Annotated in this window: 36 protein-coding genes; 19 read left to right on the top strand and 17 right to left on the bottom strand. The window is 74.0% G+C overall.

Annotated features, from left to right (window positions below):
- Nucleotides 1-137: 137 nt before the first annotated feature.
- Nucleotides 138-980 carry an undecaprenyl-diphosphate phosphatase gene (locus tag AB0J08_RS33260; RefSeq protein ID WP_360641598.1) on the bottom strand — a complete coding sequence of 281 codons (843 nt, stop codon included), beginning with the start codon at nucleotides 978-980 and terminating at the stop codon, nucleotides 138-140.
- Nucleotides 981-1,550: 570 nt separating this feature from the next.
- On the opposite strand from AB0J08_RS33260, the gene AB0J08_RS33255 reads away from it, so the two are divergent.
- Entirely contained in the window at nucleotides 1,551-2,033 is a 483-nt protein-coding gene (locus AB0J08_RS33255; RefSeq protein WP_360641597.1) for a DUF4396 domain-containing protein, read from the top strand.
- Between the two features lie 210 nt (nucleotides 2,034-2,243).
- Here AB0J08_RS33255 and AB0J08_RS33250 read toward each other — a convergent pair whose 3' ends face one another.
- Nucleotides 2,244-2,774, bottom strand: a complete 531-nt coding sequence (locus AB0J08_RS33250) for a PadR family transcriptional regulator (RefSeq protein ID WP_360641594.1) — start codon at nucleotides 2,772-2,774, stop codon at nucleotides 2,244-2,246.
- 160 nt (nucleotides 2,775-2,934) lie between these two features.
- Here AB0J08_RS33250 and AB0J08_RS33245 point away from each other — a divergent pair, with 160 nt between their 5' ends.
- Nucleotides 2,935-3,705, top strand: coding sequence for an alpha/beta hydrolase (locus tag AB0J08_RS33245; RefSeq protein ID WP_360641593.1), 771 nt, complete (start codon nucleotides 2,935-2,937; stop codon nucleotides 3,703-3,705).
- Between the two features lie 243 nt (nucleotides 3,706-3,948).
- The gene (locus AB0J08_RS33240; protein ID WP_360641592.1) at nucleotides 3,949-4,278 is read left to right on the top strand and encodes a hypothetical protein; all 330 of its coding nucleotides are present in this window, start codon (nucleotides 3,949-3,951) and stop codon (nucleotides 4,276-4,278) included.
- Nucleotides 4,279-4,345: 67 nt separating this feature from the next.
- Here the strand turns inward: AB0J08_RS33240 and AB0J08_RS33235 are convergent, their stop codons facing one another.
- From AB0J08_RS33235 to AB0J08_RS33215, 5 genes are all read right to left on the bottom strand, one after another.
- Nucleotides 4,346-5,197: a biotin-dependent carboxyltransferase family protein gene (locus AB0J08_RS33235; RefSeq protein WP_360641596.1), complete on the bottom strand. Its 852-nt coding sequence runs from the start codon at nucleotides 5,195-5,197 to the stop codon at nucleotides 4,346-4,348.
- A 68-nt stretch (nucleotides 5,198-5,265) separates the two neighbouring features.
- Nucleotides 5,266-5,904, bottom strand: a complete 639-nt coding sequence (gene pxpB / locus AB0J08_RS33230; protein ID WP_360641591.1) for a 5-oxoprolinase subunit PxpB — start codon at nucleotides 5,902-5,904, stop codon at nucleotides 5,266-5,268.
- A 91-nt stretch (nucleotides 5,905-5,995) separates the two neighbouring features.
- Complete coding sequence (locus AB0J08_RS33225; RefSeq protein ID WP_360641590.1) at nucleotides 5,996-6,772, bottom strand: 5-oxoprolinase subunit PxpA; 777 nt, start codon at nucleotides 6,770-6,772, stop codon at nucleotides 5,996-5,998.
- A 124-nt stretch (nucleotides 6,773-6,896) separates the two neighbouring features.
- Nucleotides 6,897-7,454, bottom strand: a complete 558-nt coding sequence (locus AB0J08_RS33220) for a hypothetical protein (RefSeq protein ID WP_360641589.1) — start codon at nucleotides 7,452-7,454, stop codon at nucleotides 6,897-6,899.
- Nucleotides 7,455-7,676: 222 nt separating this feature from the next.
- Nucleotides 7,677-8,726: an IPT/TIG domain-containing protein gene (locus AB0J08_RS33215; protein ID WP_360641588.1), complete on the bottom strand. Its 1,050-nt coding sequence runs from the start codon at nucleotides 8,724-8,726 to the stop codon at nucleotides 7,677-7,679.
- A gap of 145 nt (nucleotides 8,727-8,871) precedes the next feature.
- Between AB0J08_RS33215 and AB0J08_RS33210 the strand changes: the two genes are divergently transcribed.
- The 4 genes from AB0J08_RS33210 (at nucleotide 8,872) to AB0J08_RS33195 (ending at nucleotide 16,850) form a co-directional block, all read left to right on the top strand.
- Nucleotides 8,872-10,410 carry a hypothetical protein gene (locus tag AB0J08_RS33210; protein WP_360641587.1) on the top strand — a complete coding sequence of 513 codons (1,539 nt, stop codon included), beginning with the start codon at nucleotides 8,872-8,874 and terminating at the stop codon, nucleotides 10,408-10,410.
- Between the two features lie 94 nt (nucleotides 10,411-10,504).
- Nucleotides 10,505-11,380 (top strand): hypothetical protein, encoded by an 876-nt coding sequence (locus AB0J08_RS33205; protein WP_360641586.1) that lies wholly within the window; start codon nucleotides 10,505-10,507, stop codon nucleotides 11,378-11,380.
- A gap of 98 nt (nucleotides 11,381-11,478) precedes the next feature.
- Nucleotides 11,479-16,044: a hypothetical protein gene (locus AB0J08_RS33200; protein WP_360641585.1), complete on the top strand. Its 4,566-nt coding sequence runs from the start codon at nucleotides 11,479-11,481 to the stop codon at nucleotides 16,042-16,044.
- Nucleotides 16,045-16,085: 41 nt separating this feature from the next.
- Nucleotides 16,086-16,850, top strand: a complete 765-nt coding sequence (locus AB0J08_RS33195; RefSeq protein WP_360641584.1) for a metallophosphoesterase — start codon at nucleotides 16,086-16,088, stop codon at nucleotides 16,848-16,850.
- Between the two features lie 59 nt (nucleotides 16,851-16,909).
- Here AB0J08_RS33195 and AB0J08_RS33190 read toward each other — a convergent pair whose 3' ends face one another.
- Both AB0J08_RS33190 and AB0J08_RS33185 read right to left on the bottom strand, forming a co-directional pair.
- Nucleotides 16,910-17,272, bottom strand: coding sequence for a hypothetical protein (locus AB0J08_RS33190; protein WP_360641583.1), 363 nt, complete (start codon nucleotides 17,270-17,272; stop codon nucleotides 16,910-16,912).
- Nucleotides 17,273-17,493: 221 nt separating this feature from the next.
- Nucleotides 17,494-18,189 (bottom strand): FCD domain-containing protein, encoded by a 696-nt coding sequence (locus AB0J08_RS33185; RefSeq protein WP_360641582.1) that lies wholly within the window; start codon nucleotides 18,187-18,189, stop codon nucleotides 17,494-17,496.
- Between the two features lie 221 nt (nucleotides 18,190-18,410).
- On the opposite strand from AB0J08_RS33185, the gene AB0J08_RS33180 reads away from it, so the two are divergent.
- Entirely contained in the window at nucleotides 18,411-18,977 is a 567-nt protein-coding gene (locus tag AB0J08_RS33180; protein ID WP_360641581.1) for a gluconokinase, read from the top strand.
- 8 nt (nucleotides 18,978-18,985) lie between these two features.
- Nucleotides 18,986-20,365, top strand: coding sequence for a gluconate:H+ symporter (locus AB0J08_RS33175; protein WP_360641595.1), 1,380 nt, complete (start codon nucleotides 18,986-18,988; stop codon nucleotides 20,363-20,365).
- A gap of 105 nt (nucleotides 20,366-20,470) precedes the next feature.
- On the opposite strand, the gene AB0J08_RS33170 is transcribed toward AB0J08_RS33175, so the two are convergent.
- The gene (locus AB0J08_RS33170; protein WP_360641580.1) at nucleotides 20,471-21,091 is read right to left on the bottom strand and encodes a TetR/AcrR family transcriptional regulator; all 621 of its coding nucleotides are present in this window, start codon (nucleotides 21,089-21,091) and stop codon (nucleotides 20,471-20,473) included.
- Between the two features lie 65 nt (nucleotides 21,092-21,156).
- Here AB0J08_RS33170 and AB0J08_RS33165 point away from each other — a divergent pair, with 65 nt between their 5' ends.
- The 7 genes from AB0J08_RS33165 (at nucleotide 21,157) to AB0J08_RS33135 (ending at nucleotide 29,228) form a co-directional block, all read left to right on the top strand.
- A complete protein-coding gene (locus AB0J08_RS33165; protein WP_360641579.1) occupies nucleotides 21,157-22,377 on the top strand; it encodes an amidohydrolase family protein in 1,221 nt (406 codons plus the stop codon).
- A gap of 487 nt (nucleotides 22,378-22,864) precedes the next feature.
- Nucleotides 22,865-24,022, top strand: coding sequence for a LacI family DNA-binding transcriptional regulator (locus tag AB0J08_RS33160; RefSeq protein ID WP_360641578.1), 1,158 nt, complete (start codon nucleotides 22,865-22,867; stop codon nucleotides 24,020-24,022).
- Nucleotides 24,015-25,022 (top strand): ribokinase, encoded by a 1,008-nt coding sequence (locus AB0J08_RS33155; RefSeq protein ID WP_360641577.1) that lies wholly within the window; start codon nucleotides 24,015-24,017, stop codon nucleotides 25,020-25,022. The genes AB0J08_RS33160 and AB0J08_RS33155 overlap by 8 nt, the downstream gene beginning before the upstream one ends.
- A complete protein-coding gene (gene rbsD, locus AB0J08_RS33150; protein ID WP_360641576.1) occupies nucleotides 25,012-25,413 on the top strand; it encodes a D-ribose pyranase in 402 nt (133 codons plus the stop codon). The genes AB0J08_RS33155 and rbsD overlap by 11 nt, the downstream gene beginning before the upstream one ends.
- 83 nt (nucleotides 25,414-25,496) lie before the next feature.
- A complete protein-coding gene (locus AB0J08_RS33145; protein ID WP_360641575.1) occupies nucleotides 25,497-26,468 on the top strand; it encodes a sugar ABC transporter substrate-binding protein in 972 nt (323 codons plus the stop codon).
- A 109-nt stretch (nucleotides 26,469-26,577) separates the two neighbouring features.
- Nucleotides 26,578-28,218 carry a sugar ABC transporter ATP-binding protein gene (locus AB0J08_RS33140; protein WP_360641574.1) on the top strand — a complete coding sequence of 547 codons (1,641 nt, stop codon included), beginning with the start codon at nucleotides 26,578-26,580 and terminating at the stop codon, nucleotides 28,216-28,218.
- On the top strand, nucleotides 28,215-29,228 hold the full coding sequence (locus AB0J08_RS33135; protein ID WP_360641573.1) for an ABC transporter permease: 1,014 nt from the start codon (nucleotides 28,215-28,217) through the stop codon (nucleotides 29,226-29,228). The genes AB0J08_RS33140 and AB0J08_RS33135 overlap by 4 nt, the downstream gene beginning before the upstream one ends.
- A 406-nt stretch (nucleotides 29,229-29,634) precedes the next feature.
- On the opposite strand, the gene AB0J08_RS33130 is transcribed toward AB0J08_RS33135, so the two are convergent.
- From AB0J08_RS33130 to mmuM, 5 genes are all read right to left on the bottom strand, one after another.
- Nucleotides 29,635-31,230: a glycerol-3-phosphate dehydrogenase/oxidase gene (locus AB0J08_RS33130; protein ID WP_360641572.1), complete on the bottom strand. Its 1,596-nt coding sequence runs from the start codon at nucleotides 31,228-31,230 to the stop codon at nucleotides 29,635-29,637.
- 152 nt (nucleotides 31,231-31,382) lie between these two features.
- The gene (gene glpK / locus AB0J08_RS33125; protein WP_360641571.1) at nucleotides 31,383-32,909 is read right to left on the bottom strand and encodes a glycerol kinase GlpK; all 1,527 of its coding nucleotides are present in this window, start codon (nucleotides 32,907-32,909) and stop codon (nucleotides 31,383-31,385) included.
- 94 nt (nucleotides 32,910-33,003) lie between these two features.
- Nucleotides 33,004-33,723 carry an MIP/aquaporin family protein gene (locus AB0J08_RS33120; RefSeq protein ID WP_360641570.1) on the bottom strand — a complete coding sequence of 240 codons (720 nt, stop codon included), beginning with the start codon at nucleotides 33,721-33,723 and terminating at the stop codon, nucleotides 33,004-33,006.
- A gap of 312 nt (nucleotides 33,724-34,035) precedes the next feature.
- Nucleotides 34,036-34,800 carry an IclR family transcriptional regulator gene (locus tag AB0J08_RS33115; protein ID WP_360641569.1) on the bottom strand — a complete coding sequence of 255 codons (765 nt, stop codon included), beginning with the start codon at nucleotides 34,798-34,800 and terminating at the stop codon, nucleotides 34,036-34,038.
- Nucleotides 34,801-34,919: 119 nt separating this feature from the next.
- Nucleotides 34,920-35,867: a homocysteine S-methyltransferase gene (gene mmuM / locus AB0J08_RS33110; RefSeq protein ID WP_360641568.1), complete on the bottom strand. Its 948-nt coding sequence runs from the start codon at nucleotides 35,865-35,867 to the stop codon at nucleotides 34,920-34,922.
- 239 nt (nucleotides 35,868-36,106) lie between these two features.
- Here mmuM and AB0J08_RS33105 point away from each other — a divergent pair, with 239 nt between their 5' ends.
- The 3 genes from AB0J08_RS33105 to AB0J08_RS33095 all read left to right on the top strand — a co-directional run bounded on the left by AB0J08_RS33105 (nucleotide 36,107) and on the right by AB0J08_RS33095 (nucleotide 39,768).
- Nucleotides 36,107-37,006, top strand: a complete 900-nt coding sequence (locus tag AB0J08_RS33105; protein ID WP_360641567.1) for an NUDIX domain-containing protein — start codon at nucleotides 36,107-36,109, stop codon at nucleotides 37,004-37,006.
- Nucleotides 37,007-37,045: 39 nt separating this feature from the next.
- Complete coding sequence (locus AB0J08_RS33100; protein WP_360641566.1) at nucleotides 37,046-37,594, top strand: NUDIX domain-containing protein; 549 nt, start codon at nucleotides 37,046-37,048, stop codon at nucleotides 37,592-37,594.
- A gap of 155 nt (nucleotides 37,595-37,749) precedes the next feature.
- Nucleotides 37,750-39,768 (top strand): acetoacetate--CoA ligase, encoded by a 2,019-nt coding sequence (locus AB0J08_RS33095; protein WP_360641565.1) that lies wholly within the window; start codon nucleotides 37,750-37,752, stop codon nucleotides 39,766-39,768.
- 78 nt (nucleotides 39,769-39,846) lie between these two features.
- Here the strand turns inward: AB0J08_RS33095 and ptsP are convergent, their stop codons facing one another.
- Together ptsP and AB0J08_RS33085 are read right to left on the bottom strand one after the other, a co-directional pair.
- Nucleotides 39,847-41,517, bottom strand: a complete 1,671-nt coding sequence (ptsP, locus tag AB0J08_RS33090) for a phosphoenolpyruvate--protein phosphotransferase (RefSeq protein WP_360641564.1) — start codon at nucleotides 41,515-41,517, stop codon at nucleotides 39,847-39,849.
- Nucleotides 41,518-41,616: 99 nt separating this feature from the next.
- Nucleotides 41,617-42,066, bottom strand: a complete 450-nt coding sequence (locus tag AB0J08_RS33085) for a PTS glucose transporter subunit IIA (protein ID WP_360641563.1) — start codon at nucleotides 42,064-42,066, stop codon at nucleotides 41,617-41,619.
- Between the last annotated feature and the right edge of the window lie 462 nt (nucleotides 42,067-42,528).

Raw genomic sequence — 42,528 nt, 5'->3', positions numbered from 1 at the left:
CCAGCCGCTCCAGGGCCCGCCGGACCCGGTCGGAGTCGGCGTAGTAGAGCAGCACCGGCCCGCTTCGTCGTACCGGAGCTGCTCGGCCGGGATCGCGCCGCCGGCGCGGAACCGCGTCGTGCCGGTGGAACCGCGTTCTACTTCACCACGCCGGCGTCGGGCGTCAGCGTGCCGACGCTCACCAGGACGATGATCAGAATGCCGAGCGCCACCCGGTACACCACGAACGGCATGAAGCTGTTGTGCGAGATGTACTTCAGGAACCAGGCGATCGCCGCGTAGCCGACGGCGAAGGCGATCAGGGTGGCCAGCACGGTCGGGCCCCAGGCCGGTGCCGGTCCCTCGCCGATCTTGAACAGCTCCAGCAGGCCGGAGGCCAGCACCGCCGGGATCGCGAGCAGGAACGAGTACCGGGCGGCCGCCTCACGGCTGTAACCGAGCAGCAGGCCGGCGCTGATGGTGCCGCCCGAGCGCGAGACGCCGGGGATGAGCGCCAGTGCCTGCGCCATGCCGTAGACGGCGGCGTGCGGCAGGGTCAGGTCGGTGATCGGCTTGGCGTGCCGGACGGCCCGGGTGCGGTCGGCCACCGCCAGGATCAGGCCGAAGACGATCAGCGTGGTGCCGATGATCCGCAGATCGCGCAGGTTGGTCTCGATGGTGTCCTGGAACAGCTTGCCGAGGATGCCGATCGGCAGGGTGCCGATGATCACGAACCAGCCCATCCGGGCGTCCTGGTGCGAGCGCAGCGCCGGCCGGAACAGCGAGAGCGTCCAGGTCTTCACGATCGAGGCGATGTCGCGGCGGAAGTAGATCAGCACGGCGGACTCGGTACCGAGCTGGGTCACGGCGGTGAACGCCGCGCCCGGGTCGTCCCACCCCAGCAGGGCGGAGAAGACCCGCAGGTGGGCGCTGGAGGAGATCGGCAGGAACTCGGTGAGCCCCTGGATCAGGCCCAGGACGGCTCCGTGGAACCAGTTGATCACCGGACACCCGCCCGGGGTATCCGTCGCTCGATGAGCATCAGCGGTCCTTGATGGTCGGTGCGGGAACATGCCGTCGGCATGCACGGGGCACATGCCGATGGCATGCGAACCGCCGGTCCCGCCCGGCGCTCGGGCTGCGCGGGCCCGGCGCGCGCCTGATGGTACGCGGTGAAGGTGACGGCCTCGTTCCCGCCCCCGCTCCGGTCCGTCCGGGCCGGGCTGTCCGGGGTCCGCCCGCCCGGCGGGGTGCGCGGGGGTTCCGCTCGGCCTGCGGCAGGACGGGCTCGCGCCCTGGTCCGCCCCGGTGGGACGGGCGTCCACCGTCGGCCCCGAGTCGGCCGGGGTGTGCGCGAACGCGGCCGTCACCGCGAAGCCGCCCGTATCGGTTGCGCCATACCCCCTGGGGGTATAACTTCAGTGACGACGAACCGCAGGGGCGCAGCGCCAGGGCAAGTGGAGGACGACATGGCACATTCCGCACAGCACGAGCACGGGCACCAGCACGCCGCTCACATGGAGCATGCCGGTCACATGGACCACGCTGGTCACATGAACCACGCCGGTCACATGGACCACGCGGCGCACGCGTCCCACGGGGCTCACGGTGGTGGGGCGAGCTGGCGGACCGCCGCGCAGGCGACCTTGCACTGCCTCACCGGCTGCGCCATCGGCGAGATCCTGGGCATGGTCCTCGGCACCGCTTTCGGCCTGCACAACGGTGCGACCGTGGTGCTCTCGGTGCTGCTGGCCTTCGTCTTCGGCTACGCCCTGACCATGCGCGGCGTGCTGAAGGCCGGCCTGGACGTCCGCGCCGCCGTCAAGGTCGCGCTGGCCGCCGACACCGTGTCGATCATGGTCATGGAGCTGATCGACAACACCGTGATGGTCACCGTCCCGGGGGCGATGGACGCCGGTCTCGGCGACGCGCTGTTCTGGGTCGCCCTGGCGGGCTCGCTCGTCCTCGCCTTCGCGCTGACCGTGCCGGTCAACAAGTGGATGATCGCCCGTGGTCGCGGCCATGCGGTCGTCCACGCCCACCACCAGCACTGAGCACCGGCCCGCTCCCGGACGGCAGAGCCGTGGCCCGCATCGACCCGACGGAGGGTGGTGCGGGCCACGGCTCTGCCGTCTCTCCCGTGTTCGGCCGAGGTCGCGTGGGGTGGGTCGTCTTCCGGCGCGGCCCCGGTCGGCAGGCTCCCGGTCTGCGGGCCTGTGTGCCGGCCGGTCGGGTCAGGCCCGGTCGAGCCCGGCCCGGTCGGGTCAGGCCCGGTCGAGCCCGGCCAGGGTGTCGCGCAGCCAGGCCAGCTCCGCCTCGGTAGTGGCGCGGGCGATCAGCAGCATCCCGCGGCGGAACGGGTCGTCGACCTCCTCGGCGCCCACCGGGCGCGCGCCGTCGTAGAAGAAGCTCGCCGGTTCGCTGAGGAAGGCGAGTCGGCGGCGGAGCACGGTGGCCTGCGCCTCCGGTTCGCCGTCGAGGTGGCGGAGGAAGGCGAGCACGGTGAACCAGCGGTTCTCGTCGCTGATGTCCAGGTCCTCCGGCGTGCGGAGCCGGTCGAGCAGGGCGCTCCGGCCCGCCTCGGTGAGGTGGAGGGTGTGCCGGGGGGCGGCCGCCGTGCCCGGCTCGGTGGTGCGGAGCAGGAGGCCGTCGGCCTCCAGGCGCTTGATCGCCGGGTAGAGCGTGCCGTCGCTGATCGGTCGGACGTGACCGGTGAGCGCGGCGAGGTGACGGCGCAGTTCATAGCCGTGCAGTGGCCGGTCACGGAGGAATCCGAGGATCGCGAGCTTCAGCATGGCACCACTCTCTCAGATCGGCCGCGCTATCTCGGTGCCGTTATACCTCGACTCCGAGGTATGGTCCTTCTGTCGCGAGGATCCGCGACGCGACGCCGCGCGGTGGCCTCCTCGGCCTGCCGTGACCCCGTCGCCCCCTGCCCCGAGAAGGAGTTCGACCGTGCGTCAGGCCATCGTCACCCCGAACGAGGACCGGATCCGTTGGGTGGAGGTGCCCGGTGCCGAGCCGGCCCGGGTGTACCTGCACGGCCTCGGCGCCAGCTCGCCCGTCTACTTCGCCGCCGCCGCGGCGCACCCGCTGCTCGCCGGGCGCCGTTCGCTCCTGCTCGACCTGCTGGGCTTCGGCATCAGCGACCGGCCGACCGACTTCTCGTACACCCTGGAGGCCCACGCCGACGCGGTGGCCGCGGCGCTCGACGAGGCGGGCCTGACGGGTGTCGAGCTGGTCGGGCACAGCATGGGCGGCGCCGTGGCGGCCGTCCTCGCCCACCGGCACCCCCGGCTGGTCGCCAACCTCCTCCTGGTCGACGCCAATCTCGACCCGAGCACGCCGGTCCGCCGTCCGGGCAGCAGCGGGATCGCGACCTTCAGCGAGGAGGAGTTCCTGGCCGGCGGCCGGGAGGAGGTCGGGCGGTGGGTCGGGCCGCTCTGGTGGTCCACCATGCGACTGGCCGGCCCCGAGGCCCTCCACCGCAGCGCCCTCAGCTCCGTCCGGAACACCGTGCCGAGCGTGCGCGAGCTCCTGCTCGACATGGGCATCCCGAGGACGTTCCTCCATCCGCAGGCCGACGGCGACCTGCCGGGCGCGGAGCGCCTGCGGGAGTCGGGGGTCGAGGTGGTGGCGATCCCGGACTGCGGCCACAACATCATGTTCGACAACCTGGACGGCTTCGCGGTGACCGCCTCGGCCGCGCTGGCGCGGCGCGCCTGAGTGGCCTGCCGGGGAGCTGATGGAACGCCGGTGGCCGCGCCCCGCCGGCCCACGGCCCGCCCGCCCGCGGCCTGCTCGGGCTCGTCCTCCCGGTGCTGCGCGCGGACGGGGCACCCGGTGCGCCACTGGGACCTGCACTACGGCAACGTGCCGTCACCGAAGCCTTGTTGACGAGGTGAGCCCGAGGTGAAGGACCCCACCCGCGGTCAGTAGGATCCACCCGTCCCAGGGGAGGAGTCGGGTGTGGGTGTCGATTGGTGCGAGCGGTGCGAGATGTCCTGGTGCGACTGCCCGGCCAACGGGTCGGCGCCGCGCCTCGATCGCGGTAGGGCCGAGCCCGGTGCCGCCTGGGTGGGCTGGCCCGCGGGGGCGACGGCCATCGTCTCGCCCACCGGCTACGCCCACCTGCCGGGGTGCTTCCACCTCACGGGCAGCATTCTCGCGGCACCCCGGTACGGCTGGGTGACGGAGCCGGTGTCCGGCTACCACGTCACCCGCGCGCAGCCGCTGCGGGCCACCGAGGGCAACAGCGACCGGGTCGCCACCAAGTCCTGTCCGACCTGCTTCGAATGAGGCCGGGACGACCCGGCGGTGCCCTGCTCCGCTCGCCGCCGGGAACCGCGGTCTCGGGCCCGCGATCTCAGCCCCGCAGCAGCACGAACCGCAGTGGCGTCCCCGGGCGCGTCTGGGCGGCCGCGGCGAGGTCGGCGGTCGGCACGACGCCGACGACGGGGTAGCCGCCGGTGGTGGGGTGGTCGGCCAGGAAGATCACGGGCTGCCCGTCCGGAGGGATCTGGACGGCTCCCAGCACCATCCCCTCGCTGGGCAGCTCGCCGCCGACGGCCCGGCTGACCGGCGGGCCCTCGGTGCGCAGTGCGATCCGGTTGCTCGCCGCTGCCACCCGGTAGTGGTCGCGCGCCAGCCGGGCGACCGACCGCGGGGCGAACCAGTCCGTGCGCGGTCCGAGCCGCAGCCGCAGCACCAGCTCCGCCGGGGGAGCCGGCAGCGGCACCAGGTCGGGTGCCGGCCGGTGGGGCGGGAGAGGCCCGACCGGCAGCACGTCGCCGACGGCCAGCGGAGCCGGACCGAGCCCCGAGAGCAGGTCGGTCGAACGGCTGCCGAGCACCGGCGGCACGGCGATCCCGCCCGCCACCGCGAGGTAGCCGCGGACGCCGTGGGTGGCGGCGCCGACCTCCACCAGCGCTCCGTCGGGAACGGCGACGGGTGCGCCCCAGGCGGCGGTCCGTCCGTTCACGCGCACCGCCGAGGGCGCGCCGGTGACGGCGACGACGACCGGCCCGTGTGCGCGCAGGGCGACCCCGCCGAGGGTGGTCTCCAGCACGGCCGTGCCGGGATCGTTTCCGACCAGGCGGTTGGCGGCGTCCAGCGCCGGCTCGTCGAGCGCGCCGGACCGGGGCACGCCGAGGTGGGCGACGCCGCGCCGCCCGAGGTCCTGCACGGTGGTCAGCGGCCCGGGCCGGACGACCAGCAGCTCACGCTCGACCGGCGGCCGGTGCTCGACCGGCGGCTCGTTCTCCGCCGACGGCCCACGCGGGGCCGTCACACCGCACCGCCGCGCACCGCGGTGAAGCGGACCCGTACGCCCGGGGCCAACAGGGCCGCCGGTTCACGGGAGGCGTCCCAGAGCGGCAGGCCGGTGCGGCCGAGCAACTGCCAGCCGCCGGGGGAGGAGCGTGGGTAGACACCGGTGTAGGGGCCGGCCAGGGCGACCGAGCCGGCCGGAACGGAGCTGCGGGGGGTGGCTCGACGCGGTGCCTCGTACTGCTGCGGCAGGCCGGTGAGGTAACCGAAGCCGGGAGCGAAGCCACAGAAGGCGACCACGTACTCGGGCGCGGTGTGGATCCGTACGGCCGCCTCGGGCGAGACCCCCCAGAGTGCCGCCACCTCGGCGAGGTCGGCGCCGTCGTAGACGGTCGGCACCTCCAGCAGGGGACCGGGGGTGGCGCCGGCCGCCGAGGGGCGGGCGGCGCGCAGCAGGGCGGTCAGCGCTCGGACGTCGGCCACGCCGTCGAGCAGGACGGTTCGCGCGGCCGGGACGATCTCCTCGACCGGGGGCAGTTCGCCCGCCGCCTGGCGTCGGCGCAGCCAGCCGTACAGGGCGCCGACCTCGGCCGACCCGGCCACCTCGACGAGCAGCGCGTGCTCACCCACCGCCCGGATCAGCGGTGCGCCGCTCACCCGGCCGCCCCGGCCGCCATGGGCGGGCGCGAGGCGCCCGGGCCCGCGGACGCCGGTGGCCGCGCCGCTCCTGCTCGTCCGCCGCCGGCCGTCACGCGAAGGGCTCCACCCGCACGCCCGCCGAAGCGAGCGCGCCGCGGATCCGCCAGGCGAGCTGGGCGGCACCGGGCGTGTCACCGTGCACGCACAGCGAGCGCGCCTCGACGCCGATCGGCTCGCCGCCGACGGCCTCGACCACGCCGTCCCGGGCGATCCCGACCGCGCGGGTGATGACCGTCTCGGGGTCCTGGATCACGGCGTCCGGCTCGCGGCGCGGGACCAGGGTGGCGGCCCAGGTGTAGGCGCGGTCGGCGAACGCCTCGGCGACCACCGGCAGCCCGACGCCCTCGGCGACGGCCAGCAGCCGGGAGCCGGGCAGGCCGAGCACGGGCAGCGGACCGTCGCAGACCGCCCCGGCCCGCAGCACGCCCGCGACCACCGCCTCGGCCTGTTCGGCGTCGGTCACCACCCGGTTGTAGAGGGCGCCGTGCGGCTTGACGTAGGAGACCCGGGAGCCGGCCGCGCGGGCGAACACCTGGAGGGCGCCGATCTGGTAGGCGATCTCGTCGGCCAGCTCCTCCGGGGGGACGTCCATCGCCCGGCGGCCGAAGCCGGCCAGGTCGTGGTAGGAGACCTGGGCGCCGATCCGCACGCCGCGCTCGGCGGCCAGTGCGCAGACCCGGCGCATGGTGGACGGATCCCCGGCGTGGAAGCCACAGGCGACGTTGGCACTGGTCACCACGGAGAGCAGGGCTTCGTCGTCGGTCAGCGTCCAGCGTCCGAACCCCTCACCGAGGTCCGCATTGAGATCGATCACCGCATCGGCCACGCCCGTCCGCCTCCCAGCAGCTGTTGAGCCAGATCGTAGGGCCTGCGGGTGACGGCCGTCGCCGCTCCTGGGTCGCTGCCCGGTAGCACCGCGTGGGCGGCGCCCGGGCGTTCCCCCGGACGGCTCAGCCGGCGACGGTGGCGGCGCGGGCGGGCCGCTCCAGCGGTCGGAGCGCGTGCAGTACGACGAGCAGCGGCAGCACGCCGATGATGCCGAACGACATGTCGATGAGTCGCCAGTACAGCGGAATGCCCCGGAGCGGCCTGCAGATCAGCGCCAGCGGGATGATGCCCGCGCAGGCGAGGACGGCCCACCGGATCACCCAGACGTTGCGCACCGGGTCCTTGATCGGCCCCCAGAACGCGGCCGCGATCACCAGGTGCGCGAAGGCCAGCCAGTCGGTGCCGTAGGCCAGGAACGGATAGCGGGCGTTGGTGTCGGCGAGGCCGTCGCGGGTCCGCTCGATCCATTCCCGAAGGGCCGGCAGGTGGTCGGTGAGCGGGGCCGCCGGGCCGGCCGCGAAATCGGCCAGCCATCGGGTCTCGGTCTCCAGCGGGAAGGCCGTCAGGCCGCTCAGGACCAGGCAGACCACGAAGGCCCCGAGCCACCGCCGCACCCGCCGGAGCGCGGCCTGTTCACCGTCGAGCGGGCTGTCGGTCAAGCTCTCGGACGTGCCGTTCATACCGGTCGACCCCCATGCCGAGGACGAGGCGGGACGGGCTGTCCCTCCTGCACGGAAGTGACTCTAGACCCTGGAATTGAACACGTTCAACATGCCCCTGGACTGCCGCGCGCGCCGTACACGGCACCGGCCGCGCTCCGCCCTTGCGCTCCGCCTCCGCGCCCCGCCCGTGCGCCGCCGCCCGGCGCCGTTCCCGGCACCGGGCCGCGCCGGGCGGCCCCGTCAGGCGGTGTACGTGTACCGGTCGCCCGCGACGGTCGCGCTGGTCCCGCCGGGCGTGGTCACCGTCACGTCGACCACGCCGGTGCCCGCCGGGGCGGTCGCCGAGCAGAGCGTCGGGCCGCACGAGTAGCGGGTGGCCGGCACCCCGCCGAAGAGCACCGCGCCGGCGGTCAGCCCGCTGCCCTGGACGTAGATGTCGGTACCGCCGGCGGCCGGCCCGGTGCGGGTGGTCAGACCGGTGACCACCGGGGCGGGCGGCGCCGGGGGAGCCGCTCCGGTGTGGTCGAACGCCGAGGGTGCGGCCGCGGAGCCGCCGGGGGTGACCACGGTCACCGGCGTGCCGCCGGAGCCGCCGCCGGGGTCGGTGACGGTGCAGCTGGTGACGGTGCAGTAGCCGGTCGCGACGGAGTCGCCGACCAGGACGAAGCCGTTGTCCAGGTCGGTGCCGCTCAGCGTGACGGCGGTGCCGCCCGTGCCCGGGCCGGTCACGGTGTCGATGCCGGTGACCACCGGCACGGCCTGGGTGACGGGGGCCTGCGGGCCGCTGCCGAGCAGGTGGGTCGAGACGTTGTCGGACGGGTCGGTGTCGTTCCGGTTCGCGGCCGTGACCTTGATCGCGCCGGACGGCCTGGTGCCGTGGGAGGCCACCTGGACCTTCATGAACTCGCTGCGCCCCGGAGCCCGGTTGCCGGTGAAGAAGGCGTCCAGCCGGCGGCCGTCGGGTGAGACGGTCTCGGTGAAGGTGTAGTCGGGCAAGGAGGTGATCGTCGCGCCGTTGGTGGTCAGGTCGGGCGGCAGTTCGACGGTGAGGTGGGTGACCCCGGTGAGGTCGGCGGTGCCCGAGGACGTCCAGGTCACCGAGAAGTTGGTGCTGTCGACCGGGAAGATCGGGTAGTTGCCGGCCTGGCTCACGCTGACGTTCGGGCCGGTGGCCGCCGCGCGGGCGGCGGTCGCGGCGGGGGGCGCGGCGTCGGCGACGGCGGTGCCGGCGGTAAGGGCGGCCGCGGCCAGGGTGGCGGTCATGCCACCTCGTACCAGTCTGATGATCATATGAGGCATGATGGCCGGGGCGGTCCCGTCCTGCGGGCGTTTCGTCGTAAGCCGGTTCCACCCGCCCGAGGTTCGGCCGCGTGTCCGGGCCGCCCGTAAGGTCCGTTTCGGTCGATGTCGGTGCGTACCTCTAATCTTGTCCACCGTGACCGCCTTCGCTGACCCGCCCACCGAGTCCGGGCTCCGGCCGCCCGCCGGGCCCGCCGCCGCGCGGCCCGCGCCCGGCCCCGCCGCCGACGAGGGCCTGGCCCGCCGGCTCAAGGCGCTGGCCTGCACCGCTCCGCTGCACGACCTGGACAGTCGCAAGGTGATGCTGGCCGGCGAGTACGGCGGCTACGCGATGGCCGAGGTCGGCCTCGCCGCGATCGACCTCGTCACCCTGCACATGGACTTCGACACCGGGGCCGACCGCGACATAGTGCTGGCCCGGCTGCTGCCCCGGGTCGCCGCCCAGGCCCCCACCCGGCCGACCGCCGAGCACGAGCGGGTCGCCCGGTGGGTGCTGGAGTCGCTGATCAACGTCGGCAGCGTCGACCGCGGCTTCCGCGCCGTCTACGGCACCTTCGGCCAGGACGGCGCGTACGTCCGGCGCGACTACGACTTCAAGCTGATCGAGGAGGTGCCCGGCCCCGACGGCGGCGTCTACCTGCGCACCACCGACGAGGCGGTCAACGTCCTGGTCGGTGCGCTCGACACCGACGTCACCTCCGCGCAGATCGCCGCCGAGGTCAAGCTGGAGGTGCTGATCCGGCGCGGCCGCCTGGCCGACGCCCAGCTCGCCGCGGAGCAGGCCCGCTACCGCACCGTCCAGTACGCCGAGACGCTGCGCCGGGCCCTGGACGCCACCCGACGCAACGTGCGGGCCGTCGACTGGATGCAGGCCGTCCCCGACCTGATCGACGAGGCGCTCGACCACATCGCCGACCGCTACCGGCACGAGAACGCGATTCTCACCAACATCCGCAAGGCCCGCGACGAGGCCGAGGAGCCCGAGCACAAGCGCCGCGCCGCCGAGCTGGTCGACATCGTCAAGGACTGCATCCGCCGCCACACCCAGCTGCAGACCCGCCTGCTGGAGGCCGGCCCGCTGTTCCGCGCCGAGCAGGACCGCCAGGCCTTCGCGGCCCCCGGCGCCCGTAGCGGCATCGACCTCTACGGGCAGCTGCTCGCCCCCGTGCTGCGGCTGCCGGTCGAGCAGGCCGTCCGGCCCACCGGCGCGTTCTTCGCCCGCGGGATCGGCCTGCGTACGCCGGTCTCGGTCCGGGTCGCCGACCTGGTCGACCTGCTGCTCACGCCACCGGTCGAGCGCGAGCACCTGGGCGCCGAGCTGCCCGATCCGGACCTCGTCGCCACCCCCGACGACAGCCGGTTCTCCGAGGCCCAGCTGGAGGCCGCCCTGGTCCTGCTCGACCTGCCCGCCGACGCCCCCCGGCGGCTCTCCGGGCTGCTCGCCGACGCCCGCAAGCAGGACGCCGAACTCCCGTACCTGGTCGCCCTGCTGGCCGTGCACGCGGCCAGCCCGCCGGTCGGCACCGCCTACCGCCAGGGCGAGCAGCGGCTGCTCTTCGCCGTGGACGACGGCACCCCGCTGCGCGACCTCGAGTTCGGCGGCGCCGACCTCATCGTCGGCAGCGCCCTGCTCGACGCGGCCGGGATGGCGGCCGACCGCAAGGACGCCAGTTGACGACCCGCCGCCTCCGCCCGCCCGGCGAGCACCCGCCCGGCCGCCGCACCCGCCGCACCCGTACCGCCCGCACCAGCCCCGAGGAGCACCGCCCGTGACGACCCACCACGACACGTCCTGGGCGCCCGAGACCGAGCCCGCGGCTCCGGCCGCGATCACCCCGGCCGACGTCGCCGACGCCGCCCGGCTGGTCTCCTTCGGCCTCCAGGCCAAGCTGCTCCCCGCCCGCGACGCCGAGTACGCCGAGCTGGTCCGCCGGCACCGCGAGGACCCGGCCTTCGCCCGCCTCGCCGACGCCGTCGCCACCGGCATGGGCCTGGTCGTCCTGGAGGTCTCGCCGCGCGCCGGGATGGCCGTCGCCGCTGCCGAGGACTCCGTCTTCGCCGTCCGGATGGGCGACTACTCGCGCCGTGCCGCCTCCGAGTCGACCGACCGCTTCCTGCACGGCCTGGCCCACCTCGCCGTCGCCGCGATGGCCTTCCCCCGCCCGGAGGACCTCGCCGACGACGGCTATCTCGGCCGGATCACCGTCAACGGCGTCGACGCCTTCGTCCGTCAGGCCTGCCGCCGGCTGGAGGAGCAGGCCGAGGCCGACGGCGCCAACACCGACCCGCAGAGCGACGCCCCCGGTCTGGAGGCCGCTTGGCGGGTCTGGGCCCGGCGCACCGCCACCGGAGCCACCAAGGACGCCCGCCGGCTGTCCGGCTCCACCATCGGCATCGTCGCCAAGGCGGTGATGTTCCTGGTCGACTCCGGCTTCCTGCAGAAGACCTCGGACGACGCCGGCGGCACCTACCGCACCACCGCCCGCTACCAGCTCCAGGTCCGTGACCTGGCCGGCAGCGCAGCCATGGCCGAGCTGCTCGACCTCGGCATCGTCCCGGTCTCCGACGGCACCGCCAGCCTGCTGCCCCCGGACACCGGTGACGAGCTGGTCGCCGACGCCGGCCTGCCGTTCCACTCGCTCTGACCGGGCCCCCACCCGGGAGCGCCGCCCACGCAGGACCAGCTCCACCGCATTCCCGACCCACGCACTCCTGACCCACCCGCACTGGAGAACCGCCGCACATGTACGAGCTCAACCGGGTCCGCCTGTACTCGATCGGACCGGCCGGTGCCCGCTACGCCGACACGGTGCTCGACCTGCGCGGCGTGGGCGAGCCGGTCTCCGACCCGGCCCCGCAGCAGATCGGCCTGTTCGGCGAGGAGCCGGACGGGCCGGTCCGCCGCCCCGCCCCCGCCGGTGTGCTCTTCCTGGAGAACGGCGGCGGCAAGTCCGTCCTGCTCAAGCTGATCTTCTCGGTGATGCTCCCCGGCCACCGCAACACCCTCGGCGGCGCCAGCTCCGGCGTGCTGCGCAAGTTCCTGCTGGCCGACGACTGCGGCCACGTCGCCCTGGAGTGGCAGCACACCGTCACCGGTGAGCCGATCGTGGTCGGCAAGGTCAGCGAGTGGCGCGGCCGCCAGGTCTCCTCCGACCCGCGCAAGTTCGCCGAGACCTGGTACTCCTTCCGTCCCGGACCCGGGCTGACCCTGGACTCGCTCCCGGTCGCCGAGCGGGTCAGCCTGGCCGGTGACCAGAAGGCCCGTGCCCGGCGCCGCACCATGAAGGGCTTCCGCGACGCCCTCACCGAGGCCGGCAAGGCCCACCCCCACCTCGACCTGGTCTTCGAGGACGGCCACGACCGCTGGACGGAGCACCTCGGGGAGCTCGGCCTCGACCCCGAACTCTTCCGCTACCAGCGCGAGATGAACGCCGACGAGGGTGAGGCCGCCGGCCTGTTCGCGGTCAAGCACGACAGCGACTTCACCGACCTGCTGCTGCGCGCGGTCACCGACACCCGGGACACCGACGGCCTGGCCGACCTCGTCCACGGTTTCGCCGCCAAACTCGGCCGCCGCGCCGAGCTGACCGCCGAACGCGACTTCACCGCCGGCTCGCTGGAGCTGCTGGAGCGCATCGCCGAGGCCACCACCGCCCGCGAGGCCGTCCGCGAGGCCCACCGCACCGCCGAGCGCCGCACCCGCCGCCTCGCCCATGCGCTGACCTCGCGCGCCGCCGCCGAGCGCGACCGTGCCCAGGACCTCGCCATCGAGGTCGCCGCTGCCGCGAGCGCCGTCACCGCCGCCGAGGCCGACCGCACCCGGCACACCCTGATCACCGCCGAGCTGACCCACCGGCACGCCACCCTCGGGCTGGCCGCGGCCACCACCGAGGCCGCCGCGCTGCGCCGCGAACTCATCGAGGCCCGCACCCTGCACTCCGCCTGGCAGGCCGCCGAGGCCGTGCTGCGCCAGCGCGCCGCCGCCGACCGGATGGCCCGGGTGGCCGTCGCGATCCGCGAGGCCGAGCTCGACGCCGCCCCGGCGCTCGCCGCCCGGGCCCGCGCCGCCGCCGCATTGGCCCGCGCCCTGGAAAGCGCGGCCGCGGCCGCCGAGGACCGCGCCGACACCGAGGAGCAGCGCGCCGGCGAGCTCCAGGCGGACGGCGCCAAGGCCCAGTCCGGCGCCACCGAGGCCGCCACCGCCGCCCAGAAGGCCCGCAGCGAGTCCGACCACCTGCGCCAGCGCCTCGCCGAGGTCGAGCGGGAGACCGCCGCCGCGGTCGAGGCCGGCTGGATCGACCCCGGTACCGCCGAGCCCGACCCGGCCCGCGCCGCCCTGCACGCCGCCGACGTCGAGAAGGCCGCCGCCGCCGCCCTCGGGCAGGCCCGGACGGTCGCCGAGGCCGCCGCCGCCCGGCTGCGCGAGGCCGCCGCCGCCACCGGCCGCGCCGAACTCGCGGAAGCCCGCGCCACCGACGCCCGCAAGGCCGCCGTCCGGGCGCTCGCCACCGAGCAGCGCACCGCCGCACTGCTCGCCACCGAGCCCCGGCTGGCCGACCTGCTCTCCCTCACCCCTTACCAGGACGGCGCGGACGAGGCGGCCGGCTTCCTCACCCCCGCCGTCCTCGACCGTTCCGCCGAGGCGCTCCGCGAGCTGCTCGACGAGGCCATCGCCACCGCCGAGCGCACCCTGTTCGACCTGCGCACCGCGGCCGCCGACGACTCCCGGATCCTCGCCGCGCTCGGCGACGGCGGCCTGCTGCCGCCCGGCCCGGACGTGCTCGCCACCGTCGAGTACCTCGCCGAGCACGGCATCCCCGCGCTGCCCGGCTGGCGCTACCTCGCCCAGTCGGTCGACCCGGCCGACCACGAGGCGATCCTCGCCGCCCGGCCCGAACTGGTCGACGGTGTGGTGATCACCGATCCCAACTCGCTCGACCGGGCCCGCGAGACGCTGCAGGCCGCCGCGCTGCTGCCGCGCTCCACCGTCGCCGTCGGCGCCGCCGCCGCGCTGATCGCGCCCATCACCGACGAGCCCGCCTTCTTCCTCGTGCCGCCGAACCCGGCCATGCACGACGAGACCGCCGCCGATGGCGAGCGCCGCGAGCTGCGCTCCCGCGCCACCGCCCGCGAGGAGCACATCCGCGAGCTGGCCGCCCGGCTGGGAGGCGACCGCGCCCTCGCCGCCCGCCTCGCCTCCTGGCACGCCAGCTGCCCGCCCGGCACCCTCGCCGAGCTGGCCGCCGCCGCCGAGGCCGCCCGCGAGCACGCCGAGCAGGCCGCCGCCGCGCTCACCACCCTGCGCGCCGACCACGACGAGGCCGAGGCGGACCACGCCGCCGCGGCCGTCGCCCACGAGGAGCAGCGCGAGGCCGCCCAGCAGGCGCGCCGCCGCGCCGACGCCCTCTCCGGCCTCGCCTTCCGCCTGCGCGAGCGCGCCGGCTGGACGCGGAGCCTGCGCGAACTCGCCGAGGACGCGACGGAGTGCGACCGCCGCCAGGCCCAGTGCGCGGAGCGCGCCCGCACCTGTGACGAGGACCGCCGCGCCGCGCAGCGTGCCGCCGACGACGCCCGCCGCACCGCCCGCACCCTGCGCGCAGAGCGCGCCGAGATCCCCACCGCCGAGCAGGCCGACGAGCCGGAGGGCGTCGCGCCCGCCGCACTGCCCGCCCTGCGCGAGGCCTACCGCGCCGCCTCCCAGCTCTACGAGAAGGTCGGTGTCGGCGCCGACCTGCGCGCCGAGCAGGCCCGCGCCGAGGGCGACGAGGCCGCCGCCGCGACCGAACTCGACCGTCTCACCAACAAGGTCCGCACCCGTGCCGAGGAACTGCTGGGCAGCCCCGACGGCGCCGACGGCCCGGCCCGCCAGGCCGCCGCCGCGCGCGCCGAGGAACTGGTCGCCACCATCGAGGCCCGCGCCGCCGCCGCCAGCGAGCAGCTCGGCCGGCTGCGCGGCGAGGCCGAGCGCTCCGCGCCCGCCGACGGCGAGGCCCACACGGAGCTGCCCGAGGACCTCGTCCCCACCGACCCCGAGCACGCCCAGGTCCTGCTGCGCACCGCCACCACCCGGCTGGCCGAGCGCCGCGAGAGCGTCGACGCCGCGCGCACCGCCCACGCCGACCTGCAGCGCACCTTCGACGCCGCCCAGGCCGCCGCCGCCGACTTCGACGAGCACGCCGGGCAGCTGCGCGACGGCCTGCGCGAGCACCAGGACGAGGACGGCCGCCCGGTCGAGCCCTACCTCGGCCCGCTCGCCGACGCCCGCACCGCCGCTGCGGAGGCCCGCCGCGCCCTGCGCACCGCGGCCGGTGAGCTCTCCTCCGCCGAACTCGCCGTCCGCGACGCCTCCGACGCCCTCGTCCGGCACGCCAACGCGGCCCGCTACGAGGCCGTCCGCACCCCGGCCCGCCAGCAGATCCGCGAACTCCCCGCCGCCGCCCTGCCCGACCACGCCGCCGCCTGGGCCACCGCCTTCGCACCCCGGCTGCGCGTGCTCACCGACGAGCTCGCCCAGCTGGAGCGCAACCGCGGCTCGATCGTCGACCGGCTGCGCGGCCTGGTCGAGTCCTCGCTCACCACCCTGCGCGCCGCCCAGCGGCTCTCCCGGCTGCCCGAGGGCCTGGGGGAGTGGTCCGGCCAGGAGTTCCTCCGGATCCGCTTCGAGGACCCGGACCACGCCACCCTGGTCGAGCGCCTGGGCGAGGTGATCGACGAGGCGACCCGCGCCGCCGTCAAGAAGAACAGCGACCTGCGTCGCGACGGCATGTCCCTGCTGCTGCGCGGTGTCGCCGCCGCGATCGGCCCGCGCGGCGTGAGCGTGGAGATCCTCAAGCCGGACGCGGTGCTGCGCGCCGAGCGGGTCGGCGTCGGCCAGATGTCCGACGTCTTCTCCGGCGGCCAGCTGCTCACCGCGGCCATCGCGCTCTACTGCACCATGGCCGCACTGCGCGCCAACGACCGCGGCCAGTCCCAGCTGCGGCACGCCGGCACGCTCTTCCTGGACAACCCGATCGGCCGCGCCAACGCCACCTACCTGCTGGAGCTCCAGCGGGCGGTCGCGGATGCGCTCGGCGTCCAACTGATCTACACCACGGGCCTGTTCGACACCACCGCGCTGGCCGAGTTCCCGCTGGTCATCCGGCTGCGCAACGACGCCGACCTGCGGGCGGGCCTCAAGTACATCTCGGTGGAGGAGCACCTGCGCCCCGGCCTTCCCGCCCCGCAGGACCCGGACGGCCCGACCGTCCACGGCGAGATCACCGCGACCCGGATGTTCAAGCGCCCCGCGGAGGCCCCGGCCCAGGCCTGACGGGCTACCCCGGCGGCCCCGGCCCGCCTACCGTGGGCGTCATGCTGACGATCGCTCACTTCAGTGACATCCACATCGGGCAGGAGCAGCGCCGGGACGGCGGCGCCCGCGCGTACCGGCGGGCCGAGCAGGTGATGGCGTACCTCAACGCCCTGCCCGGTCCGCTGGACGCCGTGCTGGTCACCGGTGACCTCGCCGACCACGGCCTGCCGCAGGAGTACGAGCGGGTTGCCAAGGTGCTGGTCTCCCGCCACCCGGTGCTCACCTGTCCCGGCAACCACGACCGTCGCGCGCCCTACCGGGAGGGCCTGCTCGGGGAGGCGCCCGCCGACGGCCCGGTCAACCGGCTGCACCCGCTGCCCGGCGCCGACCTGCTGCTGGTCGACTCGTCGATTCCCGGGCGGGCCGACGGCCTGCTCGACGAGGAGACCCTGGCCTGGCTGGACGCCGCGCTCGCGGCGGGCCGCCCGGACCTGCCGGCGCTGGTGGCCTTCCACCACCCGCCGGTGGTCCTCCACCTGCCGACCGTCGACCCGATCCGGCAGTTCGGGGAGCAGCGCCTCGCCGAGGTGCTGGGCCGGCACCCCCGGGTGGCCGCCCTGTTCTGCGGCCACGCCCACACCGGCGCCGCCACCGTCTTCGCCGGGCTGCCGGTGCTGGTCGCGCCCGGTGTGGTGTCCACCGTCACGCTGCCCTGCGAGGGCGGCGGTGGCATCAGCTTCGACCAGCCGCCGATGCTCGCCCTCCACGTGCTGGACGACGGCGGCCGGCTCACCACCCACTACCGGGCCGTCGTCCCGGCCTGACCACCCGCCGGTCACCCCGCCGGCCGGCTGCGAGGAGCCGCCCGGGACCGGCCCGAGCCCTACGGATACGCCGTGGGCACCCGCGACTGCGGCGTGGCCGTGCCGTTCGGGGGCCCGCCCGGGCGCGGCACCGGCCGGGCCCCGCCGGGCGCCCGGCTGCCGGCCATCGGCGAGGCCGAGTTCGGCCCGCGCATCCGCTGGGCGGCGACCTGGCGCGAGATCAGGATCTCCAGCAGGCACCACATGGTGCCGAACACCCCGAGGCCCATCGCCATCAGCGCCGGCGTCATCAGCCAGCTGTCGGCGTACGAGGCCAGTGTCGCGATCAGCAGTCCGACCATGGTGAAGGCCAGGCAGAGCACCGCCCGGACGACGGCGGCGCGCACCTCGTCGGGCAGGCGGCGACGGCGTGCGGCTGACATCGGACGACCCCCAGGCGCGGTCACGGTGGCAGAGCGGGCAGGAACGGGCGGAGCGGGCAGGAGCGGGTAGTGCGGGCGCGCGAGGATGCGCCCCCTGCGCACCACTCTGCCCCGTCGTACCCGGACTATGCGTCCGAACCATCCGAACTGCCGTCAAATCGTGTGATCTGTGCCGGAATCCGGCCTGAACCTACAGGCGGCCGGCCGGGCGGGGCGGCAGGTCACGCCAGTTGCTGGTTCAGCTCCTCCAGCGCGCCCGCCACGATCGTCCGCATCGCCCGCTCCGCGTGCTCGGCGTCCCCCGCGCAGATCGCCTCGGCGACCTCGCGGTGCAGCCGGATCGCGTACGACTCCGGCTGATGGGGCATCAGATGGTACTCGGTCCGGCCGGTCAGCACCGCCCCCACGGTGTCCCCGAGGTGGGCGAACATCTCGTTGCGGGAGGCCCGCAGGACGGTGGCGTGGAAGGCGATGTCGTGCCGCAGGAAGGTCTCCAGATCGGCGGCGCGCGCCGTCATCGTCAACTCCACCGCCAGCGAGCTGAGTTCCCGGCGCTCGTCGTCGGTTGCGTGCCGTGCGGCGAGCGCCGCCGCGGCCGGTTCGACGGCGACCCGTAGCGACCCGAGCGAGCGCAGTTGGGCCGGGCGGTCGCTGCCCGCCAGTCGCCACCGGATCACCAGCGGGTCGAAGACGTCCCAGGTCGACCTCGGCTGCACGGTGATGCCGACCCGCCGCCGGGAGGCCACCAGGCGCATCCCCTCCAGGATCCGCACCGCCTCGCGGACCACCGTCCGCGAGACCCCGAAGCGCTCCTCCAGCTCCTCGCTGCGCAGCACCGCGCCCTCGGGAATCTCCCCGGCGGCGATGGCCGGTCCGAGCTCGGCAAGCAGTCGGCCGGGCAGCCCCTGGATCTCCATCCGCCCAGCCTAGGGCCTGTCGCCGGACTCCGGCCCGCGGGGCGCCCGACGGCGGCCCCCGGACGCCCTGACGCGTCCCCGGGCGGACCCTCCGCGTTTCCGGCCGGCCGCCCGACGTGCTCCTGCACACGCTCAAAAGTATGACGATTTGGTTTCTGGCACTTGAATACGTCATATCTTTGGAGCGATAGTGGCGGCCAGGCAACGAAGGAGCAGCACCGATGGCTCTCAGCGTCGAGAACCACGACACCCCCGCACCCGACAACCCCGGCCCCCTGACGGTCGTGGTGATGGGTGTCTCCGGTGTCGGCAAGACCACCGTGGCCCGGCTGTTGGCCGACCGCCTCGACCTCCCCTATGCCGAGGCGGACGACTTCCACCCGCCGGCCAACATCGCCAAGATGTCGGCCGGCATCCCGCTGGACGACGCGGACCGCGCGCCCTGGCTGCGCGCTCTCGGCGCCTGGCTGGGGGAGCGGGCGCAGGCCGGTACCGGTGGCGTGGTCACCTGCTCGGCGCTGAAGCACCACTACCGCGACACCCTGCGCGCGGCCTGCCCGGGCGCCTTCTTCCTGCACCTCAGCGGGGGGCACGAGCTGGTCGGAGACCGGCTCGCCCACCGCACCGGCCACTTCATGCCGCCGTCGCTGCTCGACTCGCAGTACGCCGCCCTGGAACCCCTCGGGCCGGACGAGCGCGGCGCCGTGCTGGACGTCGGACCGATCCCCGAAGAACTCGTCGAGATGGCCGTGGCACTGCTGCGGCCCGTCAATGGAGACCTCGCGTGACCCCCACTCTGCTCGCGGCGGCCGCCCCACCGGCCCTGCCGCACACCGACAGCGACACCCAGCTGCTGCTCGCGGTGCTGCTCAGCATCGGCGCCATCGTGGTGCTGATCACCCGGCTGAAGCTGCACCCGTTCCTCGCCCTCACCCTCGGGTCGGGCCTGCTGGCCGCCGTCGCGGGCGCCCCCTTCGACAAGCTGCTGGGGAGCTTCTCCACGGGCTTCGGCGCGACCGTCGCGGGCGTCGGCCTGCTGATCGGGCTGGGCGCGATGCTCGGCAAGCTGCTCGCCGATTCCGGTGGGGCGAACATCATCGCCGACACCGTGCTCTCCCGCTCCGGGCCCAGGGCCCTGCCCTGGGCGATGGCGCTGATCGCGGCCGTGCTGGGCCTGCCGCTGTTCTTCGAGGTCGGCGTCGTCCTGCTGATCCCGATCGTGCTGCTGGTCGCCCGCCGGGGCAACGTCCCGCTGATGCGGGTCGGCATCCCCGCGCTGGCCGGGCTCTCCGTGCTGCACGGGCTCGTCCCGCCGCACCCGGGCCCGCTGGTGGCGGTGGACGCGCTGAAGGCGGATCTCGGGATCACCCTGGCGCTCGGCCTGCTGATCGCCGTCCCGACCCTGATCATCGCCGGTCCGCTGTTCGCCCGGCTCGCCGAGCGCTGGGTCGGCCCGCTGGAGATCCCGCAGGCCACCGCACCCGTGGAGACGGAGAAGCGCGAGCACACGCCGAGCTTCGGCGCGGTCCTCGCCACCATTCTGCTGCCCGTCGCCCTGATGCTCGGCAAGGCGCTGGCCGACGTCGTCATCGACGACCCGAAGGCGATGCCGCAGCGGGTGTTCGACTTCATCGGCTCGCCGCTGATCGCCCTGCTCGCGGCCACCCTGCTCGGCATGCTGACGCTCGGCCGGGCGGCCGGCTTCTCCAAGGACCGGATCTCGGAGACCGTCGGGAAGTCGCTCGGTCCGATCGCGGGCATCGTCTTCATCGTCGGCGCGGGCGGCGGCTTCAAGCAGACGCTGATCGACGTCGGCGTGGGCAACGCCGTCAGCGAGTGGTCGAGCAAGTGGCACATCTCGGCGCTGCTGCTCGGCTGGCTGATCGCCGTCCTGATCCGGCTGGCCACCGGGTCCGCCACGGTCGCCACCATCACCGCCGCCGGCATCGTCGCCCCGCTGGCCGCCGACATGTCGTCCACCCACGCGGCCCTGCTGGTGCTGGCGATCGGCGCAGGTTCGCTCTTCTTCTCGCACGTCAACGACGCCGGCTTCTGGCTGGTGAAGGAGTACTTCGGGATGAGCGTCGGTCAGACCCTGAAGTCCTGGTCGGTGATGGAGACGGTGATCTCGGTGGTCGCCATCGCGCTGATCATGCCGCTCAGCCTGATCATCTGACCGCGGCCGGCACCGGCCGGCCACGGTCCCGCCGCACGCCCCGGAGGGCGGCACCCGTGCGCAACGGGTGCCGCCCTCCGCGCGTTCGGGGGCGGGCGCGCGGGCTCAGCCCAGCAGCCCGCCCAGCACCGCCGCGCTCGCCGCCAGTAGCTCCTCCGCCGCCGGACCGCCGGCCGCCGTCCGGGCCAGCAGGCCCTCCCGGGCGGCCAGGATCACCGCGGCCGCCTGCCCGGCCCCGGCGCCCGGCGGCACCAGCCCGGGCAGTGCCCGTTCCAGGACGCCCCCCAGCGCCGCCGAGACCGCCCGGTCGTGCTCCGCGACGCGTTCGGCCAGGCCCGGCGTCCGGGCGGCCAGCAGCCGGAACTCCAGGAAGAGCAGGATCCAGCCCGTCTCGGCCGGCTCGACCCTCAGCAGCGCCTCGACCAGCCGCCGGGCGCGTTCCTGCGGTGCCAGTGCCGCGGCGGACGCCGCTAGCCGCTCCAGTTCGCCGATCCGGTCCGTCGCCTGCTCGTCGAAGAGCGCCAGCAGCAGGTCCTCCTTGGTGGCGAAGTTCGAGTAGAAGGCGCCGCGGGTGTAGCCGGCGGCGCCGCAGATGTCCTCGATGCTGGTCCGCCCGTACCCGGCGGAGAGGAACAGGTCGCTGGCCGCGGCGAGGATCCGTGCCCGGGTGTGGACGCGTCGGCGCGGGGGTCTGGGGGAGCCGGGTTCGGCCGGAGGGGGATTCACAAGATCACGATACATGGTGTATTCAATACAGGTCGTATTGAACTAGCCTCCGGGGGAACCACACCATGAGCCGACTGCTGATCACCCACGCCCACCTGCTCCACCCCGAGACCGGCACCCGCACCGACGCCGGCTGGATCGAGATCGCCGACGGCCGGATCGCCGCCACCGGCACCGGCCGCCCGCCCGCGCCCGGCGACGGCGTCCGGGTGATCGACGCCCAGGGCGCCACCGCACTGCCCGGCCTGATCGACGCCCACGTCCACCTGCTGGTCACCACCCTCGACCTCCAGGCGGTCGCGAACTGGACCCCGGGCTACCTCACCGTGCGTGCCCTCGCCGAGGCCGGGCGGATGCTGCGCCGCGGCTTCACCACCGTCCGGGACGTCGGCGGCGCCGACCACGGCATGGCCCGCGCGCTGGACGAGGGTCTGGCCCTCGGTCCCCGGCTGATCCACGGCGGCAAGGCGCTCTCCCAGACCGGCGGCCACGGCGACCTGCGCCCGCTCGGCGAGGACGCCCCGCCCTGCTGCGAGTCCCGCCCGAACTTCGCCCGGATCGCCGACGGTGTGGACGCCGTCCGAGCCGCCGCCCGGGACGAGTTCCGCAAGGGCGCCGCCCACCTCAAGGTCCTGCTCTCCGGCGGCGTCGCCTCCCCGCACGACGAGATCGCCGCCGTCCAGTACAGCGAGGAGGAGATCCGCGCCGCCGTCGAGGAGGCGGAGAACCACAACCGCTACGTCACCGTGCACGCCTACCACCCCCGCGCCGTGGCCCGGGCACTGCGGGCGGGCGTGCGGTGCGTCGAGCACGGCAACCTGATCGACGACGAGACGCTCGCACTGCTGGTGGAGAAGGACGCCTTCCTGGTGCCGACCCTGGTCGCGTACGAGCAGACGGCGAAGCTCGGCGCCCGCTCCGGACTGCCCGAGTCCTCGCAGCGCAAGCTGGCCGAGGTCCGCGACGCCGGGCTGGCGGCGCTGGAACGCGCCCACCGCGCGGGCGCCAACCTGGTCTACGGCAGCGACCTGCTCGGGCCGCTGCACCCGGCGCAGCTGGAGGAGTTCCGGCTGCGCGCCGAGGTGCAGCCGGCTGCGGACGTGATCCGCTCGGCCACCAGCACGGCGGCCCGGCTGCTCGGGATGGAGGGGCGGCTCGGCACCCTGGCGCCCGGCGCCCACGCCGACCTGCTGCTCGTCGACGGCGATCCGCTGGCCGACCTCGGGGTGTTGACGGCCCCGGAGCGGTACCTGAGGCACGTGGTCAAGGCCGGCGCGGTGGTCTGACCGGCGGAGTTCCGGTCGGAGCCGGCCGGAGAGGGCCGGAGGGGGCCGGCGCCGACCGGTAGTGCGCGGCGCCGGTCCGGCCGGCCGGCGGGGGCTACCGGTCGGCGCCGAGCCGGAGGACGTCCCCGGCGGCCTCGTCACGGCCGGAGTCGCCGGCCGCCCGGTCGGAGCGGCTCGGCGTCAGCCGTCGCGCCGGGAAGATCATCCGACGAGATGATCACCAACGCCGTTGCGTTTCAGGCCTTGAGTCGCAGGTCAAGCCGTGGTGAACGGCGCAACGGGACGTCCTGAAAGATCAGCTCGGCGACGGCGTCGACCCTGACCCACGAGCTCGACCAACCAGAGAGAGGCCCCCGGATAACGGTTCCGACCGGGCTCTTGCAGTTGCGCCGGTTGCTTCTCATAATTCCGGAGCCCGCAGTCAACACGAGTTGCCAATTCGTGTTGAGGGCCCCTTTCCTCATGACCGCGCTCCGGGAGCTCCACCATGGCAACACGGCAGGACGTGGCACTACTCGCGGGCACCTCGCCCTCGGTCGTCAGCTACGTGCTCAACAACGGGCCCAGGACCGTCGCCCCAGCGACCCGGGAGCGGGTCCTGGCCGCCGTGCAGGAGCTCGGCTACCGGCCCAACGCGGTGGCCCGCTCGCTGCGCCTCAGCCACACCATGACCCTGGGACTGATCGTCCCCGACGCGGCCAACCCGTTCTTCGCGGAGCTGGCCCGCGCCCTGGAGGACCACGCCTGGGCGGCCGGCTACACCCTGCTGGTCGGCAACACGGTGGACGACCCCGGCCGCGAGGCCGGGTACATCCGGACCTTCCTGGACCGTCAGGTCGACGGTCTGGTGCTGATCCCCGCCCAGGGTGACCAGCCCTGGCGGACCGAGCTGGCCCGCAGCGGCGTCCCGAGCCTGGTCTTCGACCGGGCCCTGGACGGGGCCGGCATCTCGCAGGTGCTGGTCGACAACGTGCGCGGCGCCCAGCAGGCCACCGAGCACCTGCTGGCGCACGGCCGCCGCCGGGTCGGCTGCATCGCCGGCCCGCTCGGCATCCACCCCACCGTCGACCGGGTCGTCGGCTGGCGGCGGGCGCTGGAGCAGGCCGGACTCAAGGCCGGCTCCGGATCGGGCGGCCGAACGGGCTGGGAGTCCTGCCCGGACGCCGCACCGCTGCTGCACGGCTCCTTCGGCCTGCTGGACGGCTACCGCTCCGGCCGCGCGCTGCTCTCCCGGGACCGCTCGGTGGACGCCCTCTTCGTCACCTCCGACGAGCAGGCCGCCGGCGTCCTGCGAGCCGCCACCGAACTGGGCATCCGAGTGCCCCAGGACCTGGCGCTGGTCTCCTTCGACGGCATCGCGGGCGGCGCCTACACCACCCCGGCACTGTCCACCATGCGCCAGCCGGTCGAGGAGCTCGGCCGGACCGCGATCGCCCGGCTGCTCGACCGGATGAAGGCCCCGGACCTGCCGATCACCCGGGACGTCCTGCCGGTGACCCTGCTGGCCCGGGGATCCTGCGGCTGCCCGGACCCGGTGGGCGGGGAACACCCCGCCCTGCCGGCGGCCGACGGGAGCGCCGCCACCCGGGCCTGCCCCGACCCCACCCCTGACCAAGAGAACCACGGAGCACAGAGCAATGACTGAACGACTGGTTGTCGTCGGCAGCCTCAACATGGACCTGTCGATCATGGTCCCCCGGCTGCCCGAACCAGGCGAGACGGTGCAGGGGGCCGATGTGGTCCGAGGCGCCGGCGGCAAGGGAGCCAACCAGGCGGTCGCCGCCGCCCGCCTCGGGGCCGAGGTCCGGATGGTCGGACTGCTCGGTGACGACGCGTTCGGCACCGAGCTGCGCAGCTGCCTCACAGGGGAGGGCGTCGACGACCGGGCGGTCGCCGACCTGCCCGGCGCGGCCTCCGGACTGGCCCTGATCGTGGTCCAGCAGGACGGCGAGAACACCATCACCCTCTCGCCCGGCGCCAACCGCCATCTCGACGTCCCCGCACTGGAGTCGCTGACGGACGGTCCGCTCGCCGGACCGGCCGACACCGTCCTGTTCCAGCTGGAGGTGCCGCTGCCGACCGTCCTGGCCGCCGCCCGCGCCGCCCGCGCCGCCGGAGCACTGACGGTGCTGAACGCCGCGCCCCGGCCCGACCCGGGGCCGGTGCTCACCGAACTGCTGCGCGAGGTGGACGTGCTGGTGGTCAACCAGACCGAGGCCGCCGGGCTGCTCGGCCTCACCGCCGACGCGCTCCGGGGCGAGCAGGACTGGACGGCCCATGCCGAACGGCTGCGCGAACTCGGCCCGACCACCGTGGTGGTGACCCTCGGCGCGGCCGGCGCGGTCGCCGCCGGTCCGCAGGGACGGCTCGGCCAGCCGGGCTTCCCGGTCGCCGCCGTGGACACCGTCGGCGCGGGCGACGCGTTCTGCGCCCAGCTCTCGATCGCGCTGGGCGTGGGCCGCCCGCTCGCCGAGGCCGTCCGGCGGGCCTGCGCGGCCGGCGCGCTCGCCGCCACCCGGGCCGGCGCGCAGCACTCGCTGCCCACCCGGGCCGAGGTGGACGCCCTGCTGGCGGGGGCGGCCGACCTGGCCGACGCCGCGGCCTCCGGGCCGGTTCAGCGGACCGAGGTGCGGCATGCGCCCTGACGGCCTCTGGCACCCCCGGCTGCTCCAGCTGATCAGCTCGCTCGGCCACGGCGACCTGCTGGTGGTCGCCGACCCGGGACTCCCGGTGCCGCCGGGCGTGGAGAGCATCGATCTGGTCTGGCGGCGCGGCGACCCGCCGTTCCTGCCGGTGTTGGCGGCGGTCCTCGACGAACTCGTGGTCGAGCACGCCGACCTCGCCGAGGAGCTGACCGACCCGGTCCTGCTGGCCGGTCTCGACAGCCGGTTCGAGCAGCACGGCCTCACCGGCGCGGTCGGCCGGCTCCCGCACGAGCGCCTCAAGGACCTCACCCGCTCCGCCCGCGCCGTCGTCCGAACCGGCGAGGCCACCCCCTACGCCAACGTCGTCCTCCGGGCCGGCGTGCCGTTCTGACGAAGCGTCACCCAGCGCGCGACTTCCCCCACCGCGCCCGCTCCACCTTCGTGCCATCCCCCCACCCGAAAGGCCGCACCCTCATGAACACCAAGCTCACCCTGACCGCCTGCACCGCTCTCGTCCTGGCCGCCGCCCTCACCGCCTGCGGACAGGAGGGCGACAACTCCCAGTCGACGAGCGCGGCCGCGAAGGGCGGCAAGCCCACGGTCTGCCTGGTGATGAAGTCGCTCGGCAACGAGTACTTCCAGACCATGGAGAAGGGTGCCGAGGAGCACGCCGGACAGCGCGGAGACCTGACCCTGAACGCGACCGGCATCCAGAACGAGACCGACATCGACGGCCAGGTCGCCGCCGTCAACAAGTGCATCACCGACAAGGCCGCCGCCCTGGTGATCGCTCCCGCCGACTCCCGCGCGCTGATCGCCCCGCTGCAGCGTGCCTCCAAGGCCGGGATGAAGCTGGTCAACATCGACGTCAAGCTGGACGACGCCGCGCTCAAGTCCGCCGGCCTCGACGTCCCCTTCGTCGGCCCGGACAACGCCGCCGGCGCCCAGAAGTCCGGTGACGTGCTGGCCAAGGCGCTCGGCGCCGGCGGCAAGGTGGTCATCCTCGAAGGCGTCTCGGGTGCGGCCAACGCCCAGCAGCGCAAGGCCGGTTTCGAGGCCGCCGCCACGGCCGGCGGGCTCCAGGTGCTCGACTCCAAGTCCGCGAACTGGGAGACCGACCAGGCCTACACCGTCACCACCAACCTGATCACCGCCCACCCCGACCTCCAGGGCGTGATGGCCTCCAACGACAACATGGCGCTGGGCGCGATCAAGGCCATCGCGGCGGCCAAGAAGCAGGGGCAGATCAAGGTCACCTCCTTCGACAACGTCGACGCGATCCACCCGTACGTCCAGGACGGCACCGTGGTGGCGACCGTGGACCAGTACGCCGCCAAGCAGGCCGGTGACGGCATCGACGTGGCGATGAACGAGATCGCCGGCCAGCAGGTGAGCTCCTGGGTGAAGACCGACGTCAAGGTGATCACCAAGGCCGACCTCGGCTGACCCGGCTCCCGGACGGGCGCGGGCCGACTCCCCCCACCGGCCCGCGCTCCGATCCGCACCCTCGATCCGCATCCGACCCGCGCCCCCAGCCGGAAGGCGAGCCCACCCCATGAACACACCCGACACCAGCCCTCCTGCCCCGGTGCTCGCTGCCGTCGGTATCAGCAAGCGCTTCCCCGGCGTCCAGGCCCTCGACGACGTCCGGCTCGAACTGCTCCCCGGCGAGGTGCACGCCCTGCTCGGTGAGAACGGCGCCGGCAAGTCGACCCTGGTCCGGATCCTGGCCGGCATCCAGCGGCCGGACGGCGGCGGCATGACCCTCGACGGCGAGCCCTACCAGCCCGCCGACACGGCCGCCGCGATCCGGGCCGGCGTCCAGGTGGTGCACCAGGAGCTCAACCTGCTGCCGAACCTCACCGTCGCCGAGAACCTCTTCATGCAGAACCTCCCGCGGCGGTTCGGCCTGGTCGACCGCCACGAACTGAACCGCCGCGCCGCCGAACTGCTCGCCGAGGTCGGCCTGGACATCAGCCCCCGGACGAAGGTCGAGCGGCTCGGCATCGCCCAGATGCAGCTGCTGGAGATCGCCCGGACGCTCTGGCAGGACTGCCGGGTGCTGGTGATGGACGAACCCACCGCGACCCTGACTCCCCGGGAGACCGAGCGGCTGTTCACCCTGCTGCGCCGGATCACCGCGCGCGGCACCGCCGTGCTCTACATCTCGCACCACCTGGAGGAGGTGTTCGAGATCGGCGACCGGATGACGGTCTTCCGCAACGGGCGGTACGTCACCACCCGCGACCTCGCCGACACCGACACCGCCGAGGTGATCCGGCTGATGGTGGGCCGGGACCTCCAGCACGAGTACCCGCCGTACCTGCCCTGCGAGCCCGGTCCGGAGCTGCTGCGAGCCGAGGGGCTCCAGCCGCAGGACGGACACCCCGTCAGCTTCGCGCTCCGGGCCGGCGAGGTGGTCGGCGTGGCCGGGCTGGTCGGCTCCGGCCGGACCGAGACGGTCCGGGCGATGTTCGGCGCGGACCGGCCCGTCGGCGGAAAGGTCCTGGTCAAGGGCGTACCGGCGAAGATCCGAACCCCCAGGGACGCGGTGCGGCACGGCATCAGCCTGCTCACCGAGGACCGGAAGAGCCAGGGGCTGGTGCTCGACATGCCGCTGGCTGCCAACGTCACCCTGACCGCGACCCACAAGGTCTCCCGGGGCGGCCTGCTCCGGCGGGCGGAGGAGCACCGGCTGGCCCGGCACGCGGTGGACAGCCTCGCCGTCCGCACCCCCGGCGTCCGGCACCCCGTCCGCACTCTCTCCGGCGGCAACCAGCAGAAGGTCGTGCTCGGCCGCTGGCTGCTGGCCGACACCGACGTCCTGATGGTGGACGAGCCGACCCGGGGCATCGACGTCGGCGCCCGCTACGAGATCCACCAGCAGCTGGTGGATCTGGCCCGGGCCGGAAAGGCCCTGTTGGTCGTCTCCTCCGACCTGCCCGAACTGATGGGCATCTGCGACCGGATCCTGGTCTTCTCCCGGGGCCGGATCGCCGGCGAGGTGCCCCGCGAGGAGTTCGACAGCTCGCACATCCTGACCCTGGCCTACTCCGGCTACGTTTCCGCGCCCGCCCCCGCCCCCGCCTCCGCGCCGCCCTCCGGCACGGCTCCCGCAGCCGAGCGCCTTACAGCTGAGGCATCCGCCACCCGCACGCCTGCCGAGGCCACTTCAACGAACGGTGACACCCGATGACCACCTCTGCCGCCCTCACCCGCAAACCCCGCTCCGCGGCACTGCTCGCCCGCCAGGTCATGGGGGAGGCGGGGATCGGGATCGCCCTGCTCGCCCTGCTGGCCGTCTTCACCGTCGCCGCACCGAAGTTCGCCACCTCGGACAACCTCACCAACATCGCCACCGAGATCACCCTCAACACCATGCTCGCGGTCGGCATGACCTTCGTGATCCTGGTCGGTGGCATCGACCTGTCGGTCGGCTCGGTGATGGCCCTGTCGGCGGTGGTGGCCGGCCCGCTGCTGACCGCGCACGGTCTTTCCACCCCGGTCGCGATCCTGCTCGCGGTGCTGGTCTCGGCCCTGGTCGGGATGGGCTGCGGACTGGTCAACGGCTTCGTCTCGGAGCGCTGGCGGGTGCCGTCGTTCATCATCACGCTGGGCATGCTCAACGTGGCGCGCGGCGCCGCCCTCCAGTACACCGACGCCAAGACCGTGTACGACTTCCCGGTCGGGTTCAGCCGGTTCGGCACCTCCACCGTGCTCGGCATCCCGACCCTGTTCTGGATCGCGCTGGCGATGGTCGCGGTGGGGCATCTGGTGCTGACCCGCACCGTGTTCGGCCGCCTGGTCTTCGCCATCGGCAGCAACGAGGAGGCGGTCCGGCTCTCCGGCCACCGCACCTCGATCGTCAAGGTCGCCGTCTTCGTGATCAGCGGTCTCACCGTCGGCATCGCCGCCGTCACCTACATGGCCCGGCTCAACATCGCCAGCCCGATCCTGGGCGGCGGCTACGAGCTCAGCGCCATCGCGGCGGTGGTGATCGGCGGGGCCTCGCTCTCCGGCGGCAAGGGCTCGATGATCGGCACCCTGCTCGGCGCCTGCCTGCTCGGTGTGCTCACCAACGGCCTGCTGCTGATGGGCGTCTCCGACTTCCAGCGACAGATGATCACCGGACTGGTCATCATGGTCGCCGTGGTGGTGGACTACTACCGGGGCCGGCTGGCCGCCCGCCTGCCCGTCGAGGCCTGAACCGGCCGGGCCGGGCGACCGCCCGGTCCGGCGTCTCGAAGGGTCCGCGCAGCGCAGCGGCGCCGAGCCGGCGGTCGGCGGCGGGCGCGTGCCAGGGGGAGACGGCCGGGACGGCCGGGTCCAGCGGGCCGGGGCCGGCTGGACCTCTCCTGCAACGGGACTCCCGATGATCTTCTTGCTCGACACGAGCTGATCCATCGGGAGTCCCGTTGCGCCGTTCACCAGGGCTTGACCTGCGCCTCAAGACCTGAAACGCAACGTCGTTGAGATGATCATGGTAAATCAGGACGAGATCCCGGGGGATCCGTCCGGGCATGCCGGAGGGCGGGCACCCCAGCCCTGGGTGCCCGCCCTCCGGGTCCTGCGCGCCGGTGCTCACCCGCCCCGGCGCTTCGCGAGGCTGTGCCTACTTGGCCGCGCGCTTCGCGAGGAAGGCCTCGACGTCGGAGCGGATCTCCGGGGTGTCCAGGCCGCGGACGGTCATCGTGGTGCGGCGGCGCAGCACGTCGTCCGTGGTGTAGGCCCACTCGCTGTCGGCGGCGTAGGCGACCTGAGCCCAGACGTCCGGACCGTCCTCGTGGATCGGCCGGCCGAGCTCCGGGTTCTCGTCGATCATGCGGGCGATCTCGAAGGAGAGCGTGCCGTAGTGGCTGGCCAGGTGCTTGGCGACCAGCGGCTCCATCCGCGAGCCGGGCTCACGGTCGATCAGCAGGCGGTGCGCGACGGCGTTCGGCGCGCCGACGCCGGGCAGCGGGACGGTCCGGGCGATGGTCGACATGTCCTCGCCGAGGGTGGTGCCGGGCACGTGCGCCAGCTTCTCCAGCACGGTCCGGCCGATGTGCCGGTAGGTGGTCCACTTGCCGCCGGCGACCGACAGCATGCCGCCCTTGCCCTCGGTGACGACCGTCTCGCGCTTGGCGGCGGCGGTGTCGCCGGGGCCGCCGGGCAGCACCCGCAGGCCGGCGAAGGCGTAGGTGATCAGGTCGCGGTCGAGGTGCTCGTCGCGGATGGCGTGCGCGGCCTCGCCCATGATCTGGTCGATGTCCGCCTCGGTGGCCCGGACGTCCTGCGGGTCGCCGGTGTACTCCTCGTCGGTGGTGCCGAGCAGGACGTGGTCCTCCCACGGGATGGCGAAGGAGACGCGGTACTTGTCGATCGGGATGGTCAGCGCGGCGCGCCACGGGGCACGGCGCTTGACCACGACGTGCGCGCCCTTGGAGAGGCGGATCGACGGCGCGGCGCCGGCGTCCTCCATCGTGCGCAGGTGGTCGACCCACGGGCCGGTGGCGTTGAGCACCAGGCGGGCGTTGACGCCGAACTCGGTGCCGTCCAGGCGGTCCTTGAGGTCGGCGCCGGTGACCCGGCCGGCGGTGAAGCGCAGGCCGGTGACCTCGGCGTGGTTGAGCACCACGGCGCCGGCGTCGACGGCGGCGCGCACCGTCATCACGGCGACGCGCGAGTCGTTCATCTGGTGGTCGCCGTAGACGGCGACCGAGCGCAGGCCCTCGGTGCGCAGCGCGGGCACCTGCTGGGCGGCGTGCGCGGCGGTGGAGACCCGGCCCATGCCGTCACGGAAGGCGGAGAGCGCCGAGTACAGGAAGACACCGGCGCCGAGCTTGGGAGCGCTGTGCGGGCCGCCCTTGTAGACCGGCACGAAGAAGGTCAGCGGGTTGACCAGGTGCGGGGCGACGTCGGTGGCGAGCGCGCGGCGCTCCTTGTGGTTCTCGGCGACCAGCTTGACCGCGCCGGTCTGCAGGTAGCGCAGGCCGCCGTGGACGAGCTTCGAGGAGGCGCTGGAGGTGGCTCCGGCGAAGTCGCCGGCATCGACCATGGCGACCTTCAGGCCCGCCTGGGAGGCGGTCCAGGCAACGGCCGTGCCGAGGATGCCGCCCCCGATCACCAGCAGGTCGTAGGTGGCCTTGCCCAGCAGCTCGCGGGTCTCGGCACGGGAGGCGGTGCGGCCGGCGAAGCGCTCGGCGCCCAGGGTCGGGATGGTTGCCATGGTGTGTGTACGGCGTCGCGGGTCGGGCGGCGCCGTTACTCCTCTCGGTGTGCGGTGCGGCCCCTGCTGAGAGGCCGGTTCGGCCCGGTGCGGCGGGCCGGTGAAACGGGAGCGGGCCGGTCGGGGCCCGGGGGCCCCGACCGGCTCCGCGGTCAGATCTGCTCGTCCTCCTCCACCCAGCCCATGGTGCGCTCCACGGCCTTGAGCCACTTCTTGTACTCGCGGTCCCGGGTGGCCTCGTCCATCCGCGGCGTCCACTCGGCGGCGCGGTGCCAGTTGGCCCGCAGGGTGTCCAGGTCGTTCCAGAAGCCGACGGCCAGGCCGGCCGCGTAGGCGGCGCCCAGCGCGGTGGTCTCGGCCACGTACGGGCGCTCGACCGGAGCGTCCAGCACGTCGGCGATGTTCTGCATGAGCAGGTTGTTGCTGGTCATGCCACCGTCGACCTTGAGGGCGGTGAGCTCGACGCCGGAGTCCTTCTGCATGGCGTCGACTACCTCGCGGGTCTGCCAGGCGGTGGCCTCCAGCACGGCGCGGGCCAGGTGGCCCTTGGTGACGTACCGGGTCAGACCGGCGATCACACCGCGGGCGTCGGAACGCCAGTACGGGGCGAACAGGCCGGAGAACGCCGGGACGAAGTAGGCGCCGCCGTTGTCCTCGACGGTGTTGGCGAGGGTCTCGATCTCGGCGGCGGTGGAGATGATGCCGAGCTGGTCGCGCAGCCACTGGACGAGCGAGCCGGTGACGGCGATCGAGCCCTCCAGCGCGTACACCGGCTTCTGGTCGCCGATCCGGTAGCCGACGGTGGTCAGCAGCCCGTGGTACGAGTTGACGACGTCCTCGCCGGTGTTCAGCAGCAGGAAGGTCCCGGTGCCGTAGGTCGACTTGGCCTCACCCTTGTCGAAGCAGGTCTGGCCGAACAGCGCGGCCTGCTGGTCGCCGAGGGCGGAGGCGACCGGCACGCCCGCCAAGTCGCCGACGGCCTCGCCGTAGACCTCGGCGGAGGAGCGGATCTCCGGCAGGACGGCCATCGGCACGCCCATCGACTCGGCGATCTTGTCGTCCCACTGCAGCGAGTGCAGGTTCATCAGCATGGTGCGGCTGGCGTTGGTGACGTCGGTGACGTGCTTGCCGCCGTTGACCCCACCGGTGAGGTTCCAGATCACCCAGGTGTCCATGGTGCCGAACAGGATGTCGCCGGCCTCGGCGCGCTCGCGCAGGCCGTCGACGTTGTCCAGCAGCCAGCGGATCTTCGGGCCGGCGAAGTAGCTGGCCAGCGGGAGGCCGGTCTCGCGGCGGAAGCGGTCCTGGCCGACGTTGCGGCCCAGCTCGCGGCAGAGCCCCTCGGTGCGGGTGTCCTGCCACACCAGGGCGTTGTGCACCGGCACGCCGGTGTTCTTGTCCCACAGGACGGTGGTCTCGCGCTGGTTGGTGATGCCGATCGCGCGGATGTCGTCCCTGGTCAGGCCGGCCTTCTCCAGCGCGCCGCGGACCACCGACTGCACCCGGGTCCAGATCTCGGCGGCGTCGTGCTCGACGTAGCCGGGCTGGGGGAAGATCTGCCGGTGCTCCTGCTGGTCGACGGCGACGATCCGGCCGTCCTCACCGAAGATGATGCAGCGGCTGGAGGTCGTGCCCTGGTCGATCGCGGCGATGTAGTTGCCAGTGCCAGTGGAGGTCATGAGGGTCCTCGGCTCAGGAAGGGGGTTTCGGGGTGGGTGGGTCTGACCTTCTGGTCAGTCCCCGTGCTCGGGCGGGGTGGAAACCCGAGGAGCGTCAGAACGCGACGTGGTACAGGCCGCCGGCCAGCAGGCCGCCGATGACGGGCCCGACCACCGGGATCCAGGCGTAGGACCAGTCGGAGCCGCCCTTGTTCGGGATCGGCAGCAGCGAGTGCACGATGCGCGGGCCCAGGTCGCGGACCGGGTTGATCGCGTAGCCGGTCGGGCCGCCTAGCGAGAGGCCGATGCCGACGACGGTGAAGGCGACGATCAGGATGCCGGTGCCGGAGAGGCCGAGACCCTTGGTCAGGCCCTGGGTGAGGATGCCGAGGCAGAGCACCATGGTGCCGATGATCTCGGTGAGCAGGTTCTGGATCGGGTTCCGGATCTCGGGACCGGTCGAGAAGATGCCCAGGGTCGCCTCCTTGTTGGCCTGGAACTGGCCGAGGTAGGTGACCCAGACGAGGACGGCGCCGATCATCGCGCCGAGCAGCTGGGAGCCGAGGTAGACCGGGACCTTGCTCCAGTCACCGCTGTCGACGGCGAGGGCGAGGGTGACGGCCGGGTTCAGGTGCGCGCCCGACTTGGGAGCCGACATGTAGGCGGCGATCATCACCGCGAATCCCCAGCCGAAGGTGATCGCCAGCCAGCCGGCGTTGAGGGCCTTCGACTTCTTGAGCGTCACGGCGGCGCAGACGCCACCGCCGAGAAGTATCAGTGCGGCGGTGCCGAGGGTTTCGCCGACGAAGATGTCGCCGTTGGAGAACGCGGACACAAAGACTCCCTTGTCCATATGGCCCGGAGGTGCGGGTGGGGGCAGGAGGCCGAGCGATCGCTGTGCGGGTGAGCGCTTGGTGGGAGTGATCTTCTCGGCCATCGTTCGACAATGTCGACCGTCATGCGGAAGCTTCCTCCCCAGGCCGCCTTCACGTCAAGGCCGGGTTACGCAGCTGTGACCCTTCACTCCTCGTTACCAATCGACTAATGACAAATACGGACAAAACGCTAAGGCGCGGACAGGCATCCCGCCTGTCCGCGCCTCAGCGTGAACGTCACATGTCCGCGGCCGGGGCCGCCCGCGCCGGGGTCAGAACCGCCCGGCGCCCAGATCCCGGGAGATCGCCCGGGCGGCGCTGCGCACCGAGGCGACCAGCGAGGGCCTCACGAAGCCGTCCTCGCAGACCCGCTCCACCGCGCCGCTGATGCAGACCGCGCCGACCGGGTTGCGCCGCCGGTCCTGGATCAGTGCGCCGATCGAGGCCACCCCCTCCCAGGTCTCCTCGATCGAGTCGGTCCAGCCGCGCTCGCGGGTCAGCGCGGCCTCGGCGTCCACGTCCGCCAGGTCGGTCAGCGTCCGCGCGGTGTACGCCTCCAGCGGCCCCTCGCCCAGCTCGCCGCGCGCCACCGGGTCGTACGCCAGCAGCACCTTGCCGAGGGCGGTGCTGTGCAGCGGCTGCATCGAGCCGACCTCCAGCACTTGCCGGGTGTCGTCCGGCCGGAAGACGTGATGCACGATCAGCACGCCCCGCTGGTGGAGCACCCCGAGGTAGACGGTCTCGCCGGCCGCCCTGGCCAGGTCGTCCGCCCAGACCAGGGCCCGGGCGCGCAGCTCGTGCACGTCCAGGTAGCTCTGGCCCAGCCGCAGCAGCTCCGCGCCCAGCTGGTACTTGCCGCTCTCCGGGTCCTGCTCCACGAACCCCTCCTGCTGGAGGGTGCGCAGGATGCCGTGCGCGGTGCCCTTGGCGAGGTCCAGCGCCGTCGCGACCTCGGACAGGCCCAGGCGGCGCTCGCCGCCGGCCAGCAGGCGCATGATGGCGGCGGCCCGGGAGAGCGACTGGATCGGGCCGGGCATTCGGTACCTCCGCGCTGACAGGCGGTCGACAATGTCGACCGCAGTGGTAACGGGGACGAGTCTGCCAGGCCGCGACCGGTCCGTGCACCTTCCCCCGCGGTAATGGCGGTCCGGCGAGCTCAGCGCCGGGCGCGCGCCACTTCGGCGGCCAGCGCCGAGATCTCCCGGGGACCCACCCGGCAGCAGCCGCCCACCAGGCGGGCGCCGTCGGCCAGCCAGCCGGTCACCGCCCGGCCGCCGCCGGGAGCGGCCCCGGCCGCGCCGAACGTCGACCCGCCGCGCCAGGCGCGGGCCTCGGCGTCCCAGTCCTCGCCGCTGTTGGGGTAGACGACCACCGGCTTGCCGGTCACCCGGGCCGCGGTCGCCACCGCCCGGTCGGCGTCCTGCGGCGTGCAGCAGTTCACTCCCACGGCGACCACCTCGTCGACGTCCGCCGCCAGGGCGAAGGCCTCCGCCAGCGGCTGCCCGGCCCTGGTCCGGTCGCCCGCCACGCTGAACGACAGCCAGGCCGGCACGCCCAGCCCGCGGACGGCCCGCAGCAGCACCCGCGCCTCGTCCGCGTCGGGCACCGTCTCCAGCGCCAGCACGTCCGGCCCGGCCGCCGCCAGCACCTCCAGCCGCGGCCGGTGGAACGCCTCCAGCTCGGCCGCCGTCAGCCCGTACCGGCCCCGGTACTCCGACCCGTCCGCCAGCGCGGCGCCGTACGGACCCACCGAGGCGGCCACCCGGAGCGGCCGCTCCGCCCCCGCCTGCGCGGCGGCGCGGCGCGCCAGCTCCACGCTGAGCGTCAGCAGCCGCTCGGCCTCCGCACGGCCCAGCCCGCGCCGGGCGAACCCCTCGAAGCTCGCCTGGTAGCTCGCGGTGATCGCGACGTCCGCCCCCGCCTCGAAGTACGCCCGGTGCGCGGCGACCACCGCCTCCGGGGCGTCGGCCAGCAGCCGGGCCGACCAGAGCGCGTCCGACAGGTCGTGTCCGGCCGCCGCCAGCTGGTTGGACAGCCCGCCGTCCAGGACGAGCGGACCGGCGGCCAGTGCGGCGGCGAAGTCCGGTGGGGCGGTGGCGGGCATGACGGCCTCCTCGGGCGAAGCTCCTGGTCACAGCGTAGAAGACGCGCCGCCCCCGGCCGACGGGATAATCATTTGCCGCCGGGCCGGCGGATCGCTACGTTGTGCTCACCCCGAGAACGACGGCCGGGTGGCCGGAGCCCCACCGGCCCCGACGGCGACCGTCCGCCCGACACGCCCGGCCCGACGCAGCCCGGCCCGACGCAGCCCAGCCCGACATACCCAGCGGAGAGGAGCCCGCCATGGCCGTGGAACAGCCCCCCGCCCATGAGAGCGCCTGGCTCGCCGCCTACGACCCGCGCGCCTACACCCCGGTCGCCGTCACCGTCGACGTCGTCGCCCTGACCCTGCGCCACGGCAGCCTGCACGTGCTGCTGGTCGAGCGCGCCGCCCCGCCCTACCAGGGGTACTGGGCGCTGCCCGGCGGCTTCCTGCGCGCCGGCGAGGAAGGCCTCGACGAGGCCGCCGCCCGCGAGCTCGCCGAGGAGACCGGGCTGCTCGGTACGGCCGACGCGGAGACCACCCTCAGCCGCGTCCACCTCGAACAGCTCGGCACCTACGGCGCCCCCGCCCGCGACCCGCGGATGCACGTGGTCTCCGTCGCCTACCTCGCCTTCGCCCCCGACCTGCCCGACCCACGGGCAGGCTCGGACGCGGCCACCGCCGCCTGGCACGCCGTCACCGACCTCGACCTCCGGCCGGCCACCGGCCGGTCCTCAGCCGCCGGTGTGCCCGCCGACACCCACGGGGGTGGCGTCGACGGGCACACCGGCCACCACCCCGAGGCCGTCGGGCCCGGGGGCACCACCCTCGCCTTCGACCACGCCCGCATCGTCGCCGACGGCCTCGACCGCGCCCGCGCCAAGATCGAGTACAGCCCGCTGGCCACCGCCTTCCTCCAGCACGACTTCACCATCCCCGAGCTGCGCGCCGTCTACGAGGCCGTCTGGGCCGAGAAGCTCCACCCGGGGAACTTCCACCGCAAGGTGCTCTCCGTCCCCGGCTTCGTCGAGAGCACCGGCACCACCACCGAGCGCGGCGGAGCCCGTGGCGGCCCCCGGGCCCGCAACTACCACGCCGGTACCGCCCAACTCCTGCACCCCGCCCTGCTCCGGCCCGCCCGGGAGGACGAGATCCGCTGACCGGCGCCACCGGTCGCACCCGCGCACTACCATCCGGCCATGACGACTCAAGAGGTGAGCAGGACGAGCAACCGGCCGAACTCCCACTGCCACTGGTGCGGCACGCCCTACCCGCGCGGGACGACGGCCTGGCCGCGCGCCTGCCCCGGCTGCGCCGAGATCAGCTACCGCAACCCGCTGCCCGTCGTCGTCACCCTCCTCCCGGTCACCCAGGAGAGCGACGCCCCCGGCCTGGTGGTCATCCGCCGCACCATCGAGCCCGGCTGCGGCCAACTCGCCCTCCCCGGCGGCTACGTCGACTACGGCGAGAGCTGGCAGCAGGCCTGCGTCCGCGAACTGCGCGAGGAGACGGGCATCCTGGCCGAGGCCGGCGACGTCACCCTGGTCGCCACCGACTCCGACACCGGCGGCGGCTTCCTCTGCCTCTTCGGCCTGCTCCCGGCCCGCCCGCTCGCCGACCTCCCGCCCTCGAAGCCCACCGAGGAGACCGACGGCTGGCAGCTCGCCGACCCGGCGACGCAGCTCGTCTTCTCCTTCCACACCCGGGTCTCCCAGGCCTGGTTCAACGGCGAGTACGCCCACCTCTGACCGGTCTCCCGGTACAGGGCTGACCAGGCCCGCACGGCCGGAGCAGACCCTGGCGTACCGCGCGATCACATGGCAGGGTCTGCACCGACAGCCCCAACCGGACGGGCCCTGCCACAAGCACCCCCGTCCCATCCACCGGCCGGGAGACCACCACCGTGAGCACCCCACCCCAGGACCAGCCGCTCTGGCGCCCCAACCCCGCTCGCGCCGCCGCGACCAGCCTCGTGGCCTTCCAGGCCTGGGCCGCCGAACACCACGGCGCACCGGCCGCACCGCTCGCCCCCGCCGACAGCGACGAGCACGCCGCCCAGCGCTACGCCGACCTGCACGGGTGGTCCACCGAGGACCTCGACCGCTTCTGGACGGCCGTCACCCAGTGGTTCGACGTCCGCTTCACCAAGGCCCCCGACGCCGTCCTCGCCGAGGCGGCCATGCCCGGTGCCCGCTGGTTCCCCGGCGCCCGCCTCAACTACGCCGAGCACGCCCTGCGCGCCGCCGAGGACGAGGCCAACGCCGACAAGCCGGCCATCCTCCACCTCGACGAGACCGCCGAGCAGCCGGCCGCCCTCACCTGGTCCGAGCTCCGCCGCCAGGTCGGCTCGCTCGCCGCCGCCCTGCGCGCCCGCGGCATCGGCCCCGGCGACCGCGTCAGCGCCTACCTGCCCAACATCCCGCAGGCCGCCGTCGCCCTCCTCGCCACCGCCGCCGTCGGCGCCGTCTGGACCAGCTGCGCCCCCGACTTCGGCGCCCGCAGCGTCCTCGACCGCCTCCAGCAGATCGAACCCGCCGTCCTCTTCGCCGTCGACGGCTACCACTACGGCGGCAAGGACCACGACCGCACCGAGGTCGTCGCCGAACTCCGCCGCGAACTCCCCTCCCTGCGCACCGTCGTCCACGTCCCCCTGCTCGGCGCACCCGCCCCCGACGGAGCCCTGCACTGGGACGACCTGGTCGCCGACGACGTCGAGCCGGTCTTCGAGGCCGTCCCCTTCGACCACCCGCTCTGGGTCCTCTACTCCTCCGGGACGACCGGCCTGCCCAAGGCCATCGTCCAGAGCCAGGGCGGCATCCTGCTGGAGCACCTCAAGCAGGCCGGTCTCCACCTCGACCTGGGCCCCGAGGACCGCTTCCTCTGGTACACCTCCACCGGCTGGATGATGTGGAACTTCCTCCTCGCCGGCCTGCTCACCGGGTCCACGATCGTCACCTACGACGGCAGCCCCGGCCACCCGGACACCGGCGCCCTGTGGTCCGTCGCCGCCCGCACCGGTGCCACCGTCCTCGGGACCTCCGCCGCGTACGTCATCGCCAGCCGCAAGGCCGAGCTGCACCCCGGCCGCGACCTCGACCTCTCCGCCGTCCGCTGCCTCGGCACCACCGGCTCCCCGCTCCCGCCGGACGGCTTCCGCTGGATCTACGACGAGGTCAAGGAGGACGTCTGGCTCGCCTCCGTCAGCGGCGGCACCGACGTCTGCTCGTGCTTCGTCGGCGGCGTCCCGACCCTGCCGGTGTACCTCGGCGAGATCCAGGCCCCCTGCCTCGGCGCGGCCGTCGAATCCTGGGACGTCCACGGCCGCCCGCTCACCGACGCGGTCGGCGAACTCGTCGTCACCAAGCCGATCCCGTCGATGCCCACCGGCTTCTGGAACGACCCCGACGGCACCCGCTACCACGACAGCTACTTCGAGATGTTCCCCGGCATCTGGCGCCACGGCGACTGGATCACCGTCACCTCGCGCGGCACCGTGGTCATCCACGGCCGCTCGGACTCGACCCTCAACCGCCAGGGCGTCCGGATGGGCTCCTCGGACATCTACGAGGTCGTCGAGCGCCTTCCCGAGATCGCCGAGTCCCTGGTCATCGGCCTGGAGGAACCCGACGGCGGCTACTGGATGCCGCTGTTCGTCGTGCTCGCCCCCGGCGCCGCCCTCGACGACGGCCTCATCGGCCGCATCCGCACCTCGCTGCGCACCGAACTCTCCCCGCGCCACGTCCCCGACGAGGTCATCGCCGTCCGTGGCCTCCCGCACACTCTCACCGGCAAGCGGATCGAGGTCCCCGTGAAGCGCCTGCTCTCCGGCACTCCGCTGGAGGAGGCCGTGAACCCCGGCTCCGTCGACAACATCGAGCACCTGCGCTTCTTCGAGCAGCTCCGCCGCGACCGCTCGGCCTGACCCCGGACACGACGAAGGGGCGCCCCCATGACGGGGTCGCCCCTTCGCGGTCCGCTGCTCCCGGCTGCGCGCCGGGTGCTACTCGCCGGACAGCACCTGCCGGGCCGCGGTCCGCGCCTCCTCGGCACTGTCCGTGGCCCGGGCCGCCTCGGCCGCCCGGCGGCACTGCGCCAGCGTGTACTTGGCCAGCGCGGCCCGGACATAGGGGATCGACGCCGCTCCCATGGAGAGGCTGGTGACGCCGAGACCGGTCAGGACCACGGCCAGCAGCGGGTCGGAGGCGGCCTCGCCGCAGACGCCACAGCTCTTGCCAGTGGCCTGGGCGGCCTCCGCCGAGAACGCGATCAGGTCCAGCAGCGCCGGCTGCCACGGGTCCTGCAGCCGGGCCAGCGCGCCCACCTGGCGGTCCGCGGCGAAGGCGTACTGCGCGAGGTCGTTGGTCCCCAGCGAGAGGAACTCGACCTCCCGCAGGATCGACCGGGCCCGCAGCGCGGCCGACGGGATCTCCACCATCGCACCGTACTTGGCGTTCAGCCCGGCCTGGCGACACGCATCCGCGAAGTCCTTGGCGTCCTTGCGATCGGCCACCATCGGGGCCATCACCTCAAGGTGCACCGGCAGCCCCTCGGCGGCCGTCGCCAGCGCCCGCAGCTGGGTCTGCATGACCTCGGGGTTCTCCAGCAGGGTGCGCAGACCACGCACCCCCAGCGCCGGGTTCGGCTCGTCGGCCGGGGTGAGGAAGTCCAGCGGCTTGTCCGCGCCCGCGTCCAGTGCCCGGACCACGACCCGGCCCTCCGGGAACGCCTCCAGCACCTTGCGGTACGCCTCGACCTGCTTCTCCTCCGTCGGAGCCTTCGCCGAGTCGTCCAGGAAGAGGAACTCGGTCCGGAACAGACCGACGCCCTCCGCCCCGGCCTCCAGTGCGGCCGGCAGGTCCGCCGGACCGCCGATGTTGGCGAGCAGCGGCACCCGATGCCCGTCCGATGTCTGCCCCGGGCCGGACGAGGCGGCCAGCGCGGCCCTGCGCTCGGCGGCGACCCGCCGCAGCTCGTCCTGCTTCTCCTGCGACGGCTCCAGCAGCACATCGCCGGAGCTGCCGTCCACCGCGACCACGGTGCCTTCGGCGACCTCGGTCGCCCCCGGCAGCGCCACGACGGCCGGCACGCCCAGGGCCCGGGCCAGGATGGCGCTGTGGCTGGTGGGTCCGCCCTCCTCGGTCACGAAGCCGAGCACCAGCGTCGGGTCCAGCAGCGCGGTGTCGGCCGGCGCCAGGTCGCGGGCGAACAGTACGTACGGCTCGTCGCTGTCCGGCACTCCCGGCATCGGCACGCCCAGCAGCCGCGCCACGATGCGGTTGCGCACGTCGTCCAGGTCGGCGACCCGGCCGGCCAGGTACTCCCCGGCGGAGGCGAGCAGCGCGCGGTAGGCGGCGAAGGCGTCGTAGACGCCGCGCTCGGCGCTGCTGCCGACGGCGATCCGGCGGGCGACGTCGGCCATCAGCTCCGGGTCCTGCGCCATCAGCGCCTGGGCCTCCAGCACGGCCTGCGCCTCGCCGCCGGCCAGGTTGCCGCGGGCGATCAGGTCCGCGGCGACCGCCTCGACGGCCGCCTGGGCGCGGGCCTGCTCGCGCGGGGCGTCCTCGGTCGGGATCTGGGTGGCCGACGGCTCCAGCACCGCCGTCCCCATGTGCCGCACCTGGCCGATCGCGACCCCGTGGCTCACACCCACGCCGCGCAGCGTCTTCTCCATGTCACCTGTCTCCGCTGAGAGAAGCGGCCCCGCCGGGTACCGCTGTGTGCCGGGCCGCCCCACCGAGTCCGGCGGGGCGGGTCTGCAGTAAGAAGGAGGTCAGCTCCAGCTGAAGAGAGCGTCGCCCACGGCGACGTCCCCGTCCTCGCGAAGGCCGCCGAGCGAGTCGGGAGCGGCCTCCAGGGCGACGATCGGCGAGATCGGCGACTTGCCGGCGGCCTCGACGGCGGCCGGGTCCCACTTGATGACGGCCTGACCGCGGGTCACCGTGTCCCCCTTGTTGACGAGGAGCTCGAAGCCCTCGCCGTTGAGCTGCACGGTGTCGATGCCGAGGTGCGTCAGGACGCCGTGCCCGTCCGCGTCCACGACGACGAACGCGTGTGGGTGCATGGAGACGACGACACCGTCCACCGGGGCGACGGCCTCGGTCGGCCGGCGAACCGGGTCGATCGCGGTGCCGGGGCCGACCATCGCGCCGGAGAAGACCGGGTCGGGCACGCCGGCGAGCCCGACGACCTGGCCGGTCAGCGGCGACGTCACAGTGGTCATGGTTGAGCCTCCCAAGTGCGCAGTACAGCGAGCGGCCGCGAGCGGCGGCGGGGACATCGGCTGAAGCCTAAATCATGCCAACTTCGGACATCTGCTGACATTCCCGGGCGAACACTCACACCCTGCCCGCCCTCACCAGCCGGCCATCTCACCGACCGCTAGTGGTCTAGTCCTCTTGGCCGATGCGCCGCACTCTACAGGCATCTTGGCGAATCGGGACCATTGCTGTATATGCTCGCGAGAGCAACAAATCATGCCGCCGAGCGGGTGATGCTCGGCGTGCCTCGATTCGCGCTCCGGCTGACGACCCGCTATGGTTGGCCGAGTCGCCGCAAGTCGACGGTTAACAGCAGATTTCAGATGCGAAAAGCGCCGGAAACGGAGCGGAAAACATCTGGTAAGCTGGGAACACGAAAGAACGAAGCGCCCGGAGGGCCCGCTGGAAGGCGGTCCGAAGGAAGT

It is taken from the genome of Kitasatospora sp. NPDC050463, from assembly GCF_040655255.1.
Classification (GTDB): domain Bacteria; phylum Actinomycetota; class Actinomycetes; order Streptomycetales; family Streptomycetaceae; genus Kitasatospora.
The sequence above is the reverse complement of the archived record's forward strand: the minus strand, read 5'-3'. Positions and strand labels throughout refer to the sequence as shown.

What these genes read in the sequence shown, in the direction of transcription:
- AB0J08_RS33255 (WP_360641597.1), top strand. Translation starts at nt 1,551, where the DNA reads ATGGACCACGCGGCGCACGCGTCCCACGGGGCTCACGGTGGTGGGGCG.
- AB0J08_RS33250 (WP_360641594.1), bottom strand. Translation starts at nt 2,774, where the DNA reads ATGCTGAAGCTCGCGATCCTCGGATTCCTCCGTGACCGGCCACTGCAC.
- AB0J08_RS33220 (WP_360641589.1), bottom strand. Translation starts at nt 7,454, where the DNA reads ATGAACGGCACGTCCGAGAGCTTGACCGACAGCCCGCTCGACGGTGAA.
- AB0J08_RS33215 (WP_360641588.1), bottom strand. Translation starts at nt 8,726, where the DNA reads ATGATCATCAGACTGGTACGAGGTGGCATGACCGCCACCCTGGCCGCG.
- AB0J08_RS33200 (WP_360641585.1), top strand. Translation starts at nt 11,479, where the DNA reads ATGTACGAGCTCAACCGGGTCCGCCTGTACTCGATCGGACCGGCCGGT.
- AB0J08_RS33195 (WP_360641584.1), top strand. Translation starts at nt 16,086, where the DNA reads ATGCTGACGATCGCTCACTTCAGTGACATCCACATCGGGCAGGAGCAG.
- AB0J08_RS33190 (WP_360641583.1), bottom strand. Translation starts at nt 17,272, where the DNA reads ATGTCAGCCGCACGCCGTCGCCGCCTGCCCGACGAGGTGCGCGCCGCC.
- AB0J08_RS33185 (WP_360641582.1), bottom strand. Translation starts at nt 18,189, where the DNA reads ATGGAGATCCAGGGGCTGCCCGGCCGACTGCTTGCCGAGCTCGGACCG.
- AB0J08_RS33180 (WP_360641581.1), top strand. Translation starts at nt 18,411, where the DNA reads ATGGCTCTCAGCGTCGAGAACCACGACACCCCCGCACCCGACAACCCC.
- AB0J08_RS33165 (WP_360641579.1), top strand. Translation starts at nt 21,157, where the DNA reads ATGAGCCGACTGCTGATCACCCACGCCCACCTGCTCCACCCCGAGACC.
- AB0J08_RS33160 (WP_360641578.1), top strand. Translation starts at nt 22,865, where the DNA reads ATGGCAACACGGCAGGACGTGGCACTACTCGCGGGCACCTCGCCCTCG.
- AB0J08_RS33155 (WP_360641577.1), top strand. Translation starts at nt 24,015, where the DNA reads ATGACTGAACGACTGGTTGTCGTCGGCAGCCTCAACATGGACCTGTCG.
- rbsD (WP_360641576.1), top strand. Translation starts at nt 25,012, where the DNA reads ATGCGCCCTGACGGCCTCTGGCACCCCCGGCTGCTCCAGCTGATCAGC.
- AB0J08_RS33145 (WP_360641575.1), top strand. Translation starts at nt 25,497, where the DNA reads ATGAACACCAAGCTCACCCTGACCGCCTGCACCGCTCTCGTCCTGGCC.
- AB0J08_RS33140 (WP_360641574.1), top strand. Translation starts at nt 26,578, where the DNA reads ATGAACACACCCGACACCAGCCCTCCTGCCCCGGTGCTCGCTGCCGTC.
- AB0J08_RS33135 (WP_360641573.1), top strand. Translation starts at nt 28,215, where the DNA reads ATGACCACCTCTGCCGCCCTCACCCGCAAACCCCGCTCCGCGGCACTG.
- AB0J08_RS33130 (WP_360641572.1), bottom strand. Translation starts at nt 31,230, where the DNA reads ATGGCAACCATCCCGACCCTGGGCGCCGAGCGCTTCGCCGGCCGCACC.
- glpK (WP_360641571.1), bottom strand. Translation starts at nt 32,909, where the DNA reads ATGACCTCCACTGGCACTGGCAACTACATCGCCGCGATCGACCAGGGC.
- AB0J08_RS33115 (WP_360641569.1), bottom strand. Translation starts at nt 34,800, where the DNA reads ATGCCCGGCCCGATCCAGTCGCTCTCCCGGGCCGCCGCCATCATGCGC.
- mmuM (WP_360641568.1), bottom strand. Translation starts at nt 35,867, where the DNA reads ATGCCCGCCACCGCCCCACCGGACTTCGCCGCCGCACTGGCCGCCGGT.
- AB0J08_RS33105 (WP_360641567.1), top strand. Translation starts at nt 36,107, where the DNA reads ATGGCCGTGGAACAGCCCCCCGCCCATGAGAGCGCCTGGCTCGCCGCC.
- AB0J08_RS33100 (WP_360641566.1), top strand. Translation starts at nt 37,046, where the DNA reads ATGACGACTCAAGAGGTGAGCAGGACGAGCAACCGGCCGAACTCCCAC.
- ptsP (WP_360641564.1), bottom strand. Translation starts at nt 41,517, where the DNA reads ATGGAGAAGACGCTGCGCGGCGTGGGTGTGAGCCACGGGGTCGCGATC.
- AB0J08_RS33085 (WP_360641563.1), bottom strand. Translation starts at nt 42,066, where the DNA reads ATGACCACTGTGACGTCGCCGCTGACCGGCCAGGTCGTCGGGCTCGCC.